The sequence below is a fragment of the uncultured Nostoc sp. genome (assembly GCF_964245445.1).
Lineage (GTDB): Bacteria > Cyanobacteriota > Cyanobacteriia > Cyanobacteriales > Nostocaceae > Nostoc.
The window spans coordinates 1-53,313 of record NZ_CAXTNE010000018.1 but is presented as its reverse complement, the minus strand read 5'-3'; the positions used below and the strand labels follow the sequence as shown (position 1 = coordinate 53,313).

54 protein-coding genes and 1 pseudogene are annotated in these 53,313 nt (G+C 41.4%); 41 read left to right on the top strand and 14 right to left on the bottom strand.

Annotation, left to right across the window (positions count from 1 at the left end; genetic code table 11):
• The first annotated feature begins 75 nt into the window (after window positions 1–75).
• From ACFE90_RS05345 to ACFE90_RS05310, 8 genes are all read left to right on the top strand, one after another.
• On the top strand, window positions 76–1,236 hold the full coding sequence (locus ACFE90_RS05345) for an aminotransferase class V-fold PLP-dependent enzyme (RefSeq protein WP_375498425.1): 1,161 nt from the start codon (window positions 76–78) through the stop codon (window positions 1,234–1,236).
• Window positions 1,237–1,607: 371 nt separating this feature from the next.
• A complete protein-coding gene (locus ACFE90_RS05340) occupies window positions 1,608–2,120 on the top strand; it encodes an AAA family ATPase (protein WP_375498423.1) in 513 nt (170 codons plus the stop codon).
• Window positions 2,121–2,141: 21 nt separating this feature from the next.
• On the top strand, window positions 2,142–3,224 hold the full coding sequence (locus ACFE90_RS05335) for a glycosyl transferase (RefSeq protein WP_375498421.1): 1,083 nt from the start codon (window positions 2,142–2,144) through the stop codon (window positions 3,222–3,224).
• Window positions 3,225–3,364: 140 nt separating this feature from the next.
• Entirely contained in the window at window positions 3,365–3,778 is a 414-nt protein-coding gene (locus ACFE90_RS05330; RefSeq protein WP_375498419.1) for a secondary thiamine-phosphate synthase enzyme YjbQ, read from the top strand.
• A gap of 277 nt (window positions 3,779–4,055) precedes the next feature.
• Window positions 4,056–4,805: a hypothetical protein gene (locus tag ACFE90_RS05325; RefSeq protein WP_375498417.1), complete on the top strand. Its 750-nt coding sequence runs from the start codon at window positions 4,056–4,058 to the stop codon at window positions 4,803–4,805.
• A 39-nt stretch (window positions 4,806–4,844) separates the two neighbouring features.
• Window positions 4,845–5,633 carry a Nif3-like dinuclear metal center hexameric protein gene (locus tag ACFE90_RS05320; RefSeq protein WP_375498415.1) on the top strand — a complete coding sequence of 263 codons (789 nt, stop codon included), beginning with the start codon at window positions 4,845–4,847 and terminating at the stop codon, window positions 5,631–5,633.
• A gap of 269 nt (window positions 5,634–5,902) precedes the next feature.
• Window positions 5,903–6,121, top strand: a complete 219-nt coding sequence (locus tag ACFE90_RS05315; RefSeq protein ID WP_375498413.1) for a hypothetical protein — start codon at window positions 5,903–5,905, stop codon at window positions 6,119–6,121.
• A gap of 614 nt (window positions 6,122–6,735) precedes the next feature.
• On the top strand, window positions 6,736–7,047 hold the full coding sequence (locus tag ACFE90_RS05310) for a DUF6679 family protein (protein ID WP_012408115.1): 312 nt from the start codon (window positions 6,736–6,738) through the stop codon (window positions 7,045–7,047).
• A gap of 84 nt (window positions 7,048–7,131) precedes the next feature.
• Here ACFE90_RS05310 and ACFE90_RS05305 read toward each other — a convergent pair whose 3' ends face one another.
• Window positions 7,132–8,799 (bottom strand): MBL fold metallo-hydrolase, encoded by a 1,668-nt coding sequence (locus ACFE90_RS05305; protein ID WP_375498411.1) that lies wholly within the window; start codon window positions 8,797–8,799, stop codon window positions 7,132–7,134.
• An 844-nt stretch (window positions 8,800–9,643) separates the two neighbouring features.
• On the opposite strand from ACFE90_RS05305, the gene ACFE90_RS05300 reads away from it, so the two are divergent.
• The 5 genes from ACFE90_RS05300 (at window position 9,644) to ACFE90_RS05280 (ending at window position 13,134) form a co-directional block, all read left to right on the top strand.
• Window positions 9,644–10,201 carry an RDD family protein gene (locus tag ACFE90_RS05300; protein ID WP_375498409.1) on the top strand — a complete coding sequence of 186 codons (558 nt, stop codon included), beginning with the start codon at window positions 9,644–9,646 and terminating at the stop codon, window positions 10,199–10,201.
• A 43-nt stretch (window positions 10,202–10,244) separates the two neighbouring features.
• Window positions 10,245–10,439, top strand: coding sequence for a 50S ribosomal protein L33 (rpmG, locus tag ACFE90_RS05295; protein WP_094333178.1), 195 nt, complete (start codon window positions 10,245–10,247; stop codon window positions 10,437–10,439).
• A gap of 2 nt (window positions 10,440–10,441) precedes the next feature.
• Window positions 10,442–10,657 (top strand): 30S ribosomal protein S18, encoded by a 216-nt coding sequence (gene rpsR / locus ACFE90_RS05290; protein WP_012411240.1) that lies wholly within the window; start codon window positions 10,442–10,444, stop codon window positions 10,655–10,657.
• Between the two features lie 148 nt (window positions 10,658–10,805).
• On the top strand, window positions 10,806–12,866 hold the full coding sequence (locus ACFE90_RS05285; RefSeq protein WP_375498407.1) for a ribonuclease catalytic domain-containing protein: 2,061 nt from the start codon (window positions 10,806–10,808) through the stop codon (window positions 12,864–12,866).
• Between the two features lie 130 nt (window positions 12,867–12,996).
• Window positions 12,997–13,134: a type II toxin-antitoxin system ParD family antitoxin gene (locus ACFE90_RS05280; protein ID WP_375498405.1), complete on the top strand. Its 138-nt coding sequence runs from the start codon at window positions 12,997–12,999 to the stop codon at window positions 13,132–13,134.
• A gap of 1 nt (window position 13,135) precedes the next feature.
• On the opposite strand, the gene ACFE90_RS05275 is transcribed toward ACFE90_RS05280, so the two are convergent.
• Window positions 13,136–13,669 (bottom strand): GrpB family protein, encoded by a 534-nt coding sequence (locus ACFE90_RS05275; protein WP_375498403.1) that lies wholly within the window; start codon window positions 13,667–13,669, stop codon window positions 13,136–13,138.
• Between the two features lie 113 nt (window positions 13,670–13,782).
• On the opposite strand from ACFE90_RS05275, the gene rpmI reads away from it, so the two are divergent.
• From rpmI to ACFE90_RS05255, 4 genes are all read left to right on the top strand, one after another.
• On the top strand, window positions 13,783–13,980 hold the full coding sequence (gene rpmI / locus ACFE90_RS05270) for a 50S ribosomal protein L35 (RefSeq protein WP_109007939.1): 198 nt from the start codon (window positions 13,783–13,785) through the stop codon (window positions 13,978–13,980).
• Between the two features lie 19 nt (window positions 13,981–13,999).
• Window positions 14,000–14,356 carry a 50S ribosomal protein L20 gene (gene rplT / locus ACFE90_RS05265; RefSeq protein ID WP_069069781.1) on the top strand — a complete coding sequence of 119 codons (357 nt, stop codon included), beginning with the start codon at window positions 14,000–14,002 and terminating at the stop codon, window positions 14,354–14,356.
• A gap of 12 nt (window positions 14,357–14,368) precedes the next feature.
• On the top strand, window positions 14,369–15,181 hold the full coding sequence (locus ACFE90_RS05260) for a transporter substrate-binding domain-containing protein (RefSeq protein WP_375498401.1): 813 nt from the start codon (window positions 14,369–14,371) through the stop codon (window positions 15,179–15,181).
• Window positions 15,182–15,303: 122 nt separating this feature from the next.
• A complete protein-coding gene (locus tag ACFE90_RS05255; RefSeq protein ID WP_375498399.1) occupies window positions 15,304–15,828 on the top strand; it encodes a tetratricopeptide repeat protein in 525 nt (174 codons plus the stop codon).
• Window positions 15,829–15,972: 144 nt separating this feature from the next.
• Here the strand turns inward: ACFE90_RS05255 and ACFE90_RS05250 are convergent, their stop codons facing one another.
• Complete coding sequence (locus ACFE90_RS05250; RefSeq protein WP_375498397.1) at window positions 15,973–16,476, bottom strand: NINE protein; 504 nt, start codon at window positions 16,474–16,476, stop codon at window positions 15,973–15,975.
• A 330-nt stretch (window positions 16,477–16,806) separates the two neighbouring features.
• On the opposite strand from ACFE90_RS05250, the gene ACFE90_RS05245 reads away from it, so the two are divergent.
• The 3 genes from ACFE90_RS05245 to bchB all read left to right on the top strand — a co-directional run bounded on the left by ACFE90_RS05245 (window position 16,807) and on the right by bchB (window position 21,743).
• Window positions 16,807–18,810 carry a primary-amine oxidase gene (locus ACFE90_RS05245; protein WP_375498395.1) on the top strand — a complete coding sequence of 668 codons (2,004 nt, stop codon included), beginning with the start codon at window positions 16,807–16,809 and terminating at the stop codon, window positions 18,808–18,810.
• A gap of 120 nt (window positions 18,811–18,930) precedes the next feature.
• Window positions 18,931–19,500 carry a peptidylprolyl isomerase gene (locus ACFE90_RS05240; protein ID WP_229496810.1) on the top strand — a complete coding sequence of 190 codons (570 nt, stop codon included), beginning with the start codon at window positions 18,931–18,933 and terminating at the stop codon, window positions 19,498–19,500.
• 716 nt (window positions 19,501–20,216) lie between these two features.
• The gene (bchB, locus tag ACFE90_RS05235) at window positions 20,217–21,743 is read left to right on the top strand and encodes a ferredoxin:protochlorophyllide reductase (ATP-dependent) subunit B (protein ID WP_375498393.1); all 1,527 of its coding nucleotides are present in this window, start codon (window positions 20,217–20,219) and stop codon (window positions 21,741–21,743) included.
• A 687-nt stretch (window positions 21,744–22,430) separates the two neighbouring features.
• On the opposite strand, the gene ACFE90_RS05230 is transcribed toward bchB, so the two are convergent.
• Complete coding sequence (locus tag ACFE90_RS05230) at window positions 22,431–23,351, bottom strand: tetratricopeptide repeat protein (protein ID WP_375498391.1); 921 nt, start codon at window positions 23,349–23,351, stop codon at window positions 22,431–22,433.
• A gap of 225 nt (window positions 23,352–23,576) precedes the next feature.
• Window positions 23,577–23,858 (bottom strand): DUF2281 domain-containing protein, encoded by a 282-nt coding sequence (locus tag ACFE90_RS05225; protein WP_375498389.1) that lies wholly within the window; start codon window positions 23,856–23,858, stop codon window positions 23,577–23,579.
• A 415-nt stretch (window positions 23,859–24,273) separates the two neighbouring features.
• Here ACFE90_RS05225 and ACFE90_RS05220 point away from each other — a divergent pair, with 415 nt between their 5' ends.
• Window positions 24,274–27,420, top strand: a complete 3,147-nt coding sequence (locus tag ACFE90_RS05220; protein ID WP_375498387.1) for a plasmid replication protein, CyRepA1 family — start codon at window positions 24,274–24,276, stop codon at window positions 27,418–27,420.
• A gap of 48 nt (window positions 27,421–27,468) precedes the next feature.
• Here ACFE90_RS05220 and ACFE90_RS05215 read toward each other — a convergent pair whose 3' ends face one another.
• A complete protein-coding gene (locus ACFE90_RS05215; RefSeq protein ID WP_375498385.1) occupies window positions 27,469–27,753 on the bottom strand; it encodes a DUF2470 domain-containing protein in 285 nt (94 codons plus the stop codon).
• 239 nt (window positions 27,754–27,992) lie between these two features.
• Between ACFE90_RS05215 and ACFE90_RS05210 the strand changes: the two genes are divergently transcribed.
• On the top strand, window positions 27,993–28,748 hold the full coding sequence (locus ACFE90_RS05210) for a metallophosphoesterase family protein (RefSeq protein WP_375498383.1): 756 nt from the start codon (window positions 27,993–27,995) through the stop codon (window positions 28,746–28,748).
• A 66-nt stretch (window positions 28,749–28,814) separates the two neighbouring features.
• Here the strand turns inward: ACFE90_RS05210 and ACFE90_RS05205 are convergent, their stop codons facing one another.
• Window positions 28,815–29,675 carry a M48 family metallopeptidase gene (locus ACFE90_RS05205; RefSeq protein ID WP_375498381.1) on the bottom strand — a complete coding sequence of 287 codons (861 nt, stop codon included), beginning with the start codon at window positions 29,673–29,675 and terminating at the stop codon, window positions 28,815–28,817.
• Between the two features lie 390 nt (window positions 29,676–30,065).
• On the opposite strand from ACFE90_RS05205, the gene ACFE90_RS05200 reads away from it, so the two are divergent.
• Window positions 30,066–30,599 (top strand): DUF4330 domain-containing protein, encoded by a 534-nt coding sequence (locus ACFE90_RS05200; RefSeq protein WP_375498379.1) that lies wholly within the window; start codon window positions 30,066–30,068, stop codon window positions 30,597–30,599.
• A gap of 149 nt (window positions 30,600–30,748) precedes the next feature.
• Here ACFE90_RS05200 and ACFE90_RS05195 read toward each other — a convergent pair whose 3' ends face one another.
• Entirely contained in the window at window positions 30,749–31,741 is a 993-nt protein-coding gene (locus tag ACFE90_RS05195; protein WP_375498377.1) for a metal ABC transporter solute-binding protein, Zn/Mn family, read from the bottom strand.
• A 919-nt stretch (window positions 31,742–32,660) separates the two neighbouring features.
• Between ACFE90_RS05195 and ACFE90_RS05190 the strand changes: the two genes are divergently transcribed.
• The 3 genes from ACFE90_RS05190 to ACFE90_RS05180 all read left to right on the top strand — a co-directional run bounded on the left by ACFE90_RS05190 (window position 32,661) and on the right by ACFE90_RS05180 (window position 34,136).
• Window positions 32,661–32,996: a hypothetical protein gene (locus ACFE90_RS05190; RefSeq protein WP_375498375.1), complete on the top strand. Its 336-nt coding sequence runs from the start codon at window positions 32,661–32,663 to the stop codon at window positions 32,994–32,996.
• A 238-nt stretch (window positions 32,997–33,234) separates the two neighbouring features.
• The gene (locus ACFE90_RS05185) at window positions 33,235–33,585 is read left to right on the top strand and encodes a YtxH domain-containing protein (protein WP_375498373.1); all 351 of its coding nucleotides are present in this window, start codon (window positions 33,235–33,237) and stop codon (window positions 33,583–33,585) included.
• Between the two features lie 11 nt (window positions 33,586–33,596).
• Complete coding sequence (locus ACFE90_RS05180; RefSeq protein WP_375498371.1) at window positions 33,597–34,136, top strand: DUF948 domain-containing protein; 540 nt, start codon at window positions 33,597–33,599, stop codon at window positions 34,134–34,136.
• A 254-nt stretch (window positions 34,137–34,390) separates the two neighbouring features.
• Here the strand turns inward: ACFE90_RS05180 and ACFE90_RS05175 are convergent, their stop codons facing one another.
• Window positions 34,391–34,630, bottom strand: coding sequence for a type II toxin-antitoxin system VapC family toxin (locus ACFE90_RS05175; protein WP_375498369.1), 240 nt, complete (start codon window positions 34,628–34,630; stop codon window positions 34,391–34,393).
• Window positions 34,630–34,956, bottom strand: coding sequence for a DUF2281 domain-containing protein (locus ACFE90_RS05170; protein ID WP_375498367.1), 327 nt, complete (start codon window positions 34,954–34,956; stop codon window positions 34,630–34,632). The genes ACFE90_RS05175 and ACFE90_RS05170 overlap by 1 nt, the downstream gene beginning before the upstream one ends.
• Before the next feature lie 365 nt (window positions 34,957–35,321).
• On the opposite strand from ACFE90_RS05170, the gene ACFE90_RS05165 reads away from it, so the two are divergent.
• Complete coding sequence (locus tag ACFE90_RS05165; RefSeq protein ID WP_375498365.1) at window positions 35,322–36,131, top strand: TPM domain-containing protein; 810 nt, start codon at window positions 35,322–35,324, stop codon at window positions 36,129–36,131.
• 97 nt (window positions 36,132–36,228) lie between these two features.
• Complete coding sequence (locus ACFE90_RS05160) at window positions 36,229–36,858, top strand: precorrin-8X methylmutase (RefSeq protein WP_375498363.1); 630 nt, start codon at window positions 36,229–36,231, stop codon at window positions 36,856–36,858.
• Window positions 36,859–36,991: 133 nt separating this feature from the next.
• Here the strand turns inward: ACFE90_RS05160 and ACFE90_RS05155 are convergent, their stop codons facing one another.
• Both ACFE90_RS05155 and dapB read right to left on the bottom strand, forming a co-directional pair.
• Window positions 36,992–37,675 carry a phosphate ABC transporter permease gene (locus ACFE90_RS05155; protein WP_375498361.1) on the bottom strand — a complete coding sequence of 228 codons (684 nt, stop codon included), beginning with the start codon at window positions 37,673–37,675 and terminating at the stop codon, window positions 36,992–36,994.
• Between the two features lie 32 nt (window positions 37,676–37,707).
• Complete coding sequence (gene dapB / locus ACFE90_RS05150; protein WP_190943690.1) at window positions 37,708–38,544, bottom strand: 4-hydroxy-tetrahydrodipicolinate reductase; 837 nt, start codon at window positions 38,542–38,544, stop codon at window positions 37,708–37,710.
• Between the two features lie 644 nt (window positions 38,545–39,188).
• Between dapB and psbP the strand changes: the two genes are divergently transcribed.
• From psbP to ACFE90_RS05110, 8 genes are all read left to right on the top strand, one after another.
• Window positions 39,189–39,734, top strand: coding sequence for a photosystem II reaction center PsbP (gene psbP, locus ACFE90_RS05145; RefSeq protein WP_375498359.1), 546 nt, complete (start codon window positions 39,189–39,191; stop codon window positions 39,732–39,734).
• 154 nt (window positions 39,735–39,888) lie between these two features.
• Window positions 39,889–40,482 (top strand): Maf family protein, encoded by a 594-nt coding sequence (locus tag ACFE90_RS05140; RefSeq protein ID WP_375498357.1) that lies wholly within the window; start codon window positions 39,889–39,891, stop codon window positions 40,480–40,482.
• A gap of 614 nt (window positions 40,483–41,096) precedes the next feature.
• Entirely contained in the window at window positions 41,097–41,294 is a 198-nt protein-coding gene (locus ACFE90_RS05135; protein ID WP_375498355.1) for a hypothetical protein, read from the top strand.
• 20 nt (window positions 41,295–41,314) lie between these two features.
• Entirely contained in the window at window positions 41,315–42,973 is a 1,659-nt protein-coding gene (locus ACFE90_RS05130; RefSeq protein WP_375498353.1) for a PRC-barrel domain-containing protein, read from the top strand.
• 180 nt (window positions 42,974–43,153) lie between these two features.
• Window positions 43,154–43,891, top strand: coding sequence for a phycocyanobilin:ferredoxin oxidoreductase (locus tag ACFE90_RS05125; RefSeq protein ID WP_375498351.1), 738 nt, complete (start codon window positions 43,154–43,156; stop codon window positions 43,889–43,891).
• An 853-nt stretch (window positions 43,892–44,744) separates the two neighbouring features.
• Window positions 44,745–46,169, top strand: coding sequence for an HlyD family efflux transporter periplasmic adaptor subunit (locus tag ACFE90_RS05120; protein WP_375498349.1), 1,425 nt, complete (start codon window positions 44,745–44,747; stop codon window positions 46,167–46,169).
• A 171-nt stretch (window positions 46,170–46,340) separates the two neighbouring features.
• The gene (gene devC, locus ACFE90_RS05115; RefSeq protein ID WP_375498347.1) at window positions 46,341–47,495 is read left to right on the top strand and encodes an ABC transporter permease DevC; all 1,155 of its coding nucleotides are present in this window, start codon (window positions 46,341–46,343) and stop codon (window positions 47,493–47,495) included.
• A 126-nt stretch (window positions 47,496–47,621) separates the two neighbouring features.
• Window positions 47,622–48,332 (top strand): DevA family ABC transporter ATP-binding protein, encoded by a 711-nt coding sequence (locus tag ACFE90_RS05110; RefSeq protein WP_375498345.1) that lies wholly within the window; start codon window positions 47,622–47,624, stop codon window positions 48,330–48,332.
• A 79-nt stretch (window positions 48,333–48,411) separates the two neighbouring features.
• Here ACFE90_RS05110 and ACFE90_RS05105 read toward each other — a convergent pair whose 3' ends face one another.
• Entirely contained in the window at window positions 48,412–49,233 is an 822-nt protein-coding gene (locus ACFE90_RS05105; RefSeq protein ID WP_375498431.1) for a hypothetical protein, read from the bottom strand.
• A 104-nt stretch (window positions 49,234–49,337) separates the two neighbouring features.
• Here ACFE90_RS05105 and ACFE90_RS05100 point away from each other — a divergent pair, with 104 nt between their 5' ends.
• Window positions 49,338–50,135, top strand: a complete 798-nt coding sequence (locus ACFE90_RS05100; protein ID WP_375498343.1) for an HAD family hydrolase — start codon at window positions 49,338–49,340, stop codon at window positions 50,133–50,135.
• An 81-nt stretch (window positions 50,136–50,216) separates the two neighbouring features.
• Here the strand turns inward: ACFE90_RS05100 and ACFE90_RS05095 are convergent, their stop codons facing one another.
• Entirely contained in the window at window positions 50,217–50,345 is a 129-nt protein-coding gene (locus ACFE90_RS05095; protein WP_375498341.1) for a hypothetical protein, read from the bottom strand.
• Between the two features lie 86 nt (window positions 50,346–50,431).
• On the opposite strand from ACFE90_RS05095, the gene ACFE90_RS05090 reads away from it, so the two are divergent.
• The 4 genes and pseudogenes from ACFE90_RS05090 to ACFE90_RS05075 all read left to right on the top strand — a co-directional run.
• Complete coding sequence (locus ACFE90_RS05090; protein ID WP_375498429.1) at window positions 50,432–50,635, top strand: helix-turn-helix domain-containing protein; 204 nt, start codon at window positions 50,432–50,434, stop codon at window positions 50,633–50,635.
• Between the two features lie 191 nt (window positions 50,636–50,826).
• Window positions 50,827–51,621 (top strand): 30S ribosomal protein S2, encoded by a 795-nt coding sequence (gene rpsB / locus ACFE90_RS05085; protein ID WP_375498427.1) that lies wholly within the window; start codon window positions 50,827–50,829, stop codon window positions 51,619–51,621.
• A gap of 217 nt (window positions 51,622–51,838) precedes the next feature.
• On the top strand, window positions 51,839–52,783 hold the full coding sequence (gene tsf / locus ACFE90_RS05080) for a translation elongation factor Ts (protein WP_375498339.1): 945 nt from the start codon (window positions 51,839–51,841) through the stop codon (window positions 52,781–52,783).
• Between the two features lie 226 nt (window positions 52,784–53,009).
• Window positions 53,010–53,313: pseudogene (locus tag ACFE90_RS05075) on the top strand (hypothetical protein); the annotation flags it as partial.

The window sequence follows — 53,313 nt, the reverse complement described above, 5'->3', positions numbered from 1 at the left end:
ACTTTTGACTAATCCAAAATCTACAAACTAAAATCAAAAAAAGGTAACACCAGTACTTCTGCCACACAAACCAGGTTGCATAGCCATCGAGAGCAATTTCCAGCTTTGGGGAATAAGACTTATTTCAATTATGGGGGACAAGGGCCGATGCCCCAAAGGGCAATGGATGCGATCGCTCAAACTCAAGCTTATGTTCAGCAAATAGGCCCCTTTGGTAATGAGGCGTATCGCTGGATAGCCCCCCAGACTCAAGCTGCTAGAGTTGCGATCGCTTCAGAGTTACATGCACCAAGCGAAACAATTACTCTTACGCAGAATGTCACTGTTGGCTGTAATATCGCCATGTGGGGTATTGAGTGGCGTGCTGGCGACCATATACTGCTCTCAGACTGCGAACACCCAGGCGTGATTGCCACAACCCAGGAAATCGCGCGGAGATTCGCGGTGGAAGTTACCACCTGTCCCCTAAAGGCAACTTTAAATGAGGGCGACCCTGTAAAAGTTATTGCCCAGCACTTACGCTCCAATACCCGTCTTGTAATATTAAGCCATGTTTTCTGGAATACTGGTCAAGTTTTACCTCTTGATAAAATTGCCGAAGTATGCAGAAACAATCATTCTTTTTTACTGATAGATGCTGCCCAATCTGCTGGTTTGTTGCCTTTAAACTTAACTGAATTGGGAGTAGATTTTTATGCTTTCACTGGTCACAAATGGTTATGTGGCCCTGCGGGTGCTGGTGGCTTGTATGTCCGACCAGAAGCACGAGAAAGCCTGAAACCTACGTTTATTGGTTTGAATGGCATTGTTGTGGATAGTCAATCTCAGCCTGTGGATTGGCTTCCAGATGGGCGACGATATGAAGTGTCTACATTAGCTTATCCGTTGTATGTTGGGTTACGGGAGGCGATCGCAATCCATCAGCAATGGGGAACCTCACAGGAACGTTACGAGCAAATTTGCCAAAACAGTGACTACCTTTGGCGACAATTGACGGCGTTACCCGATATTAAATGTTTGCGAACTTCCCCACCCGAAAGCGGTATCGTCTCGTTCCAACTCATAAATAATCAGCCCCAAGCTAATCTCAAATTAGTGCAATTTTTAGATTCACAAAAGATATTAACTCGGACAATTGCCGATCCTAGCTGTATACGTGTTACCGTCCATTACTTTACTTTAGAATCGGAAATCGACCAATTGCTTGAGGCGATTCAAAGTTTTTGCAAAATGTAGGCTAAGTACAGCTTTGCGTGAAATCATAGCGTTTTTAATGCAAAGGGACGCATTGGCATTGTCAATCGATGCATTGGCATTGCCAGTCGATGTGTTGGCATTGTCAGCCGATGCATTGGCATTGCCAAATTTAATTCGTTACGAATTAATGAAATGCTGTACTAAGTAGGCTGTGCTGTAACGCACTTTTACTAGTGCGTTATGCTAGGGACTTCCAAGAAATAAATTATCCAATTTCACTGAGTCAAAATGATTTTCTCTCCCCCTGCTTCCTGCTCACTGGCCCCCTGCCCTCAAAGCGATGGGATATTTTTTTATCTGGAAGTCCCCTATCTCAAGCTAAAAGGCTGTGCTTAACTCTGCTGAACTAAATGAAAACCCTTTATTTACTTTGTGGCTTGGCGTTTTCCGGTAAAAGTACCTTGGCTAAAGCAATAGTCAATTACCTAAACTGTGCATCTGTAAGTCTGGATGATATCAATAAAGAGCGAGGACTTGGTTTTGGTGGAGATGGTATTTCCGTTGAAAAGTGGGAAAATACTCACCAGATCGCAATTGGTATTTTGGATAATTTAATGCAGCTAGAAGAAGACATCGTTCTTGATGATACAAACTGTTTTCGTTGGTTGCGTGACAGATTTAGAGAGGTCGCCAAACGACATAATTATGAAACCAAAGTAATTTACCTCGATGTTCCGCTAGAGGAAATTTACATAAGAATGCAAATGAATGAACAGACTAAAAAACGTCAAGGAATCAAAAAGGAAATTTTCGCCGAACTAATGCAAAATTTTCAGCCTCCTGAAGTAGATGAAAATATTTTGCTATTCCAGAATGAATGCACTATCAAAGATTGGCTAGAACTCAATTGTATGATCCAATAATTCATAATTTTTAACATTAAAATGGAACGCCCAATTTTATACTTAGCCATAACTAACCACGGTTTTGGTCATGCTACCCGCATTGCTTCTGTAGCTGCGACAATTCAAAAATTATGTCCAGAAGTTCTGCTAATTCTGGTAACTACTGCCCCACGCTGGTTGCTAGAGTGTTACATAGAAGGCGATTTTATCTATCGTCCCCGTGCATTTGATTTGGGTGTGGTGCAAACCGATAGTTTGACAATGGATAAAGTAGCGACTTTAGAAAAGTTGCTCGACATTAAAAAACATCAAAATTCGCTGATTGCCTCAGAAGTGAATTTTATCCGCCAAAATCGCGTTAATCTCATCTTGGCAGACATTCCCTTCCTGGCTCCTGGGTTTGCTAAAGGTGCAAATATTCCCTGCTGGATGATGAGTAACTTTGGCTGGGACTTTATCTACCGAGATTGGGGAGGCGAATTTACCGCAGTTGCAGATTGGATTAGTGATTGGTACTCAAAGTGCGATCGCCTGTTTCGTCTCCCCTTCCATGAATCGATGCAGGCTTTTAACAATATCACAGATGTCGGCTTAACAGGCGGTTCCCCCCGTCACTCTGCTGATGATTTACGTTCTCTTTGGAGAATAACTACACCAATCGAAAAAACTATTTTGTTAACCTTTGGCGGCTTGGGTTTACAACAAATTCCCTACGATAACCTGCGGCGATTCCCAGATTGGCAATTTATCGTCTTTGATCAATCTGCTCCTGATTTACCTAATTTAGTGAAAATTGATGACCGCAAATACCGCCCTGTAGATTTTATGACTATTTGTGGACGAGTGGTTTCTAAGCCTGGTTACAGCACTTTTGCTGAAGCCACATTACTAGGAGTACCTATCGTTACCATCCCGCGTGAGGACTTTGCCGAAGCAACTTTTATAGTAGAAGGCATAAGTAATTATAACCAGCATCAAATCATCACCCCACCTGATTTTTTTCAAGGAACTTGGGATTTTCTAGATGAGTTACCTCAACCACCAAAACAATCTCAAGCAATTGCTAAAGATGGTAATGAAGCGATCGCTAAAGCTATTATCAATTATTTTCGCAGTAATTAAACTTTACTCAATTTACAACGTTGAATAAGCTGCTAGCTTTCCTATGGGAAGGTTATAGCCGTTTTCAATTACGTAAAATATAGTAGGGGCACACATTTGTGCTACCAAAGGTTATTAGTCAATAATTAATCAAATTACAGATGACTCACTACCAAAAGCTACTAAAAATTTCCACCACTGGTAAATCTTTTTACAATATCACTGCAAAAATTGAAGCCATAGTTGCAGAATCGGGAGTTGAAACTGGTCTTTGTACTTTATTTTTACGCCACACTTCAGCCAGTTTAGTTATCCAAGAAAATGCCGATCCCGATGTCCTTATGGATTTAGCTAACTTTATGGCAAAACTCGTCCCAGAATCGGGAAGATATATTCACGATGCAGAAGGCCCCGATGATATGCCGGCACACATTCGTACCGCACTCACCCACACTTCTGAACATATCCCCATTAATCATGGTCATTTAGTACTGGGAACTTGGCAAGGAATTTATATTTGGGAACATCGCCAACGCAGTCATTTAAGAGAATTGGTTATCCATATTTCTGGATAGCCGATTCTCAAGTTTTATTTAAAATGGAGTTCTGTAGAGTTTAAATACTCTGGTTATCCCGCTTACCCTTTGGCTATAATCTCATAAACTCGCGGTGATATACATGAAATAAATTTCGCCGCGATCGTTTTGTTATGAAAATTAATCAGATACACGCCAAATAATTCGTGTCAATTTGTAAATTAAAAAGTAAAGTTTATTTGTGTTTATTTAGATACCTACTTATTTCGATATAAACTAATATTTATTGCAAGCTGTCTGGGCTATTTCAATTACTATGAAGCAAGAACTGACACCAACTCATACTTTCCAATTTATTGATGAAATCCTTGCCCAACAGTCTATTAACCTCTTATCACTTAATCCTAAAAAAACATTAATTACCAGTTTCGCAGAATTGGAAAATTTAATTACTGAACAAAAAACTGATATTGAACTCCTTATAACCCTTCAAGAAACTCTCGAAAGCATAGTCTGTACTCAGTTGCAAAACTTTCCAGAAAACATATTCTGGGATTTTGATTTTCTGGTAAGCAGTATGCTAAGGCAGGCTTTAGTAGCAGATGAAGGTGCTATAGCTTTTTTAAAATATTTTGGTGAAAAGATGGTTTCTCTTACAGAAATGTTCGGAAATAAAACGGAAATGCGCTTTCGTTACGTTCACGATTTTATGTATGGGTTTGAGTGGGCAAGATGGGTACAAAAAGAGCCACAAAAACGCGCACACATAGAGCCTTTTAGTCCGGTTTTTTTTGATTATTTGCTCGTCAAAGGAAATGAACTTTTACAACGGATTAATCACGGACAAATCACATCTTATAAACTATGTGACACAGGCTACCGTAATCCCTTCACTTTTTCTCGTGAACCAGAAGATGAATATTGTCTGTTAACTTGTCTTGCCCAAGAAGAACTTATCCCAGTAGCAATGTGGAACTGGAATGCTAGCCCTGTCTGGAACAAACCTTTTCAAGAAATGCGCCAGCAATTAGCATTAAAATTAAATATTCAACCACAGAAACACTGATTAGCAATTAAAATTAAAAATTGCTGAAGAAATATAGTTATGAAAATTGCTGACTTAATTACTTGGTTTGAAGCATGGGCAAATCCCGCTTGGTGTGAAAGCTGGGATAATTGCGGCTGGCAGATTGAACCAGGAGTGTTGCAGGAAAAAGCACGGGTTTTGGTATGTTTGACACCGACTTTGGTAGTAATGCAGGAAGCGATCGCTCTGAATGCTAATCTGATATTTGCTCATCATCCCTTGATTTTTACTCCTCCCAAATCTTTACGCACTGGTGAAGCGATCGCAGAAATGGTACGGTTATCTTTTACCAACAATATTGGTATTTACACTGCCCATACCAATTTCGACCAAGTGCAGGATGGTACTGCTGACGTTTTAGCTCAAATTTTAGAACTAAAAGAAGTTATTCCTATACAACCTACACAAGCAGGGTTAGGATATGGTCGTATTGGTTTGCTAGAGCCATTTCTAACATTACAGGAATTACTCGCAGCCATTCAAGAGCGACTTGCTCCCCCTAATTTGATTTTTTCTCCAAGTGCTGATTTACAGCAAACAATTTCACGAGTTGCTGTTTTGGGTGGTTCGGGGGCTAGTTACATTTCATCTGTTGCCAAAAGTGGTGCTCAAGCTTATTTGACTTCTGACTGTAAGTTTCATCAGTTTCAAGAAAGCCGCGATCGCAATCTCATTCTAATCGATGCCGGACATTACGCTACCGAACGTCCGGCTTGCGATCGCTTAGTGCAAAAATTCCAGTCCTTAAATTTAGACTGGGTGCAATTAAGCCAAAAGGATGAAGATTTCCGCCAGTTTTTTGCTTGATTGCTTATATTTCACTAAAATTTCCCTATCTTTTCATATTGTCAAATTATACGCCATTCCAGTACTGATACTAAAGTTTTTTGTAACCATTATCTGCGTATATAAATAGATAAATGCACCCAAATTTCATATTGTAACCCATTAATGTGATCTAAATCACTAACTAGGTGTAATGATAATCACATGATATTCATGTTCCATATCAATTAAGATCAGAGCTAAATGTTCCACACTTGAGGTAACAATTTGTTTACTCTGTCCTAACCAAGATGATTCGCACACTCATTGAATCTGCTTTCCAAACTGGATATCTTAGTGTTGAATCTGAGGGATTACTCCATCAAGTGCTTGTCACTAAATGCTGGAAGGAAGAGGATTTGTCAGCCCTCGCAGCCCTATACGATGCAGTTCGGGCAGGTAAAATTAAACGAGAAGCCTCCTCATCGAACGTGCTGATAGAATTTCCGCTACCATATAAATCTTGCTGATACTCCAAAATAAGCGGAGGGTAATTTTCCCATGTTTCCCCTTATCCCCCTATTTCCTTTGCCTCTGAAGCTTCTCACCTCTACTCCGTTGCTTTTTAATTAGCTATCATCAGTCAAAAACCTTCAAAAATCAAAACTATTTAGGTGTTATTGTTGAAAACCATCAAGGTCAGCAAGAGAATGAGTTAAGATCATATACACATGGGTAAAAGTAAAACCAAGTCCCCGGACTTCCCAGCAATGCCAATGATTATAAGTAGGCAAGTTAAACAACCGCAATCAACGATTGGTTTTGAGTATTCTTTATTACATAATAGTAACAAGGACTCACCAGCAAATATGAGCCTGGTTAAGACAGGTTCCGAATTGTTTGACTTCGATGAAGCAGACATTGACTAAAATGAGCCGGAGGGAGATTGAGTTCATTGCTGCAAGCATTGATTTCTGACCCAAAATTTCCCAATATTTGACAACTACATGCAAGTTTTGGGATTAGGTGATGAAGCGTACTTGTTCTGAACGGTGAAATTAACCTCTTAAAGGTGTAATGTAATTGGGTAGAACCCAGATTTTGACAGGTTTAACTACGTTGTTTAAAAAGGCAGAAACAGTACATGCTACACCGCAAGATTTATCAACTCTGTTGCGATGGGCGCGAGGTATGTGTTTTCTTGCGGGACCAGCAACGCTGGATTGAACGCGCCCGCATCATCGACATAGAGGGAGATTTAGTGACTCTACGCTATGAAACAGAAGAAGAGGACGAAGTTTGTTCTTGGGAAGAAATGGTTCGCCTCGAGAGCATTGGTGCTGTAACGCAAAAGCTGGCTTCAGTACCACGCGGTAATGTGGAACCTTTGATGACTGAAGATTGTCCCGAAGCCGAGCGCATCCACAACCGTTACACTGACTCGAATCCAGAATAATTAGTCATTAGTTAATAGTCAGTAGTCATTAGTCATTTGTCATTTGTCATTAATTAAAAATGACCAAGGGCACCGGATTGATGACTATTGGCTCTCATTCAAACCTTCAAAAGCAGGACAGTAACCTTCTAGAGTTACTTTAAAGTTATACAATGGGGAAGCTGGATTCCAACATCGCTGCCCCCTTTGATGTCGGCAAGTACCGCAACAGTCTACATCTGTCCATGTATAGCGATCGCTATTTTGATTGAGCAGTTCTCGTTGAGACAATCCTCTCAATACTAGTTCTTCTCCTTGCCAACGAGCTTCGATTAAACCAGTATCGGCAAATTGCCGCCAACGAGGATCAGTCGTAATCACATCGGCTAGAGTGATTGTGATTACTGTTCCCAACTCTGTCAGTTCGCCTTCGTAATTAGTTTCTGGTGCTGCCGGTTGTAAAAATGTATCGCCGATAGGCAATTCTACTAAAATGTCAGCCGCCGGAGAATGGATATGGTAGCGGTTTTGCAACTCCTCTAAGCTAGTCAAGTCTGCCAAGTAGGCAGGAGAACCGTGAATAAAAATGACGTGCTGGGGTCGCAAATTATGAATTAGCTGCGTAGTACCAGACCCATCACTATGTTGAGCCAAGAGATAAGTTTCAACAGTCGTAGGTGCTAAATATTCTTTATTAACTTTTATATCAATTTTTTCTGGTAGCAGGATCAGCCAAGGGCCAGTGTCTAGTTGGCAGTACTTACCCAAATCATCTGTAGAGTCGGTAAGGACAATACAAGGTGATTTACCCACAGTGGGACGATGTTCTGCTTGTAAACGACGCACGCGGGGACGCACTCGTTCATCCCAAAACAAAGGTTGATGGCGGGCGAAGTTCTGTACAGATGGGGGAAGGTGGGGAAGCAGTTCTAAGTAGGCATCACACCCAGTAGCGACAGCACCATCTACCCAGATATCTAAATCTCGTCCGGTAAAGTGGTGATGAGAGCGTAAGAGCATTAATAATTCTTGACCCAATCCTAAAGCAGGAGTGGGAAGGATCACAGAACAATGGTCAGTGATCGCGCGATTAATTCGTTCTGCTAGTTGATTTTCTTGGTTGCGGCGGTGAGGATGACGGGATGTGCCATAACTGCCTTCAATAATTAGCACATCCAAATCTAATCCTCGCAGTTCCTCTAAACGCAAACCTTCTACCAACCGGGAGTTTGACAGGAAAAAATCTCCTGTATACAGTAGCTTATAAGTACGCTGCTTAGTGGTGTAGGTAAGGAGAATTGCCACTGCCCCTGGTAGATGCCCTGCGGGAAATAATTCTGCTACCAAACCATCTTGGAATTCCACAGGCGATCGCAACGGCAAGGCATGACAAAATTCGGAAATCTTCTCAGGATCTTGGTCTAGCCAATTCAACGGCAGTAACTTGCTGGTTACTTCGCTACCATAAATAGGTAATTTTGGAAAAGTTTTATGAAGTGCCAGTAAGCCTCTGGCGTGGTCTGGGTGGGCGTGACTAATCAAAACGAAATCTGCTGGTGAGGGCGAAACAACTCCCCGTACCGATTTAGTAAGCCCCTTCGCCAATGATGAAATATCCTCCAAACCACAATCCAATAGGATGCGGTGTGGACCCATTTTCACTAATAAACACACGCCCTCATCGTAATGCTGGACACTATAGGGGAAACATTCTAATTCAGTACCCCCTTCCGCAGCATCTACGCGAGAGGATGCCGACAGATTATCTCTCATGCTCTCCTCCCCTCAAACCTCATCATCATGGACATATCCCAAAAGCCAAAAATTACACAAATTTTGGTTTTGTGACTTAGGGGTAAGTTTTATCGTGCGCCCCTACACCCTGAGAATACAGATTTTTGATTGGGGAGGACGCCTCCACTGAACCCGCACTGGTTCAGAAAGGTGGATTAACGAGAAGCCAAGCCATCAAATTACTAGCTCAAGGATGCCTCTTGTTTATTTTCCCTTTGCAAGTTCTGAATGCTCTTAACCAACTCACCCTACGGTAAGTCGCCCAAGCATTTACAGATTTATCTCAATGTGCAGAGCCATTGCCGTGATAGTTATCTGAATCATAGAATCCATTTTTCGTGCCAAAAAATAAGCACGAAAGCGTAAAGATAACTGTCAATCCAGCTAGAATCAGCTTTACATCCATTTTTTTGCTGCCCCTTACTTAAAGACTTTCCTATATTAATTTAGTGCTTCCGCAATCAAACGTAATCACTAGAAAATCTTTACTATGCTTATGTGGATTGGGCAATAGGTAAATTTACCGCAATCAGTCAGATTGTAGAACCTTTCGGTTCACCTGTCTATTGATCTAGATGTAAACCAATATGACACCAGGAGCAATCCTCTACACCCTCCAAAAATACCCAGTAGTTAGGATTGACCCACTGTTCAAAGAAGCTTTTGAGGCTCTTTAGATACAAACGTTTAATAATTTACTAAACTTTACTAAAAACGCTCTCTTCACCCAAAACTAGTCTAAACACGAAACCCAAGTCATCACCTTAATATTAAAAACAGAAGCAATTATTTCCCAACCCCTAAATAAAAATACCTGTGTTGTATGACTATCGAACGACTTCCCCAAAAACACTATCCGAAGGCTGAAATTGGGCGGCGAGGTATGGCATTGGGGCTTGATTTCCTTGGTGTCTGGTTAGTCAGTTCCCTACTGGGAGGGGGCGATATCGGGATTCAATTTGTGCAAATCCTAGTTTTTGTGATACTTTGGCTAATTTTGCGGGTGCTGGTGGTATACAACAATCAAGGGCAAAGTTTAGGGCGTTGGGCGTTCGATTTAAAGGTGTTGGAAGTTGAAGATGGGGAAGTAGTGGGCAGAATTCCAGATTTGCTTTCACTGGTGAAACGAGAGGCGATCGTCGGCTTAGGTGCCCTTTTAGTATCAATTGCCCTGAGCAATATTAGAGCCAATCCCACTGCTATACTGCTAGTACTTCCCCTAGCAATTGATTGTGGGACTGCCTTATCTGATGCCCAGATGCGGCAGGCTTTACACGATCGCTATTGCGGAACTTTCATAGTTTCGTCGCGTCGTGGCTACTCGCTCGATATAAAAGTTAAAAGATTAGTTGAAAATATGCGGCGGAATGTGAGAAGATAGTCATTTGTGTTAATTCTCTTCAGGCTTCACTGTTTGTAAGATTATGGCTAAGAGTAAAGGTGCCCGCATTATTGTGACACTAGAGTGTACCGAGTGTCGGACAAATTCAGACAAGCGTTCTGCTGGTGTTTCACGTTATACCAGCACCAAGAATCGCCGCAACACCACTAATCGGCTAGAACTGAAAAAGTTCTGCACCCACTGCAACAAACATACCGTTCATAAGGAAATTAAGTAGAGATGAGTTATTTCCGTCGTCGCCTTTCTCCGATCAAGCCAGGAGAACCAATCGATTATAAAGATGTTGATTTACTGCGTAAGTTTGTCACCGAGCGGGGTAAAATATTGCCACGTCGGATTACTGGGCTTACATCTCAGCAACAACGAGAGTTGACATTAGCAATTAAACGTTCGCGGATTGTGGCTTTGTTGCCATTTATCAATGCAGAAGGCTAAAAAGAGGAGAGACGCGATTAATCGCGTCTGTACTAAAGGAGAGACGTGATTAATCGCGTCTGTGCAGGAGTTAAGAATCAAAACTCCTAACTCCTAACTCCTAACTTAAAACTATTTAAACTGTTCACCAAATTAAAGTGCGAGAGTTGTGGAGAAGGGGACGCTAGTTGAATTTAGGGTTCAAGGCGATCGCCGTCTGGGCATCGTAGAACGCCCAGACGGTAAAACCCGCTGGTTTGTGGTAGACGAACGTGGTCAATCCCACAGCCTCGCGCCTAGACAAATAACTTATACAGTTACCGGGCAGACGTACAAGCCTTCAGAGATTACCAGCTTTTTGGAGCAGATCAAGCCTTATTTAGATCCATCTAGCTTAGAAGTAGCTTGGGAATTACTGGTTGAAGATGGGGAAATAGTCACCCCAGACCAAATGGCGAATCTGCTATTTTCAGAATCAGACGCGCCTCCTTGTTATGCCGCCCATTGCTTGTTATCAGACGACAAACTTTATTTCAAGCAAAAAGGAGAAGCTTACGAGCCGCGAACTGCTGCTCAGGTGGCAGAACGCAAGCACCAGATGGAAGTAGAGGCGCTAAAAGCCAAGGGACAGCAGGAATTTTTAACTCGTGTAGAGCAGGCGCTCAAAGGTGAAGCAGTAGAGTGGCAGCGCCACGATCGCCAGCGCTTAGAAGGACTCGAAAAATACGCCGCGTTGCTTGCTGACACCGTGCGGACAGGGGTTAATTATGACTCCTTGGCTCGCGCTTATCCGCCAAGCGCTCCAGTATTAGAAACTATGACCATGCTGGGACGGCCCACAACACCTCAAGGAGCCTTTCAACTGTTGGTGGATTTGGGTTGCTGGAGTCCTTATGAAAACTTGTTCCTGCGTCGTTCTTCAATTCCGATCCAATTTCCTAATAAGGTATTAGAAGTGGCGCAACAGCGTTTGGATTTCCCGCCGATTGACTCAGATACAAACCGCCTTGATCTGACTCACTTGAAGGTCTACACCATTGATGATGAAACTACCACAGAGATCGATGATGGTCTGAGTTGGGAAGTACTCCCTGATGGACGGGAACGCCTGTGGGTGCATATCGCCGATCCGACTCGATGGTTGGTACCTGAAGATGAATTAGATTTGGAAGCCAGAAAGCGGGGTAGCACAGTCTATTTACCTACGGGGATGATTCCCATGTTTCCAGAGGTATTAGCGACTGGGCCGATGAGTCTGATCCAGGGACGGGTTTGTTGCGCCCTCAGTTTCGGAATTATTTTAGGTGCAAGTGGGGGAGTAGAAGATTACAGCATTCATACCAGCTTGATTAAGCCGACTTATCGCCTCACCTACGAAGATGTAGATGAAATGCTGCAATTACGGGTACAGGCAGAACCGGAAATTGCAGCGATCGCTACTTGGGCGCAGAAGCGCAAAGCTTGGCGTTACGCCCAAGGGGCAATTAGCATCACTATGCCCGAAGCGATGATCAAAGTCAAAGATGATGAGATCAATATTGACATTTTGGACGATTCCCCGTCGCGGCAAGTAGTAGCAGAAATGATGATTGTTGCCGGTGAAGTGGCGGCTCGTTATGGTAAAGCTCATAACATACCTTTGCCTTTTCGCGGTCAGCCCCAACCGGAATTACCCTCAGAAGAAGAATTGCTGCTACTTCCCGCCGGATTCGTTCGCGCTTGCGCTATGCGTCGTTGTATGCCCAAGAGCGAAATGAGCATTACGCCTCTGCGCCATGCTGGTTTGGGTTTGGATACCTACACCCAAGCAACCTCTCCCATCCGTCGTTACAGTGATTTACTTACCCACTTCCAATTGAAAGCCCATTTGCGGGGTGAAGTTTTACCATTTACCGCAGATCAACTTAAAGAAGTGATGATGACTGTCACCAGCATCACCCAAGAGGTGACGATGGTAGAACGGCAAACTAATAGATATTATGCTCTAGAGTATTTACGCCGTCATCCAGAGGAAACTTGGGAGGTAACAGTGTTGATGTGGCTGCGGGAAGACAGCAACTTAGCCCTAATTTTGTTAGAAGATTTGGGCTTGCAGTTACCAATGGTTTTCAAACGTTCTGTGAAGTTGGGCGAACAGATATTGGTGAAAGTCAGCCACGCCGATCCGCAAAAAGATATGATCCAGTTTCAAGAAATAGTTTATCAAGAAGCCCAAACAGCTGCGAATTAACTAATTTGTCATTTGTGATTTGTAATTTGTAATACTCGCTAGAGGCTAGTATTATCCATTACGAATTATTTTAATCTTGCTCTAACCCCTGTCGGTTAGGATACAGGGTAAATGGAATGAGGTAATAGTTGTGAATATATCTTTGACCCCACAACTGGAGCAGTTGGTTAAAGATAAGGTTAGTAGTGGGAAATATCACTCAGTTAGTGAGGTGATAGGTGAAGCATTGAGATTGCTAGAAGAACGCGATCGCATTCGATGCATTTGATCTAAGGGATTTTCCCCATCTTTTGACACCGTACTTTTGACATCACAGCCAGGATATAATTATTTTTACCATTGGTATAAGCCTCGCGATCGCTTTGAAAAGTTGCTGCCAAATCGCGTTTTAAAGTTTCATATCGTTTCGCCTCTTCAGGATGCCTTCTCAGATAGTCGCAAAATAGCCTGCGTTCCCAAAATTCGCTGTTAACCTCGACTATATGAACATGGTGAGTACGTTGCTTTCCGTATGGTGGCATTCCTTTCACAAAAAACATCCGTCCAGGATCTGGGTTTTCACGCCAATAAACGTATCCCAACGATTCTAATGCCGGAATAGTAGATTTCGCATTTACTAAAGAACGGACTCCTACCATGATGTCAACAACTGGTTTAGCTGCCATTCCTGGTACTGCCGTACTCCCAATATGTTCAATTTCCACAACTAAGTTATTGCCTAGTGCCTGCCAAATATATGCTGCTTCTTCTGCAAACAAAATCTGCCAACGTGGATCATATTCGACTATATTTACTTCATCCATAGGTGAAATTAATTTTGTCTACAGCAGTCGTGGCTGGTTAAATCCTTTATTTAATTACCATTCAAGTAATTTTATTAGTATAATAATGGATCGTGTCGAATCAAAGCTAGACCATGCCTAAACTAAAGACTCGTAAAGCCGCAGCGAAGCGATTCCGTGCCACCGGCACCGGCAAAATCGTCCGTCGAAAAGCTTTCAAAAGCCACCTTTTAGAGCACAAAAGTTCTGACAAAAAACGTAGTATGCGTCAGAGCGCACTTGTACATGAACGCGATGAACTTAACGTGCGCTTGATGCTCCCATATTTGTAAGTATTTAAGGAAATAAGTTATGACTCGGGTAAAACGCGGTAATGTAGCTCGGAAGCGCCGCAATAAAATTCTCAAACTAGCTAAAGGTTTTCGCGGTTCTCACTCAACTCTGTTTAGAACTGCCAACCAACAAGTGATGAAGGCACTACGCAGTGCCTACCGCGATCGCAAAAAGAAAAAGCGCGATTTTCGTCGCCTCTGGATCACCCGGATCAACGCTGCTTCAAGGCAACACGGCTTGAGTTACAGCCAGTTGATCGGTAACTTGAAAAAAGCTGATATCCAACTAAATCGCAAGATGTTGGCACAATTAGCAGTCCTCGATCCAGCTAGCTTCGGCAAAGTTGCTGAACTCGCAAATCAAGCGAAAGGATAAAGGTGGCAACGGATGTATAACGGATGTAACAAATGGCAAGTAATTACTCGGTTACATCTGGTATTATCCGCCACTATTTTTTGGATATCTTGCTTTTCCATAGTGGGGACAGGATTAAGTGCATCTGCTGCCGAAATGCCAGAAATTCAGCAGCGAGGCTATCTAACTGTTGCCGTTAAAGATAACTTGCGTCCGTTGGGATTTAGAGATGCTAACGGCAATTTGCAAGGCTTAGAAATTGACTTGGCACAGCGATTGGCACTTGACTTGGTTGGTACCGAGGCTGTCAAATTGAAACCCGTAGCGAATCGCGATCGCTTGTCTGTAGTCTTAGACAAGAAAGTTGATTTTGCGATCGCTAGGGTAACAGCAACTGAATCTCGCAGCCGCATAGTTAGTTTCAGTGTTCCCTACTATTTGGATAGCACTGTATTAGTTACAAAAGATGCCTCTGTGCAGAAATTGAGTGATTTTGCAAAACAAAAAATTGCTGTACTCAATAACTCCAGCACCATTGCTCAGGTGCGGTACTATGTGCCAAACGCCGAGTTGGTAGGAGTGAATTCTTATGACGAAGCGCGAGATAAAATAGAAACTAATGCAGCCTTTGCCTTTGCCGCAGATGCTAGCGTTCTGAGCGGTTGGGTGCAACAATATCCCCAATATCGGCTACTGCCAATTAAGCTATCAACTGAACCCTTATCTGTAGTCATGCCCAAGGGATTGCAGTACGATGATTTAAGACGAAATGTGAATCAAGCGATCGCTCGTTATTTAGCAGAAGGTTGGCTCCAGCAACGTGTTCAATATTGGGGTTTACCGTAAGTTAGTCATTAGTCATTAGTCATTAACGAATAACAATTGGACTTTGGACAAAGGACAAATGACAAATGACAATAAGCTGATAATAGATACAGAAACAACTTTTAATATTTGTATTTGCAGCAATGGATAACAGTCTAGCCGTTGTTTATCTCTCCGTTTTGGTAGTTATACTCACAATTGCAGCCGTGAGTGTTTTTCGCCAGATTTTCAAAACTCGCAAGATTGAAGGCTCTTTTGGAAGATTGCGGAAGAAGTTAGAGAAAGAAAAGGGTACGACTCAAGAATATTATGAGTTAGGCAGTATTTATTCAGACAAAAAAATGTATTCCCAAGCGATACTGCTGTTTCAAAAAGCTATCAAAGCTGCCCAAGAAGAGGGAGAAGAAAATATTGCCCCTATTTACAACGGGCTGGGTTATATTTATTTTATCCAAGAGCAATATGACCTAGCAATTCGTCAGTATAAAGAAGCCCTAAAAGTTAAACCAGACTACGTAACAGGGTTGAATAATCTCGGTCACGCTTACGAGAAAAAAAAGTTAACTACTCAGGCGTTACAAGCTTACGAAGAAGCACTAAAATTGGCTCCAAATAATCCTATTGCTAAACGTCGTGCTGAATCTTTACGTCGTTTGGTTTCTGCGTAATTGCTAATGGTTCATAATTGATCAATTATGAACAGAGGATTATAGCCTTAATTTCCCGTAGGGGCAATTCATGAATTGCCCTTGGATTTCGTACTTGATGCGTAAGTCCTAAATATGAAAATATATAAATATTTCTTTTAAGTCTTACACATCAAAGTGATAACGGATAGCTCCAGTATTTGGATCATTGTTGACCTCAGCGTATCCTATCTTTGTTGCTTCAAGAAGCAACTCTTTCAGATGCTCTGATTCTAGTTCAGTATACATAGCTGCTTGAGCGATGGAAAGTTGCCCATTATGTTCTTTTGCAGCTTTGAGCAGCTTCTGCATTGGACTACCTGTAGATATTGGTGGCTGTATCGTTTGTAACTGTTGAAGTTGGGGAATGTCACCAATGTTTAACGTAATTGATTGATTAACACTAGGGGTTCCATTACCATATAACCCACGCAAATAAATATTTCGCTTGTCAACCATACCAGGGATGAGAGCCAAATCAATTAATTGACCAATCCCAAAAAAACCAATTGTGAAGAAATAGATCAAACCAGTACCAATCTGTCCGGTGTAGAATCTTTGCCCACCACAGATACCAAAGAAGCACAAACACCAAAGAATGTATGCGACACCTGAATTTGCTTGCTGCATGACAGTGTACTCCAATTTTCTATGAATACTTATATACAGTGTTCCCAGGTTTGAATGTAAAGCTAACAATTGATTAGGCTGATGGGTTTTATATAGGACTAATATTGGATTTCTGAAAAAGCTCGGTACATCTCGAAAAGCCTAATTCCTTATTCCCTACTCCCTACTCCCCACTCTCCGCCCACGTAGATAATTTCAAAAATCAAATACGATTCTTATAATTAGGGATACTGTTAGCAAATTAATTTGGCGTTAGTTTATTAATCTATCGGTTTCTGAGCTATTGCTTAGAAATAAATAACTATACGTTTGTTGAAAGAATGTAAAGGGATGATTAAGCGGCTACGTTTTTTTTGGATAGCTATTACTATCACTGTCGTCATTTCTATCTCATTGGGACTCATGGGAAGATTGACGGCTCAACAGCCTTTGATTTCCCATCCTCTCACTTCGCTTACAGAGGCAGAAATTAGTACAGCCGTTTCGGTCATCAAAAGAGAAAAAACTTTGAGCGAAATGGCAGCTTTTCCACTGATCGCTTTACAAGAACCAGATAAAAAAGAAGTTCTGAATTTTACACCTGGTAAAGCTTTTGGGCGAAAAGCTTTTTTGGTAATCTATGAGCGATGCCTGCGGCAAGGACTCTGTCCTACGCAAAACAAAACTTATGAGGGAATTGTTGATCTAACAAGCAAAACCTTAAGTTCTTGGAAAGAAATACCCTCTGTTCAACCTGCGATCGTCAATCCAGAATATGAACTCGCTACTCAGGTAGTTAAAGCCGATCCCCGATGGCAAAAAGCGATGCAAAGCCGAGGAATTAGCGATTTTGCTCAAGTCAAAATTAGTTGTTGGGCACCAGGCATTCTGAGTAAACAGGAAGAAGCAACAGGTAATCGTCTGTGTCGGGCCTTATCTTACTATGAGGGCAAAGGCTGGAACTATTACGGTAGCCCCATTGAAGGAGTCTTAGCAACGGTAAATTTAAACACGGGTAAAATAGCTAGTTTTGTTGATAGAGGAAACGTACCTTTCTCTCAAGAAAATTGGAACTACGATCTAAAGTCCTTGGGCAAATTACTTTCACCACTGAAAGCATTGAAGATTCTCCAACCAAATGGTGTAAGTTTCCAGATCAAAGACAATGAAATTAGCTGGCAAGGTTGGAAGTTTCGCTATTTGATGCATCCTCGTAATGGATTAGTGCTGTACCAAGTGACGCATAAGGACGGCGAAAATATTCGACCAGTTTTATACCGCGCTAGTCTATCAGAAATGGTAGTACCTTATGGCGATCCTGAGCCTACTTGGTCTTTTAGGAATGCATTTGATGTTGGAGAATATAACTTTGGTTTGCTAGCAAATACGATGGAGTTAGGTAAAGAAATTCCTGAAAACGGTCTTTTGCTAAATGCTGTATTTGCTAATGAGCAGGGAGAACCTTATAAGATACCAGGAGTTATCGGTATCTATGAACGCGATAACGGAATGCTGTGGAAACATTATGAGTATAATACTCAGCGTAATGATGTGCGTCGCAATCGAGAATTAGTGATGTCGATGACTGCGGCCGTTGACAACTATGATTACAGCATTAATTGGATTTTTCACCAGGATGGCACTTTGGAAGTCCAAAATGAATTAACAGGTATCGTACTGGCGCAGGGAACGGCTGCCCAAAAGCAATCTGAGGATGATTCCTATGGTCGGTTAATTGCTAAGAATATCTTCGGAGTAAATCACCAGCACTTTTTCAACTACCGCCTAGATTTCGATGTCGATGGACAAGCTAATGCTGTGATGGAAATGAATGTGAAAGCTTTGCCGATGGATGAGAAAAATCCTTTAGGAAATGCGATCGCAATTACAGAAACCCCACTCACAAATGAAACGGCTGCTGTCCGCGATTTGGATATGAAAAGCAGTCGGGAATGGATGATTGTTAGTGCAGATAAGAAAAATACGCTAGGGGCTGCACCTGGATATATGCTGATGCCTGGTGGAAACTCCATATTTTTCCCTGTGGAAGGCTCAAACATCCGTCAAAAGGCAGAATTTGCGACTCACCACATCTGGGTAACAAAATATAAACCTGCTGAACTTTATGCTGGCGGCGATTATCCAAACCAAACTCAACCAGGACAGGGTTTACCTAAATATATTGCAGACGATGAATCTTTGACGGGTGAAGATATCGTGCTGTGGTACACAATGGGCGTAACTCATATTCCGCGATCGGAAGATTGGCCTGTGATGCCTGTTCACCGAGTTGGCTTTAAGCTAATCCCTAGAGGATTTTTTAGCCGTAATCCAGCGATTAATTTACCAGAGTAAAATATTCGTTTTCTAAAGTTTCCTTAGTTCAGTTTTTTCGTTATCTGTAAACCTGTAACTTGAATGCTGATAAGCTTATCGTAGGTCAAATACTGGCAGTTTTCATTCATAGGATAGCTCATGAATTTTCCAGAAATTAATATTCCCGGTGAAGGCACACTGCACGCTCGTTTAATTACTTCCTTGGGTGAAATTATAGTTCTTTTGGAGGAAGACAAAACCCCCAACACCGTCAAAAATTTTGTAGGTTTAGCAACCGGGACAATCGACTGGAAAGACCCTAAGACAGGTCAATCTCAGAAAGGGACTCCTGCCTACGATGGAGTTCGCTTTCACCGAGTCATCCCTGATTTTATGATTCAGTGTGGCGATCCCCTGGCTCGTTATCCAGATATGGCCAACCGTTGGGGTACTGGTGGCCCGGGATATCAATTTGAAGATGAATTTCATCCTGAATTGAAACACTCTAGTGCCGGTATTCTCTCAATGGCAAATGCAGGACGCGGTACTAATGGTTCGCAATGGTTCATTACAGAAGGGCCAACGCCTCATCTTGACCGCAAACACAGTGTTTTTGGTAAAGTTGTCGAAGGTATGGATATAGTCAACCGCATTGCTAATGTGCCTACGACTAGAGATCGTCCAAATCAAGACGTAGTGTTAGAAAAAGTAGAAATTTTTCGGCAGTAATTAACACCTCTCTAGTACAGCAAGGCGGAAGTGAAAAGTCAAAAGTCAAAAGTCAAAAGAATTGTATTCCAAGCTTTTACGCCATTTGAAATGGTATGTTTATTTCCGCCGTGTTGTACTAGTGTTATTCCCCTCTTTTTTCCTTGTTTAAGCAAGGTTAGGGGGGATATTGATACTACAACCTGATTCTTTACAAACATCCTCTCAGAGGATATTTGTATTTTTTGAGAAGTTGTACATAAATTTTATAAATTTATTGGTGATAGTTAATACTATTTCTTTGTCACGCTGCGTAAAACCATTTTAACTTCTTTTTTTCTTTCTTTCTTTGTGTCCTTTGCGTCCTACCCTGCGGGAAGCCGCTTTGCGTCTATGCGGTTCGTTCTTCTTTCTTGTACTTAAATATGATTTAGCGCATGTTTATACAGAATTGGTATAACACATCCCCCTAAATTGAAAACAAATTTGCCGAAAAATTAAGATTTATTTTAAAAAAGTAACAATAATATTGTTAAATTCAGAAGCTAGATTCCAATCGGGAACAAGGTTTGAGCGATGCCTAAGCCTATACACCACAGGTCAAATCCTTACAAGTCTTCACTTCATCAGGGATACAACTTTTGAGACAATCAGAAACGATTTAATAATAATCAAGCACTTATAGTCCACTCTTATCGGACTCCGTGTTATTTCTATTGAAAAGGGAGAACACAAACATGAAATTGGCTTACTGGATGTATGCAGGCCCAGCCCACATCGGCACTCTGCGAATCGCTAGCTCTTTTAAAAATGTTCATGCGATCATGCACGCCCCCATTGGCGATGACTACTTTAACGTCATGCGCTCCATGCTATCGCGGGAGAGGGATTTCACTCCGGTAACAACCAGTGTCGTTGATCGCAACGTTTTGGCACGCGGCTCCCAAGAGAAGGTAGTAGATAACATCACCCGCAAGGATGCCGAGGAACACCCTGATCTGATTGTGTTAACTCCCACCTGCACCTCCAGCATTTTGCAAGAAGACCTGCACAACTTTGTCGAACGGGCACAGTTGGAAGCCAAAGGAGACGTAATGTTGGCGGATGTGAACCACTACCGCTACAACGAACTGCAAGCAGCCGATCGCACTTTGGATCAAATCGTCCAATACTACATTGAAAAAGCCCGGAGGCGGGGTGAATTGGCAGAGGGCAAAACTGCGAAACCCTCGGTTAACATTATCGGTACTACTACCCTCGGTTTCCACAACAATCACGACTGCACCGAACTGAAACGGCTGATGGCTGACTTGGGAATTGAAGTAAATACCTTAATTCCCGAAGGTGCTTCGGTGAACGACTTGAAGAAGATGCCCAAAGCCTGGTTTAACCTAGTGCCTTACCGTGAACTCGGTTTAACCACAGCTCGTTACCTGGAAGAACAATTTGGCACACCTTATATAGACATTACTCCAATGGGCGTAGTGGAAACTGCCCGTTGTATTCGCAAGATTCAGCAGGTAATTAACGCTCAAGGTGCAGAAGTTGACTACGAAGACTTCATCAATGAGCAAACCTTGCATGTATCTCAGGCTGCTTGGTTCTCCCGTTCAATTGACTGTCAAAACTTGACTGGCAAAAAAGCTGTGGTTTTTGGTGACAACACCCACGCTGCCGCCATCACCAAGATTCTGGCGCGAGAAATGGGGATTCATGTTGTTTGGGCTGGAACCTATTGCAAATATGATGCAGACTGGTTCCGCGAACAGGTTAGCGAGTATTGCGATGAAGTGCTAATTTCCGAAGATCATGGTGAAATTGGGGATGCGATCGCTCGTGTCGAACCCTCTGCTATTTTCGGCACCCAAATGGAACGCCACGTTGGTAAACGCTTGGATATTCCCTGCGGCGTAATTGCAGCACCAATCCACGTCCAAAACTTCCCCATTGGTTACAAACCATTTATGGGTTACGAAGGCACGAATCAAATTACAGATTTGATCTACAATTCCTTCACTTTGGGAATGGAAGATCACCTGTTAGAAATCTTTGGTGGTCACGATACTAAAGAAGTTATTACTAGAGGAATTTCTGCTGATTCTGATTTGAATTGGACAAAAGATGGTCAAGCAGAATTGAATAAGATTCCTGGATTTGTTCGCGGTAAAGTGAAGCGTAATACTGAGAAATTTGCCCGCGATCGCGGTTTCAAGGAAATCAACGCTGAGGTACTTTATGCCGCTAAGGAAGCAGTCGGGGCTTAATGATAATTTAGTTATCAGCTATAAAACTGATAGCTAGAATTCCATAGAAGAGTGTTTCTTTTAAATAACACTCTTCTGCTTATTATGAAAAAAAATTGACTGTTCAAACTAATTTAGTATAAATAATGTATTTATGAGCAGCAACCAATTACCTAGCAGTCCTAATGAAAATAGACTATACACCAGCTTAATTACGACTTTAGAAATAGTTCAGTTTATCGGTTATTTCATTGTAGTCGTTTTTTCTCTTGCTCTACTTTCAATCTTTAGTTCGACTTTAGTTTTTGTATATTTAATTTATGTGGTGATTACCTACATTATTATAAATAGATTTATAGCAGTATTGATAGCAATCATCGACCTTTTAAGCCGCATAGAACGGAATACAAGGTCTGAATAATAACTGCTATTTAGCAATGATTTCACGTAACAGAATATAAATCTAGTGCAGCAACAATAAATTTAATTGCGATCGCGGTTTCAAAAAAATCAACGCTTTTGATACAGAGGCGTTACTTAAAAATAACGTCCTCACTCTTATCAAAGATTAATAATTGTAAAGATAATCCTCTGGATTACTTAGGTCATCCAAATAACCATAATCCATAGATGTGTCATGTGCCTGTTCATAAAAATATTCTTGATTCCAAGAATGACTAAATTCTTCCGAATCCACATCTGCTTCCTTTACAGAATGTATATGATCTGGTTCATATTGTGATTTTGGAATCTTTTATGAGAAACAGGTTTTAATTTTTGTAACATATCTTCTGCTATCTTTCTATTATATACTTTGGGATCATTCTTAGCTATTTCTTCAATATTTGGAATTACATAACTAGGTAAGTTGATAACTGTAAGAGCCTTTAAAACATACTGTCTAACCTGTGGAGCAGGATGAGTTAAGTTATCTAATAAAAGATTAATAGCTAAATCAGGAACAGTTTTGAAGTTTATAGCAAGTTTGCGTATAGCTGATGCGGCTAATCTTTTGTCATCATAGGAACTTGTTCTTGATAAATATGTAATAAGATAGGAAATTGCTTCCTCTCTGTTAGACTCACCTAACTCAAATGGATTCCAAACAGCTAGTTTTTCTGATTGACCATTTTCACAAAATAATTTGGCAGCTATTTGAAAGTCTTTAGCAGCTTCATCATTTTTTTTCAATTTATGAAAGCTCTTTCCTCGATTGTAGTATGCTGGTGCAAAATCATGACTAATGTGTAATGATTGATTGAATTCTTTGATTGCTTCTTCATACTCTTGAAATTGTAATCTAAATATTCCACGTTGATAGCGTGTAAGATGGTCATTTGCTTGAGGTGTAAAGACATCTGGTGATAAATCTTGATATATTTTTTCTAATTTACGTTTAGCATTTAAATATTGGGGAGTGATACGGAGTGCCTGGTTCAAGTCTTCAACTGCACCGTTGTAATCTCCTATCTCAGCTTTGGTGACACCTCTATAATAGTAAGCATGGGAATTATTAGGATTCAGACTTAATGCTTCGTTCCAAGCCATAATTGCTCCTTGCTTATCTCCTTTCTGAAGAAGGTCTACTCCTAAGTTAAACACACGAGCAAAAGCTGAACTTTCTGACATGGCTACACCCTCTAAATACACATCTACATTTTCTGTTTTAGACTTATTGGGTAGCCTCGGAAATTATACGGGTTAAAATTTATTAATATATGATATATACATGGCAGTTTAAAGTGATTATACTAATAACATTTGCAGGTCTATAACCTTCTTGCTCACGACCTTGGGGGTTTTGTTGAGGAAAACGTGCTGTTACAACGTCCCCAAACTGTAAAGAACGAGTTGTCATTCTTCAACAATTACTACTCCCATCCCAGGAACATACTTAATAGGCAAACCCTTATCTAGTTCACCGGTTTGCCAATCATAAGGTTCATAGCTACCCAAATTTGATAAGTCAGTCTCTAGCCATGCTGCATCAGATTCTTCACTGACTACAGATAACTGAGATTCCTGACGATTTTCTTTTCGCCACTCTAGAAACTCAACAAAATCTAGAACTTCCTGCTGTGCATTTTCTGGAAGGCGTTCTAGTTTCTCCAAAATCTTTTCTTTGAGAGAATCCATACTTGCAGACACTATCTTTATTGAACAGTGTAAATCATAGTTTCTACTCAAATGATAAGCTTTTATCCCAAAAGTAATGTCTGACGACAACCTACTGTGCGTCTACAAATCCTGACAAAGCTTGTCTTGCAAAATGTCACCCCATAGCGATCGCTACTGCAACCCCTCAAGCGATCGCATTCCTTAACAAAAAAATTTACTGATAAATAAAAATTAATAGCGAACAAATATCACAATACAAAATTATTACTTCGTGGATCTAATAGGCAGAATAACCTACTAAAGTCCAAACCGATGTGTCTCCCATGACGAAGTAAAAAAAAAGATTATAAAAGCCTCGCAATCTCTCTTAGAGAAAAAAAGCAGATGCATGTTAATGTTTTAGTCTCATTGTCTTCCCTTCGTGCCTTTCCCTATGCATCTGCACTATTTACACCCCCAACACCTTGAAGAATTAGTCAAGAGTAGTGGTATAGACTTACACCTAGTGCAACTCAATTTTAGGTCACTCCAAGGCGTAACAGCTTTTGAGTACCTGTTGATTTCTGAGCTACTCCCTCGCACCAATACCGGAATGGTGAAAAGTGTATGGTTGCAGCATTATGCCCATATCACTGAAGGTGGTTGGTGGTGTTCCGGGCTAGACCCTTTGAATAATTGGCAAATGATGGAATGGGGATGCTTTAAGCCAAACCAACCCCGACAGAATCACAATGGTAAGTCCATCAAATACGAGCATCCCCCCAGCACACCAACGCGGGTGTTTTGTTTGCGGGTAACACTGCAAGTGTGGCAGCAAGTCGCTGGACGTTACAATCTGGTCATGCCTGACAATATCACCATTAGTGCTGATGGTGAAGCTGAAGGCTTCTGGCAATGGGTGATGCAACACAACATTCCCCTCATTCTTTGCGAGGGTGTGAAGAAAGCAGCCACACTGTTGACGCAAGGATATGTAGCTATTGCCATTCCCGGAATTACCAGTGGTTATCGGGTTGTTAAAGATGAATTTGGCAAAGTTACCCGTCGTCAGCTAATTCCTGATTTAGCAGCGTTTGCAATTACAAAGCGTAGCTTTTATATTTGCTTTGATTTTGAAACTCAACCTAAAACAATTGCTGCTGTAAATAATGCCATTTCTCAACTTGGTTGTTTATTCCAGCAAGAAAAATGCACTGTTAAAATTATCGAACTTCCAGGAATAGAAAAAGGAGTTGATGAGTTTATCGTTGCCAAAGGTGCAAGTAGTTTCGATAAAGTTTATCGTCAAAGTGTTGACTTAGAAATTTATCTTGCCCAAACAAAACCTCACACTGAGTTAACTATTCCTGCTGCACTCACCTTCAATCGCCCTTATATAAGTGAAATACCTTTCCCCACTTCTGGATTAGTAGGAGTCAAATCAGCAAAAGGAACAGGTAAAACTACAGCACTACAAACCGTTGTTCAGCAAGCAAAAATTGGAAATCAACCTGTTTTGTTAATTACTCACAGAATCCTATTAGGAAGATTTTTGTGTGAGAAAATTGGTATTCAATGGGGAACACATAAAGAAGATGCAAAGAAAAGGATTGATCAAACACTTACCCCCGCTCCTCCCATTCTCCGGTCACTCTCTCCTCAGCAATCTATTGGATTGTGCGTTGATTCTATTTGGAAACTTAACCCGGAAAATTGGCGAGGAGCAATAGTAATTCTGGATGAAGTAGAGCAGTCTTTGTGGCATCTATTAAACAGTAATACTTGTAAACACAAGCGTGTAAAAATATTAAAATTATTCCAGCAACTAATTTCCACAGTTTTAACAACTGGGGGGTTAGTAATTGCCCAAGATGCTGATTTATCAGATGTGTCACTTGAATATTTACAGGGATTAGCAGGAATTAAATTAACACCTTGGGTAGTTCTGAATCAGTGGAAACCTCAGCATGGTTGGGACGTAACTTTTTATGATTCGCCGAACCCAACACCGCTAATTCACCAACTGGAATTGGATTTACTTGCTGGACGTAAATGTTATGTTACTACCGATAGTCGCGCTGGGCGTTACAGTTGTGAAATAATTGAACGTTATCTGAAAGAGCGGTTACAAAAATTACGAAGGCAATTTCCTAAAACTTTGGTAGTTAGTAGCCACACTACAAACACACCTGGCCACGAAGCGGTTGATTTTATTGCAGCTATCAATCAAAAAATCTCTGAATATGACGGCGTTTTTGTTACCCCTAGCCTTGGTACAGGAATTAGTATTGATGTCCAACATTTCGACCGAGTTTATGGCATTTTTCAAGGCGTAATTCCTGACTCGGAAGCAAGACAAGCATTAGCAAGAGTGCGGGATGATGTGCCGCGTGTTGTCTGGTGCGCTAAACGAGGTATTGGCTTAATTGGTAGTGGTAGTACAAATTATCGCTTGCTATCTGATTGGTATCAAGAAAATCAAAAAGAAAACTTAGCTTTGCTTAGTCCACTGCATAAAATAGATGTGGATTTACCTTTAGTTCATGACCCGATTCATTTGCGAACTTGGGCCAAGTTATCTGCACGGGTAAATGCCTCTATCCGCCTCTACCGTCAATCGATGCAAGATGGTTTAATTGCTGATGGACATCAAATTCAGATGCGGAGTAATGCTGTTCACAATAATATTATTCGAGATTTACGCCTTGCGTTTTTGGCAACTGATGCTGAGGATTTAGCTACCCGCAAAAGATTAATTTTAGAAATTGTCAAAGTTCAAAAAGATTGGGTACAAAGCCGTCAAAAAACTAAAGAAATTAAACGCAAAATTAAAGATATTAAGCAGCAAAATCAACTATTTGTAGCAACATCTGTAGCTAATGCTAAAGATATCGATAATGTAGAATATGAGCAGCTATTAGTAAAGCATTCCCTGACTGATGGAGAACGCAACCAAATCAATAAATATATTCTTAGGCAAAGGTATGGTGTAGAAGTTACTCCTTGGCTGAAATTGCAGGATGACCAAGGATATTATCGTCAACTGTTAATTCATTATTATCTAACTCACGAAAGCGAGTATTTTCATGTCAGAGATCAGCAAGAATGGCATCAGCAATTGTCTTGGGGTGAAGGGAAAGTTTTTCTGCCAGATTTAAAAACTTACACGCTCAAAGTTGAGGTAATGAGAGCTTTGGGAATGCTTCAGTTTCTCGAATCAGAAAGAGAGTTTACTGAGAGTAATCCAGATTTGATATTACTGAAAAATATTGTTTTTCAGCACAGTAAGCATATTAAAAGAGCGCTTGGGATTAACTTAATAGGGGAAAAAGAGCAGATATCGGCAATAAAAATACTCAGCCGACTGTTAAATTTGTTAGGCTTGAAACTAAAGCGGGTAAATGAGGTTTATCAAATCGACCTAGAAACACTCTATGATGGCAGAGAGAAAATATTTGCAGTTTGGCATCAACGGGATGAGTTGATGTTGGCTCATGTTAAGAGTGTTGACTATGAGTTGCCTGATTATTCTTCAGACTGGAAGCTTGAAATTATCCAAGCAAAGGCTTATGCCGCAGCAGCTAATATCCTTGACAGCTAAGTGTGTCTAAAGACAGCCAAGCATTAGTCATATCAATTAGCCCAATTTCTAATTTGTCTTCACCCGCGCCTGCTTCACCATCGCAATTAGAGTTTGATGGGCATCTTCCGCATCTGCTAGAACATGATCAAACTGAATGCGAACTGACACAGCTTCTCCATTCACTTGCGCTGTTAAATCCATACTTTGTGCATCAATTGACAGCATTTGTGCTGCAATCGCATCTCTTATACCGCCAAAAGCCTTAGCATAAAGAACTATGGCATCAGCATGATCATCATTCATGTGCTTGCAGATGCGCGAACTAATATCAGCAGAAAAATCTTTAGACATTGTTGAGATAGAAGTAACAGCTTAAATTTTAAGCTAACAACGCGAATGAAATTTGCTGATTTTCTTTCTTAGCACTCAAGACGATGCATTTTATCCCATTGCATAATAAATTAATTTTATTTATGGGGGAATAATTAAATTAAAATAAAACTTATTCAGTATTTCTACCTTCTATTACGGAAACCAGACAGCTTAAACTGTAGCAGAAGTATTAGCCAAACTATTGAAGCTAAGAGAAAATGAGCGAAACTAGCCCCAGACGAATTGTAATTGGGGATGTACATGGCCACTATGAAGGTTTGATGACATTGTTGGAGGCGATCGCCCCCATGTCAGATGATCAAATCTATTTTCTGGGAGACCTAATTGATCGTGGTCCTCATAGTTCACAAGTAGTTAATTTTGTCAAGCGACATAACTACTCATGTTTGCTGGGAAATCATGAGCAGATGTTATTAAACATTCTGACCAATGACAGAACTTCCTCCCCGACGATGCAAGCATGGCTGTACAGTGGAGGGCAAGCTACCGTAGCCAGTTACCACGAGGCTTCAATTCCTGATGACCATCTGGATTGGTTTAAGAGTTTGCCTACATATCTCGACTTGGGAGATATTTGGTTAACTCATGCTGGTGTTGACCCTTCCAAGTCGGTAGCAGAACAAACTGCTGATGAACTGTGCTGGATACGAGAGGAATTTCACAGCATTGAAAAACCCTACTTCCCAGATAAGCAAATTATTATCGGTCACACCATTACTTTTACTTTGCCGGGTGTTTCTCCTGGTAAACTGGCACAAGGAGAGGGATGGCTAGACATAGATACTGGCGCTTATCATCCCCGGAGTGGCTGGTTGACTGGACTAGATGTCACAAATAACCTGGTTTATCAAGTTAATATTTTTAAAGATTATCTCCGTACCCTGCCCTTAGAAGATGTAGTGATCAGAGTTGATCCAGCTAAAATCAAAGTTGATCGCCGCAATAAGAATTGAGCAATATTCGAGATGAGGAGGATGAGGGAGACAAGGGGAATAACCAATGCCCAATGCTTAATACCCTCAAGACCTCAGTAATGGTCGAATATTAGCTTTATAACTAGCTTTTTCCAAGCCATAATTTTCCTTACTAGGTTGAGAGTTAATTGCACGTCTGAGGGCATCAATGCGATCGCTCGTTCCGGGGTGCGTACTTAAAAATGTCGGAGCAGAACCACCCTGTTTCAGCAGCTTTTGCATAAAGGAAACCATTGCAGACTGAGCGTAACCAGTCCGTGTCAAAGTTCGTAGTCCTCTTTGATCAGCCTCAAATTCATTGCTACGACTGCGTGGCAAGTCTCGCGCTAACTGTACACCAATTTGCACTGCCGTATTCCGATCTAAGCCAGCAGCTGTTAATAGACCACTTTCGAGCGCTTTTTGTTGCATCTGTTTAACTACGTGTTTGCCGCCAATGTGACCAATTTCATGGGCGAGTACACTTGCTAGTTCCGCTTCATTGTCTGCGGTTTTCAGCAAACCCGTATGGACATATACATAGCCGCCCAAGGTAGCAAAAGCATTAATACTGTCATCCTGAACTACCTGGAAAGTATAGGGTAGATCGGGGCGATCGCTATTAGCTGCTAAACGCCGACCAACTTGTTCCACATAGCGATTAACTTCTGGATTGCGGTAAAGCCGCACTTCACTGCCTACTAATTCTTTATTAATCTGCTTACCCAGATCAACTTCCTGGCGAGGGGATATATTAGAAAGCTGAAATGCCTGAACTCCTTGGAGTAGAAGAGGCAAGAAATCTAAAGTTCTTCCAGGTAGAGGTGTACTCAGGCACAGACTCAAGGCAACTATCACTGAAATTAAAGGATAAAACCAGCGACGCCGCCACACACGGTAATTTGCAACAAAATTCCAGTTGAACATAATACGCTCTGAAGATTATTTTGGGAGAACATAAAATGATGGGACAAATTAGAGACGGATTTAAAGTATTCTAAGTTGCATTCTTAAATCAAGATCAAAGGAGTTGTTATACAGCTAATGTTTAGGCAAATCTACTGAATTCCGGGGGTTAAAGACTCCCTCTAGAGATAGGCTTAAACACTAGATATTACTTTCTGGGTGTGTCAATCTTAACGGGCAAAAGTTTAGGGGTTAGCTGCCACCCTTGCGAACTTACGAACTCGTGATAAACTGTTGCGTAACCGCAACGCCCAGCCGCTTTGAGTTATTACCAAATAGGGAAAACTACTATTCCCATCGAAAACCTTCTTCTACAATCAATTACTTCGCTATTACCTCGGAAAAGTTTTTATGGCTATTTTAGATTCAAAAGGTCGCTTGTTCGGCAAAATCAACCTCTTAGATTTAGGTGCTGCGCTAGTAATTCTGCTAGTTATATTTGGCATCTTTATCTTTCCTGGCACTTCTGGTTCTGTTGCCCAAGTCGGTGCGAAAACAGTACCCATAGAAGTAGACTTAGTAGTTCGTGGTTTGAATGTCCGTGACCCTGAACAATTATTCAATAACGGATTAAAAAAAGGCGGGAAAACAAATGTGATTATCCGCAATCAACCTCACGGAGAGATTGAGATTAAATCCATTCAACAGCTACCTAGAACAATTAATATTCCCCAACCTGATGGCACTGTTAAAGAATTACCAGATCCAAAAACTAACAATTTTAGTACCGATTTGATTTTGACTTTAGATGGCAAAGCTCAACTGACTGATAATGGCCCCGTTCTCGGTAACAGTAAAGTTAAAATTGGAATGCCATTTGAGTTGGAAGGCTTTAACTACAACTTCAATGCAACTGTTATTGATGTCAGATTAAAAGACAAATAGTATTAGCATTTTAGTCTTCAAAAAATAGGCTGATAGACCGAATTTTCTGTTAACCCAAAAACTCGGTTTATCAGATTAATTAGAGCAAGATCCTCGTTTGCAGAGAGGGTTGGGGTTCTGTACCTACTCAGCTAAGAACCGCTATATAACTATTTAGCAGCTTTCATTTCAAACATTAAATACGTTCCTCCTAACCCTTCTACAATTGTGCGTGTATTGGCAATCATCATTTTTTGATAAGTGTCCGCCTCGCTTCCGGGTTCACCAAGTCCCTCGGCATACAACTTCCTGTCAGAAATTTTTACTGAGGCTTGTCTAGCTACAGATTGAAGCAAATTAGGGTTAGTCGCCGCCTCTGGAAAAATTGTTGATACTTTAGCCCGTTTAATATTTGTAACCAAATTTTTCACTCTTACATCTGTCAGATTCTCGTTAGAACTAATAGCTTGTAATCCTCCTGCTAATGGAATACCGTATGCTTTGGCGTAATAACTCAGTGCATTAGAGGTTGTAACTAACTTGCGTTCTTTGGCAGGAATACTAGAAATTCTTGACTTAATCCAGCTATCTAGTTGAGTGAGTTCATTTGTGATTCTTTTGGTATTGCTGGTATAAGCCTCTGCATCGTTAGATTCTAATTTTCTCAGATTACTATTAATTACCTCCACCATCCTGATAGTATTCTTGGTATTGTGCCAAAGATGAGGATTAGTTACATTGTTGTCGCCTTTCTGAAATTTTTGTGGTTTAGACACCGCAAGTTGACCAACAGCTATTTTCGGTGCAGTGTTTTTAGTCACTTTAATTAATTTGATCAGATTTGGTTCTAAATTATAGCCATTGTAAAGAATAAGATTAGCTTGCTCAATGGCTCTACGATCTTCCTGCTTTGGTTTATAAAATTGGGGGTTGGTACTAGCGTCAATTAAGCAGGTGAGGTTAACTGTATTTCCGGCAACTTGTCTGGTTAAGTCACATAATACACTTGTAGTTGCAACGACTCTGGGAAGATTCTCATTTACCTGAGTAGTAGTCTGAGTGAATGCAGTTCTTGCAGTTTGATTTCCACACCCAACAAATCCAATCGTCAAGGCAACAAGAATAGTTCGGAAGGAATTAGTTGATGGTAATTTTTTTGACATCCTAAACTCCTACTGGATGTATAGAAAAAATAATCATTATCAGTAACGGATTAGTTAAATACCAGGTGGAAGCCTTCAACAAAGAAGAGGTTAAAGGCAATACGCTTGAGTTAAGGCTTGATCCTTCTTAACACTTTTTAACAAGGAGGGAATTAGAGAAAGCCTTTTTAACGGAAGAGGAATTAATAGACTCTCTCCTTTCCCCATCGCACACCCAAGAATTTTTGCTTAGTGAACCTCAAGTGAGGTTTTTGCAGGCAAAATGTTAGTTAAGTTCAGGCGACAGATTGGAAAACCTCTCTCTAAATGTCTCTCCTTGTACGAGAGACTTTGAATTTTCCTCCTTCCCGACACGGGAAAGGGGCTAGGGGGTTAGGTTTTTCGTAGGCTTTTCCACATGATCTCAATTGTCAAACTGGAAAACTGGTAGAGGTAAAAGCACAATAATAAAGGTGATGCTGGGGAGCCTCCGGTAAAGAGTGTAGTGTAGTTCTCCTACCGTCTGTTGAAGGGGCTATACCATCGTGCTTACATTCCACAAAGGTCGCAAATGATCTAGGATTATCAGGTTAAGGAGTGGAACGTAGTAATGGTGGGGCTTATTGAGCATACGGGTTGATTTCGCAAACCGAGTCGTGAATCTAAGGCAATTGTAACTGTGGTTTTGCGAACTGTGGGCTTCTGGTGGTTACAAAATTGGCGAATTGGTAATTTTTTAGCCATCAGCCTTTGTTAGACAAAATTTCACCTAGAAAAGCCTTTCAATAACGCTCAGAGCATCATCTAACTGCTTTTTATTGCATAATACTGGCTGTACTTTATGGCATAATTTTTATTTTTTAGTTTCTTAGTCATTAAATAAGAAGCAAGTCAAGTATATAGAAAAATTCCTCAAAGCTGATATTGGTGAAGAAAAAGAATGGTAATTTTAGTTATTCTCATTAACACCCTCATTTCGCTGATACTACTATATGTGGCTTGGCGAGTGTGGCAACTCAAGCAGCAGTTAGCATACATAGCAGATAGGTTAACCGCCTATGAAAGTTGTACCCATGCAGCACTGAATAAAGCACCCGAAAATATTTATCTTAGCCAGGAGAGTATTTATAACTTACGTCAGAAAAATCAAGTACTACAAATACAAATTCAACAAGTGCGGCAAATTATCAGTCTACTTTTGCTAGGACAGCAAATCTGGCAGCGTTATTTTCGTAGGCTAGAGTTAACACCAGCGAAAAGAACTGTTGGAAAATGAGTTATGCCAAGTTCACATGAACATTTATAATTAGTGCTGACACAGGGACGCGGTGACACGATGAGACGGGGACGCCGTGAATTTTGAATTATAAGTAATTAATGATTTTGATCTTTAATGAATAAAAGCAACATTTTTGGCTGATATGTTGTCACGATAGATTAACTGAATAAAATCGGTCAAGTCTTACAAGGAGAGAAAACCCACCTAAAATGGGTGTAAGGAGAGAAACAACAAGATGTCTAATAACCGTTCTGGAGTATTTTTTGGCGGTTTGATGCTGGGAGCTACTATCGGTGCTTTGACCGGTTTGCTAGTGGCTCCGCGCACAGGGCGCGAAACGCGTAAAATTTTGAAAAAATCTGCCAATGCTATCCCAGACTTGGCAGAGGATTTATCAACGAGTGTGCAAATCCAGGCAGATCGTCTATCTGCTAGCGCACTACGAAACTGGGATGAAACTTTAGATAGATTACGGGAAGCGATCGCAGCAGGTGTAGATGCCAGTCAACGAGAAAGCCAAGTCTTGAAGCGGCAAACATCTGTTGAAGACTCAGATTCTCTTCCCCAGCAATTAGAACGCTCATAAATGACATAACCGTGATTGACCCCCTGTTTTGGTTGGGACTTTCTTTACTCTTAGTCGCCACAAGTTTGACTGCGGTTTTAGTGGCGGCAATACCGACTTTGCAGGAGTTAGCACGCGCTGCTCGTAGTGCAGAGAAGCTATTTGATACACTCTCGCGCGAGTTACCACCCACTCTAGAAGCTATCCGTGTGACTGGTTTGGAAATCACTGATTTAACTGATGATGTCAGTGAAGGTGTAAAAAGTGCTAATCAAGTCGTGAAACAAGTCGATCAAAGCCTTGATAGTGCAAGAAAACAGGCTCAAAATCTGCAAGTAGGTACACGCAGCATCTTTGTTGGCGCGAAAGCTGCTTGGAGAAACTTCACGCGCCAAAAACCCACAAGGCGAACAAGCGATCGCTTGCCAAGCAATGAAAAATCACCACTAACGTTGCGAGAACGAGAAGTACTCAAGCACGAAAATCGCCGGATCAAAGCAGAAGTGTACCGCGCTAATGACAGTTACAGCGACGCCGCTAGCTGGGAAACCAATTTTGATGATGAAGATTGATTAAAAAAAGGGCATTAGTTAATTATGCAGCTATAGCTCTACGCTGCAAATCAAACCCAAGATTCCAGCGAAAAGGTTCTTACCTGTTGAATTCGCAAAAAGTCACTATCACTGGAAACGATAGTTAAATTATTTTGCAGTGCAATAGCAGCTATCCAAATGTCATTTTCATCAAAACCCAAATCAACAATTTTAGTTTTTCGCCACTTGTTTTTATCTTTGGGTGCAAATTGATTGAATAAGGCTGCCTTGATTTAACCGTAAATTATTGCTGTTTCTTCTGTTATATGGTAAACCCGAATATCTTCTAAAAATTCTGTCAAGCGAACCAGATTATTTTCCTTGCGTTGGGATTTTTCCATGATGAATGTCAGTTCACCCTGGACAATTACGCAAGTGGCAATGTTATTTTCTCCAACTTCATTCACGCGACGGATAACATTTGGCTCACCTAAAATGATGGTACTACAATGATTTGTATCAATTAAATACATTATTCAAATAGGTTTTCGTCATCAAATTTAGCTTTACCACGGGTACCATATACTGCTTGAAGGCATTCTTCAAAGTCATTACCTTCCCAAGTGCCAGCGTGTCGAAGGATGGAGCGTCCCGAAGCAGGACGGTATGTAAGTTGCTCTTTATCTTTATCACTAGAAGTTTCTCTATAATCGCTTAAAGAGATGGTTTCAAGTTTACCTGGTTCCAACTCCTTTTTTGTATAGTTAACCTTAATAGAACGTATCAAATCGAGTACTTCTGTTAGCAACTCCGGCGGTAAATTTTCTATTTCTTGGATTAATAATTCTTTGCTAGTCATGTTTCACCTCTAATCATTCCCCTTTTATTGTATGGAGAACTCTGTTATGGCTTAGTCAATTTTGAGTTATTCAAAATTTTGGCGATAATGATAATTAAAAACTGGGGTAGGAGGTATGCAACAATTGCCTGCTACACCTCTACCCATCCCCGATTATCATTTTCATTAAAATATTTTGAGTATTTAAACTGATTGACATCTTAAGTTATCACAAACGTTACTCTCAATCCCCACTCCCCAAAAACGCTTTGCTTTGATCCCTTAGATTAGAGTAAAGTAAACAAGTGTAAAGAAGTATCACTTTTCCACTACTCTTTTAAAACAACTTGTTCGCTTTTACCGTTGATATTTGTATAAAAACGTCCATGCAATCTTGTTTTTGGCGACGAATTCTGGTATTCATTGCAGTATTTTTCCTGGCTGGGTCAATTTGGGTCATGCATTCTCCCCCAGCACTGGCTTATGACAATCCTGACTTACTTCCTAGCACCTTTACCCCAGTTGTAGACTTAGCAAAATCTCTTCCTGTGCAGCAAGAAGAAAAGCTTGTCAAAGATTTAGAGCAGTTTGAAGCCGATACGGGCTGGAAACTGCGAGTATTGACCCAGTATGACCGCACCCCAGGTCGCGCAGTCATAAAATATTGGGGTTTGGATGACAAAAGCATTCTACTAGTTGCCGATTCTCGTGGCGGTAACATCCTCAGTTTTAGCGTTGGCGATGCTGTTTATAAACTTTTACCCCGGACTTTTTGGATAGAACTGCAAACCCGCTTCGGTAATTTGTACTTTGTCCGCGAACAAGGCGAAGACCAAGCCATTCTGCAAGCTTTAGAATCAGTTAAAGGCTGTTTACTCAAGGGTGGTTGCAATGTTGTCCCCGGACTGCCACGAGAGCAGTGGATTCTCACCTTGATTACCTCAATTATTGGTGGGGTGATTTGTGGATTTGCGGCTCAACCCCGCGAGAAAGGACAAGTTTTCGCTTGGCAATGGGCTTTAATTTTCTCACCTTTGTGGGGAATCTTGTTTCTTGCTTTTGGCATTGGCCCAGTGGTGACACGCACAAGCGATTGGTTACCTCTAGTTCGCAATATCTCTGGGTTTCTTATTGGCGTCTTGGTTGCCTACCTATCTCCTGTTTTCAGTCGGTCTTCTTCCAGTAATGAGTTATGAGTGAGTAGTTAGGAGTTTTTAATTAACTTATAACTCCTAACTACTCACTCTCTGAAGCTGATAAGCTGAAAGCTAATATTTGAGAAGCTCAACAAAAATGGAATGGCACGTAACTGATGCTCAAAGTTTAGCAATCATTGACAGTGAAATTGAAAATCATGTTTTTTCACCCGCAGAGTATGAGATTGTACGTCGGGTAATATACTCTACAGCTGACTTTGAGTATAAGTCTTTGATTCGTTTCTCTGAGCGTGCCTTGCAAGCAGGAGCAGCAGCACTAGCCGCGCGTACTACAATTGTGGTAGATGTCCCAATGGTGCAAGTAGGTATTGCCTACGAGATTCAAAACACCTTTGCTAATCCTCTATATTGCAGCATGGAAGCTCTGACACGTCCTCAAAAAGAAAAAACTCGGGCAGCATGGGGAATAGAAACCTTAGCAAGGCGTTATCCAGAGGGCATTTTTGTGGTGGGACAAGCGCAAACAGCACTAACAGCACTGGTTGATTTAATTGAAGCTGAGGAAATTAGACCTGCTTTGATAATTGCAACTCCAGTGGGATTTGTAGATTTTGATGAAGCGAAGGGGCGTTTACGAGACTCCCTAGTGCCTCACATTACAATTGATAGCCGCAAAGGTAATGCAGTTGTAGCAGCAGCGATCATTGATGGATTGGTAGACTTGGCTTGGCAAGCCTATGGACAAGATGGAAATCGCGGGAGTTAGGAACGTCGGCTCTATCGGACTCTCTATGGCAAATACTATTTTAAAATATTGAAGATCCAGATATTTTTGTTAATTAGTGCCGAGCAAGGAACCTGGATTCTCCAGTTCGCAAATCTTTTGATTGCTGACTAGTTTACTCTTCTGTGCTACGACGCCGACGTGGCTTTTGTTGTTGGTCTTCACGCAGGCGGCGACCAACTTCGTTAAAGAAATCTCGCCGTAAATAAGGATAATCGTTAACCCACAGGTCACGGCTAGGAAAGTATATATCGCTGAATTCTTCAATAATGCTCAAATCTGGGCGATTTGACATTACTACCATTTCTGCAATTTGACCGCGAGTTATAACTTTGTGGGCAGGACGTAATGGTGCTACAAACTCAATGCTAAATCCTGTTTCATCACCCACCTCTAGGTTAATCTGTTTTTCTCGATTTTCTATAATTACCAATTCGCCTTTGCTGTTGACTGTTTCGGTTTTACCCATCAATTGGTCTGTAATCCACCAATCTAGCACTCGACCACGAAAAAAGCCGCCATACTTGTAACGGCGGCATTGCAAATTCCGCATACTTGCTTGAAACACTGGATACCACAGCCAAAAAAAAGCGCTAATTACTCCCAGCACAAATACTATTGAAGCAAACTCAAGCTTAAAAATGACTGTTACAAGCAATATAACAACTACGGCAACTACAGAAATTAACAGCCGTTGCAAAAAATTTGAGAACTTCCCCCAGTAGTACTTGTACTGCAAACCAGTTGCAATTAGGGGGACAACTTGTTCAAATTTCTGGCGAGTCAGTGGTACTAACATGAGTGCTGAGTAATGAATGAGCAATAGTGTGTTTAAAGTATCTTTTCTAATCCATATACTAACGACTTTAGCGCTAAGATTTTGCGAATCGCTAGTAGCACTCCTGGCATATAACAAGCGCGATCGCTCGTATCATGTCGTAAAGTATAAATCTGTCCTGCTGCGCCAAAAATAACTTCTTGATGAGCAATCAATCCTGGCAAGCGGACGCTATGAATTCTAATCCCTTCATCTGCTATACTACCTCTGGCTCCTGGTAATTTCTCCGTTTCTTCTACAAGAGCAGGGTTAAAAGTTTTACCCAATTCTCCTAATAACTGCGCCGTTTGAATGGCAGTACCACTAGGAGCATCAGCTTTTTGGTTGTGATGTAGTTCGATAATTTCCACATGGTCAAAATATTTAGAAGCTGCGATCGCGGCTTGTTGCAATAGCACCATGCCAATGGAAAAATTAGGAATAATTAGACAACCAGTGCTAGCTTTGTCAGCAAAGTCTGCCAAGTCTTGAATTTGTTCTGGACTTAACCCAGTGGTGCCAACTACAGGACGAATACCGTAGGCGATCGCACTACGAATATTGTCATAAACTGAATCGGGATGGGTAAAGTCTACAATCACTCCTGGAGGAGACTGTCTGTCGCCAGCCACATACCCCAACATCGGTTCTAATTGATTGGTAATTGGTACTTCCAGGGGTTCGCTTAAACCCGCCAACTCTCCAGCGTCTTTATCTTGATGTTCTAAACTGTGGTCAATTGCACCCACTAGGTTTAAGTCTGGCGCTTGCGCCACTGCCTTAATCACCTCACGGCCCATTTTACCAGCAGCACCGTTGACAATAACCGGGATAGGAGCTTGATTCGTCATAGATCGAGAAATATTTTTTGAGGTAACAAAGGAATTGTAAAGACTTTAGTGATCTAGTAGCTAGCTTCTCAAATCTCTGGCTTAATTCCAACTACCCTGATTTATCCAGTTAATCGCTCAGTTTTTCTACTCTCTATAGTAGATGGGTTCTCATTTTCATCTCACTATCTTAGCCAGTAACTATTGTATTTTCGCTACTTCATCTACCACATCTTCAAAAAGAATCCCATACCGTCTCTGATAAGTAATTCTTATAAAATGTATCAGTCTTTTTTTTGTCAAGTCTAGTTGACTATTTGTAACATTATTGTTAAATTTATTTACATAACTTAGCAAAAACCAAACTTAACTATCTAACTGGTGTTAGCTAAGGAAAAAACATTTCGGCATCGGTATATCCCATCGACATTTGGAATTCTCCCATCTACCTCGGCTATCAAGTCGGGGTTTTTTGTGTTTTCAATTAGCCTTTATTACAAGAGTTCAGTAACTCCAAATCATCCTTTCTTCAAATAAAAGCATGATTTGCTTGCCTCCTGCCTCCCCATATAATGCGTCATCCGAAGCGTGTCGGTTGGTGCGAGAATAATAACGAGAAATGAGACAAGCCTGGTGTTGTCTCCAGCCCAAAGGAATCTGTAAAAATGTGGAAACGAATTATATTAATTTTGCTATTGGTGTTGAGCTTCAGCTTGAGTAATTCTGATGTAGCGGCTGCGGCTGGACTCAAAAGCTTTGTAGACACTAATGATGGCTATCAGTTTTTATATCCTAACGGCTGGCTGCAAGTTAAAGTTGCCAACGGCCCAGATGTAGTTTTCCACGATTTGATTGAGGTGTCTGAAAATGTTTCTGTTGTGATTAGCCCAGTTCCAGAAGGCAAAACTTTGTCAGAATTGGGAACCCCAACAGAAGTAGGATATAAGTTGGGAAAAGCAGCTCTTGCGCCTCCTGACTCTGGTCGTTCAGCTGAATTAGTCAATGCTGCACAGCGAGAAGTAGACGGGAAAATATACTACCTTTTAGAGTATGAGGTTAAACTCTCCAATCAACAGCAACGACACAACATCGCCAGCGTCGCTGTTAGCCGTGGTAAAGTTTTTACCCTCAACGCCTCAATTCCGGAAAAACGCTGGCCGAGAGTTAAACGAATGATTGATGAGGTTGTCAATTCTTTTACTGTTTATTAATTGGGGAATGGGGAACAAAGAAGAAGCAGGGGAGGAGGGAGCAGGGAGCAAGGGAGAAGAATTTTCTTGCCTCCTGCTCCCCGCCCCTGGAGCCTCTTTTTAATGCCCAGTGCCTTATGCCCTATTCCTAATTACGAAGTTTGTTAGAAATATCATGAAAATTCCACCTTTTGTACTTGCCTCAGCTTCCCCAGCCCGACGCCGCTTGCTGCAAACTGTTGGTATTGAACCGATAGTTCGAGCAAGTGATTTTGATGAGTCGCAAATTGAATTAAGTGAACCAGCAGAATTGGTCAAAACTCTTGCCCAATACAAGGCGGAAACTGTAGCCCCACAGTTTGAATCAACTTTGATTATGGGTTGTGATTCAGTTTTGTCCATCAATGGTGAAATTTACGGCAAACCAGCAGACTTTTCTGAAGCGATCGCTCGTTGGCAGATAATGCAAGGTAACTTTGGTGACCTGTACACAGGTCACGCCTTAATTGACTTATTTCAAAACCGTACTATAGTCAAGTCTCAAGTGACAAGAGTTTACTTTGCTCAAATGAGCGAGAAGGCAATTAAAGCTTATGTTGCCACAGGTGAACCCCTCAAGTGTGCTGGTGCCTTTGCCATTGAAGGTTTTGGAAGTTTCTTCGTCGAAAAAATTGAAGGCTGTCACACCAATGTAATTGGACTCAGTTTACCCCTGCTGCGGCACATGCTAGAGGAATTGGAATACGATGTCACTGATTACTGGCAATAGTCCTTTGTCTTTTGTCCAAAGTTAATAACTAATAACTAATAACTATAACGGTTCTCGACCCGGTGAGGTACAACTTTGACCTTACTTCCATTCCTCTCTCCTTGTAGGAGAAAGGCTTTGAATTTTCCCCCTTCTCGCTTCGGAAAGGGGGTTACGTCTGTTTGCATACCTGTACCTTACCGGATTGAAAATGGCTATAACCTAAGTGTTGCGTAATTTACTAACAAAAATTAGTTTGACAGTCTACTGTTTTAAATCATGTTTCAGCAAACGTTTGAGTAGCGTATAAGTTGTATCTTTTGGGCGAAAAAATTTAATTGTTAACGATAGCTTAGAAAACATTAATTAAAATTATCTTGGAAGTACTACAATAATATTAAAGCTAAAACTAAAAATATTTATTCTTCAAAATAAAAAAACTGGATAAATAATAGTAGAATGCATCGACTTTGAGAAATATATTATTTTAATTTATTTCTTTTTGAAGGGCAAAGTGAACGATGGGATATGTCGGGAGATAGATATGTAAGTCAAATTAATCATAATGCAAACAAACTTGTCTGATTTTTACAGCAAGCTTGGCGATAAAAAACAACAATAAATAAGAGAAAAAAATGCCTAGACTTGTAGGACAGCGCTCTAATACTGGAGCAAACATCACCGTTCTAATCATCCTTATCGCCATCTTTGGGGTACTCCTTGAATACTTTGGTGTTATTGACATCGTTCCCGGTTTTGGCAGAGAAGGACGATATTTTCAGCTAAAAATTCAGCCAACCAACGAACAAGTCACTGGACAACCCAATCAATAATAACTGTGAGGAATAAAGAAATGCGTAAAGGTAGTGATGTGATCGATAAAGTAGTCGTCACCTCTGACAAGGGTAAGAAAATTCAGCGAATTATAGATTTAATTTTTGATCATAAACGTAATCAGCTTTTAGGTTTCCTGGTTGAAGAGAAGGGACTGTTTCGGGATGCAAAAGTCATTCCCCTACAAGAGGTGCAAGCGATCGGGTCAGATGCGATCATAGTTAAATCGAAAGAATCTATTGTTAAGGTACATCGTGTGCCTGCAATTAAAGAGATTCTGCACGAGAATATCGTACTAAAAGGAACAAGAATTCTGACCACTGAGGGACTTTACCTTGGTGGACTGGTGGATTTGTTCTTCGATGAGCATAGTGGACTGGTGGAAGGATACGAAGTTTCTGGCGGTGTATTTGCCGATGCTTACTCCGGGCGATCGTTCGTTCCCGCTCCCGAAACGCTGACAATTGGTTATGATGTTGCCTTTGTGCCTCCAGAAACTGCTCAGATGATGGAAGAACAGGTCGGTGGTATCCGGGGAGCCGTCCAAGCAACTGAAGACAGGTTCCAAGAATCGGCTCAAACGGCTAACCGCAGGCTACAGTCAGCCAGCCAAGCGGCAGGTGAGCAACTGCAAAGCTCAGTAGAGAACGTGAACCGCAGGCTACAGTCAGCAAGCCAGAATGCAGGTGAGCAACTACAAGCCGCAACTGATACTACTAGCAGCAAACTGCAAGACCTCAATCGAAATGCAGCTGCCTCCCTAACAAACAATTTGGTTGACCCTGCCAAGCAAAAAGTACACGTGATTGGCAAGCATGTCGAGCGGGATGTGCTAACTCCAGACGGTAGTGTACTGCTACTACAGGGGCAGTCAGTCACGCTAGTCGATGCAGAAGCGGCCGAGCGCATAGGTATCCTCGATGAACTCTATCGAGCCACGGGTGGCAGTCTGACTGCAAACATCAGCCGCAATTTGAAAGCAGCAACAGAATCTACTAGTAATCAAATTCAGAGCGCAACAATGAGCAGTGCTGCTAACCTACGTCACTCGGTTGATGGGCTGGCAACACAAGTACGTGTGGCGATCGAGCAGGCAAGAGGGCGCAGAGTCTTGCAAACAGTACGTGCTGACGATGGCTTAATTATTGCGGCATCTGGGCAGATTGTAACTGAATCCGTCCTTGCTCGTGCCCAGACTTACGGCAAACAAGCAGAATTACTGAACGCTGCTGGTCTGGTGGCAACCGCAGTTCGTTCTACCACAAGTGACACATGGTTAGAAACCAAAGTTCAAGTGCGCCAGGGGGCAAGCGTCGCCCAAGAGAACCTCAACACTTTCTGGCAAGCCTTGAAACAGAAGGCAGAAATGCTACAAAGACGCAGCACACGGGCGATGAGGAAGCAACGAATTGAAGTTGCACTGGGTCGTCCAGTTACCCGCGTCATTCTTGATCCAGAAGACAACGTGATTTTAAATGTGGGTGAATTAATTACGCATCGTGCTGTCCGTCAGGCTGAAGAAAGTGGAGTTTTGAATATCTTAGTGAGTTCGGTCTATATTAAGGAGCCAGAAATATCCGATCAAGAACTGCGTGCCCAAGAACATGGAATGGCAGCCCTAGCGCATCACGGTAATGGGCGATCGCAACTTGAAGCCAAATCAATCTCAGTAATTTAATACTCGACTTTAATATCTTTTGTCTTATAACTTTACCTTACTCAGTGTTAAGTGCCGAGTGCTTTTAACTCAGCACTCTTCATGTTGCCTGGGTGCAAGTATTTGCTTGTATTGCAGACCACAACAGCTATGGCACAACAGGTTGTAGACTGGCCACTAGATCGCATTCCCAACTAGAATATGTCATTTACTTCTATACCCTCGCTGCGTGAGCAACAACATCCCCTAATTCGTCAGCTAGCTGATTGTATTGAGGCAGCTTGGCATCAGCACCTGGATTTATCGCCCTACCATTTGCCTGATGAGTTGGGGTATGTGGAAGGTAGACTAGAAGGGGAAAAACTGACAATTGAAAACCGTTGCTATCAAACGCCACAGTTCCGAAAAATGCATTTGGAACTGGCAAAAATCGGAAATATGCTGGATATTTTGCACTGCGTGATGTTTCCCCGTCTAGAATACAACCTACCGATGTTTGGTTGCGATTTAGTTGGGGGTAGAGGGCAAATTAGTGCAGCGATCGCAGACCTTTCTCCTATCCAATTAGGGCGCACCTTACCAGAATCTTATACTTCTGCGCTGACACAGCTAACAGTGCTTAACTTTTCCCAACCCCGTGAATTACCTGAATGGGGAGATATTTTTTCAGATTTTTGCATTTTTGTGCGCCCCAGTTCCCCAGAAGAAGAAACAATATTTCTCTCGAGGGTGCGAGAATTTTTAGGCATTCACTGCACCCAAGCGATCGCCTCACATCCTGTTTCATCTGAACAAGTTACACAAAATCTCGCCGGACAACACAACTACTGCACCAAACAACAGCAAAACGATAAAACCCGCCGTGTACTAGAAAAAGCCTTTGGCCCAGCTTGGGCAGAAAATTACATGACCACAGTTCTATTCGATCTCCCTACTTAATCATCTCCCTCATCCCCCTCATCTGTAGGCTCTGTTACGTTTTCGCGTAACGGATAAATGTAGAATTCATTCAACGAGAGTTTAATGAGTCCCAAAACAGCAACAGGGAGAATAGTAAGGTCTTTGAAGCGAATATCACAAAATGGTTTGTTGTCTTGGTAGGTAGTGCAAGCAACTAGAGACAGCTAAGTCATTGACCAGAAAGTTAAGGAAACTCTAATGTTAGAAATGCTCAAGTTGACAGATATTTTTTAGTTAATTAGTCCTTGATTCACTTAAGGAAAACTAACTTTTGTACCAAGATTGTATCAAGCATTGGCAACAGTCTATTTTTGACGTTTCTTTTCAATTTTGTAACTAACTATATCCGTAGTGAATGTAGCAGTAAAGTACTGCATCATACCAATTTTGGATTTTGTGTATAGACACAATACATCGCGTCTATACATCTAGATTCATACTGCTTGTGAATTTTGCTAACGTCCATTGCACTCATGTCTCAATAATACTCAGAGTTATTAAATAGCCAGCTACTATAGCGTTTCTCAGTATCAACACAGACCTAACAAGAACAGCCTCTCTTAAGAGCTAGCGTTGGGGAGTAAGCCTCAAAGCCTCCCTCCTTTTAGGAGAGAGGAATGGAAGTGAGGTCAAAATGTATTGCATACAAACAAGAAGCACTATAGAAAACACCATTTTGTAAAGCCATAGTGTTAAGCGTTCATCACGCGATGGATTTTAAGCCATACCCAGCTTTAAACCACTGTTGTTTGTCCTAAGCGGCTGGCTGTTGATTAAAAACCTTTTTATTTTTACTTCCATCAGCACAATTCAGGTAAATGGGCAACATACTATGTCAAGGGTGACTGAAAAGCCAAAGCCAAGTGAGCAGGCATTTAATCAAGAACAACCTAAGATTTGGTGGGGCATCGCTGTAGCCGTGCCAATAGTAATCGCTGCTGGGATACTAGGTACAGCTAAAATCGAGCAGTTAAGAAAATTAACTACATCTGTCCCCGTAATGCCATCTAGCAATGGCATTAGTGCTGTAGGGCGTTTGGAACCGCGAGGCGAAGTTGTTAAATTGTCCGCCCCATCATCAGGATTAGCACCATCGTCACGAATTCAGCAACTTCTGGTGAGAGAGGGTGAACAGGTAAAGCAAGGCCAAATTATCGCAATTTTGGATAACCGCGATACCCAAATAGCCGGACTACAAGAGGCAAAAGCCAAAGTACAAGAAGCCCGTGCCAATTTAGCGCAAGTCAAAGCCGGATCTCCAAGAGATATTCAAGCCCAAAGAGCAGTTATTGCTCGCCTACAAGCGCAGTTAATTGGGGAAAGGAATGCAGGGCAAGCAACAATCGCGCGGATTGCAGCTCAGTTAAGTGGTGATAAACTTGTCCAACAAGCAACCGTGAATCGCTTAGAAGCTGAACTCAGTGGGCAAAGAGATGCTCTTAGAGCAACGCTTACACGTATTCAAGCCGAACAGCGCAATGCTCAAGTCGATGCCGGACGCTATGATTATTTATACAAAGAAGGTGCTATTTCTCAGCAAGAGCGGGATAGAAGACGCTTGAGTGCAGTAACTTCTAATCAACAGGTGGCCGAAAGCCAAGCTACTCTGAAACAGACATTGGCAACTCTACGACAGCAACTTGCCGAAGCCAGAGCTACCCAAATACAAAATTTAGCAACTTTACAACAGCAGCTAATCGAAGCCAAAGTTAATCGTGATAAAGCCGTAGCAACTTTGCAAAGACAAATCGATGAAGAAAAGGCCAAACTGAGCAGAATTTTAGACGTTAGTCCTACCGATGTGCAAGTAGCGCAAGCCCAAGTTAGTAATGCGATCGCAAATATCAGAAAAGCCGAAGCAGAATTAAAGTTAAGCTACGTTCAAGCACCAATCGCTGGAGAGATTTTAAAAGTTTACACCAAATCAGGCGAAGCGATCGGTGCAAATGGCATTGCTGAAATTGGACAAACCAGCCAAATGTTTGTGATTGCTGAAGTCGCCGAAGACAGTATTGGTAAAGTGCGTATTGGTCAAAACGCCACTATCAGCAGCGATAATGGAGCATTTAGCGGCGAATTAAAGGGAACTGTCACTGAAATTGGCAGAAAAATTGGTAAAAAAGATGTGCTGAATACAGATCCAGCAGCAGATGTGGATGCCAGAGTCGTAGAAGTGAAAATTGCTCTGTCTCCAGAAGATAGCCAGAAAGTTTCTGGTTTAACTTACGCCAAAGTTGTTGTCGATATTAATAACTAATCAAGTTCTTGGCGAGCAGTAATACCAATTTATGATTTGATATTTTGGATTACAAATGTTCTGAATCAAGCTGCCTAATTAATTCTAAGCATTCTATAAATTCGATCCGAGTCATCCGAATAAATTCAATGAAAAATCTAAAATTGCTAGCTGTGCTTGGATGCCTATAAAATGAGTCAAAAAATACCTCTGTCGTGGCTACAACTGACAAGAGAAAAAACTCGCCTAGCTGTGGCTTTAGCAGGAATTTCCTTTGCTGATATTTTGATGTTTATGCAACTCGGTTTCCGAGATGCCTTATATTATAGTAACGTTAGATTTCATAACAGCTTACAGGGCGATATTGTTTTAATCAATAGCCAATCCAGTGCTGTTCTGGCTATGAGGAGTTTTTCTCAAAGACGGTTATATAAAGCTTTAGAGTTACCCGCAGTAGAATCGGTACATCCGATATATTTGGACTTTACAATCTGGAAAAATCCTGTAACAGGCCGCCCTCGTAGTATCCTGATATTTGGAATGAACCCAGAAACTAATATAGTTAACTTACCTGGAGTTCAGGAAAATTTAGATAAACTTAAACTGCCTGATGTAGTTCTATTTGATCGTTCTTCTAGAGTGGAATATGGGCCAATTGCTGCTAATTATGACCAAGGAAAGACTGTAACAGCAGAAGTGCGAAGGCGGCGGATTAAAGTCGAAGGACTATTTACATTAGGTGCATCATTTGGCGCAGATGGTAATTTGATTACAAGTGATATTAACTTTCTGCGAATATTCAGCAATCGTCAAAGAGGATTAATTGATATTGGGCTGATCAGATTAAAGCCGGGAGCCAATGCTAACGTTGTTGCCCAAGAATTACGAAAATATTTACCTAATGAAGTAAATGTTTTAACTAAGCAAGAATTTATTGATTTTGAGCGTAATTATTGGGCAAATAGTACAGCTATCGGGTTTATTTTCACATTAGGGACTGTCATGGGTTTCATTGTGGGGACTGTGATTGTTTATCAAATCCTTTATACAGAAGTTGCAGATCACTTAGCTGAGTACGCTACTCTTAAAGCAATAGGTTATACACAGAATTATTTATTAACTGTCATTCTTCAAGAGGCTTTACTATTAGCAATCTTAGGATATTTACCTGGAATAGTTTTTGCTTTTCTTATGTATAATAGCGCCAGAAATGCAACACTTCTACCAGTTTTTATGAGTTTTGATCGGGCAGTAATGGTGTTGATTTTGACTATGCTAATGTGCATTATTTCTGGTGCGATCGCAATCCGAAAGTTACGTTCTGCCGATCCAGCAGATATATTTTAATTAAGTCAATATTAATTAAAATAAATTATTGATAACTAGAGTTTATAATCAATAATTAAGAAAGCTTGATTTTTGGCAGGTACTACAGTTAAATTTCAAAAATGTTAATTTGTAACTAATAAAAATATGATCGAAAAAGAACCTGTAATTGCCATTAAAAATCTCAACCATTATTATGGCAAAGGGGCACTGAGAAAACAAATATTATTTGACATCAACCTAGAAATTTATCCAGGTGAAATTGTAATTATGACCGGGCCATCAGGTTCAGGGAAAACCACATTACTGAGCTTAATTGGTGGTTTGCGATCTGTACAAGAAGGAAGTTTAAAATTTTTAGGTGAAGAACTCGTTGGCGTCAGTCAAAACAAACTGGTGCAGATGCGACGCAACATTGGTTATATTTTCCAAGCTCACAATTTGCTAGGGTTCTTAACAGCAAAGCAAAATGTGCAAATGGCGGTAGAATTGAATGATAATATTTCTCAAACAGAAGCAGTAGCTAAATCAAAAGCTATGCTGGGGTCTGTTGGTCTAGAAGAACGAGTTGATTACTACCCAGACAATCTTTCTGGTGGACAGAAACAAAGAATTGCGATCGCTCGCGCCTTAGTAAATCGTCCCCCACTGGTGCTAGCAGACGAACCGACAGCAGCATTAGACAAACAATCAGGACGCGATGTCGTAGAAATAATGCAGAGTTTAGCCAAAAATCAGGGAACTACTATCTTATTAGTGACACACGACAACCGCATTTTAGATATAGCCGATCGCATCGTAGAAATGGAAGATGGTCTTTTAACCCGTAATTCCCCCAATGCAGTTATTCAGCCATGATTTTAATCATTAGTCATTTGTCCTTTGTGAATGACCAATGGCTAATAACTAATGACTAATGACCAATGACAGCCATAATTTATTGTCTAGCCGAGCCTGATTTTTTCATTCCAGGTTGGTTTGGCGGAGTTGGAGCATTTGGTTGGCGACTAGTACGAAAAGTCACATTCACGCCTTCATTTGATTGCTCTAGCACCAGTAGAGGTGTCGGTTTAGCCTTTTGATCCCAATGCATAGTAGCAATCCGACCTTGAATTGTTGGTTGCCAACTATCTTCATTTTCTATGGGGCTTAGGTAAGTTTCTATACAGTCAATAATTTGACTAATAGTTGCAGAAGTCGCCTGCGTTGGTAACTTCATTAACCGGATTTGAATCCGAAATAGTACTTTTTTAGCACTGTTCCCTGGACTACCAGTTTCATACTCGACATCAAAAATTTCATCTACTTGTCGTCCAGTGCTATTAGCAATTCCGACTGATCCAACTTGTGCTTGATTTGGACGCAGGGCTTGAGTAACTTTTTCTTTGATCTGAATCTTCACTTGATTAAGGATTGCAAAATGAAACACCTCTTCTGCCATCCGCATTCGCAGATAGTCCAGGTTAAAGTCTCGTGAGTTGACCAAATCAGGATTAGTTTCCATTTTGCGAATCGTTTCCAGCGCCAGCTTAAATTTTTTCTCTAATTCTCGCGCGCGGAATTGTTCAAACTTAAGTTTTTTCTCCAGCTTATCCTTCTGGAGCATACTATATACAATCAAAGCAATCACCGCTAAAGCCAGCCCTCCTGAAGTTACCAACAATAATGGTGGTATTTGAGGATTACTTGCTGGCACTTCCTGGGATGCCTTTTTAGTCTTTGTCCCGGAGGTTTGGGCAAGAAATATCGAAGTGGACATGGTTGGAAACTGAAAAACTTGACTCCTGATGTTTAGGATGCCCAAATCTTCAATGCCATCTTGCTGTATCATTAATATTTTTTACAGCCTTTTACAAACCACCTATGTCTACACATCAGAGCATCCTTGCCCTGTCTGAGTTTTCGTCTACAAGCTTTAGCAATATTCGTCTGATAGCCACAGATATGGATGGCACTCTGACTAAACGAGGAAAATTTACTCCTGCACTGCTGCAAGCTTTAGAGGATTTAGCGGCAGCTGATATTAAGGTGCTGATTGTCACAGGACGTTCTGCTGGGTGGGTGAGTGGATTGAGTGCGATTATGCCAGTGGCAGGTGCTATGGCAGAAAATGGTGGTTTGTACTTTCCGCCTGGAAACCAGGAACCAGTAGTCTTAACACCCATTCCCGATTTAGTTAAACATCGCCAGCACTTGGCTACAACTTTTGAGAATTTACAAACTAAATTTCCCCAAATCCAAGAATCTGTTGATAATCGCTTTCGCATCACTGATTGGACTTTTGATGTAGCTGGTTTGCATCAAGAGGAACTACAAACCCTAGAGAATCTTTGTCAGCAAATGGGTTGGGGATTTACCTATAGCAACGTGCAGTGTCATATTAAACCCCAAGGCCAAGATAAAGCTGTGGGATTGTTGCAGGTATTGCGTGAATATTTGCCCCAGTATTCACAAGAACAAATTGTCACTGTGGGCGATAGTCCTAATGATGAAAGTTTATTTGATCGACGTTATTTTCCTGTTTCTGTAGGCGTAGCAAACGTACTGGAATACGTAAATCAGTTGAAACATCAGCCTGTTTATATTACTAACGCTGCCGAAGGCGAAGGATTTTGTGAGTTATCTAGTTATATTTTGAAAAGCTTGCACATCTCAAGTTAGGGAGAAGTAGAGTTGTTCTACAATAATCTCGTAGCATTGATTTTATAACCATGACGGCTACTGTATTTATTAGAAGTATCGCTACAAGGGCATTTCTAAAAACCACTCATAACCTGCTTTAAACTGAGATTTACCATCTTGTTCGATTATGCTGCCATGCGCCATGATTACTCGTTCAAAATCCCAGTAAGAAGCTGTTGAATTGGCCATTTGACTTTGACCTTATCCTGAGTTGCAAATTTCTCTAATAACGATGTCCCTACCATTTTGCACGAGCATTTAAAGTCACAACTGGACTGTCGCCTTATCAATATGTCCTCCGGTGTCGGCTGGAACTTGCCCAACAACTGTTACAAAACCAAAGGCGATCGCTGGCACAGGTAGCCGCAGAAGCCGGATTTGGCAACCAGAGTCACATGACATCTGTGTTTCAACGAATGCTACACACAACTCCCAAGCGTTATCAGCAAGAAACGAGTAGTATTTTAGACCATACATGAAAACGTTATGGCCTGCCCAATTGTTGAGTGGGCAGCGCTATTTTCTCGCCCTCATGTCAACCAACTAGAACTCTTCAGAATATGCTAACCTAGTATGGTTAACTAATCTCGCACATCTGAGAATTCGGGTGTTTCCCAGTTGGGAAATGCACTTGGATGGAGGTTTAACCCGAATCGGAGTTAAAAAATATATGCCAGTAGTTTCATTGGCTCAAATGATGGAGTCAGGGGTTCACTTTGGGCATCAGACCCGGCGTTGGAACCCAAAAATGTCTCCTTACATTTATACTTCCCGCAATGGTGTGCATATTATCGACTTGGTGCAAACTGCCCAATTGATGGATAATGCTTACAACTACATGCGATCGCACGCAGAACAAGGGAAGAAATTTCTTTTTGTCGGCACCAAGCGTCAAGCCGCTGGAATTATTGCCCAAGAAGCTACCCGTTGTGGTTCCCACTATATTAACCAACGCTGGTTGGGCGGAATGTTGACCAACTGGACAACCATCAAAACACGGGTAGACCGTCTGAAAGATTTAGAACGCCGTGAGGAAACTGGCGCACTAGATTTATTACCGAAAAAAGAAGCATCAATGCTACGTCGGGAAATGACGAAGCTCCAAAAATACTTGGGCGGTATTAAAACAATGCGGAAAGTACCCGATATCGTGGTGATTGTAGACCAACGCCGGGAATATAACGCAGTTCAAGAATGTCAAAAGCTAAGTATTCCTATTGTGTCCATGCTGGATACAAACTGTGACCCAGATGTAGTAGATATCCCCATCCCGGCAAATGACGATGCTATCAGGTCAATTAAGCTGATAGTTGGAAAATTGGCAGATGCCATTTATGAAGGTCGTCACGGTCAGCTTGAGGCTGAAGATGATTACGAAGATTACGATGGTGGTGAGTATGACGATGACTACGAAGAAACCGAATATACTGACGCCGTAATTCCCGATGAGGAAACAGAGGAATAAGTAAAGCAGGGGTGCAGGAAATGTCCGAAGGAGGGCGGTGGCTGGCAGATTAGCAGCAAGCCGTCCTAGCCTGCGGCAAATGGTAGGCTAAGGTAGAGGCGAAAAAAGTCATACCTTATAACTTCATTATTTTTTCTACCCCAGCCCTGAGTAAGATAGAAATACTCAACACCCATGAGCGATTACAACTCGAGGTCAAGTTAGGAATTGAGGCAACATGGCGGAAATATCTGCAAAACTCGTCCAAGAGCTACGCCAAAAAACTGGTGCCGGCATGATGGACTGCAAAAAGGCGCTGATAGAGACTGATGGCAACATAGAAGAAGCCATAGACTGGCTACGGAAAAAGGGCATCTCTAAGGCGGGCGCAAAAAGTGATCGCGTTGCGGCAGAAGGTCTAGTAGACACTTACATTCAGCCCGGTGGTCGGGTGGGTGTACTCATAGAAATCAACTGCCAAACCGATTTTGTTGCTCGTAACGAGGCTTTTAAAGCTTTAGTTAAGAACCTAGCAAAGCAAGCTGCGACTGCTGATAGTGTTGAGTCTTTGTTGGCTCAACACTATATTGAACATGAAAGTGCAACTGTAGAAGAATTCATCAAGCAAACTATTGCTACGCTCGGTGAAAACATCCAAGTGCGCCGCTTTATCAATTTTGTACTAGCAGAAGGCACACAAGGTGTAGTAGACAGCTACATTCATACTGGCGGTCGAGTTGGTGTATTGGTAGAACTGGGTTCTCAAACTGAGTCAGTGGCTACCAATCAAGAGTTCCAAAGCTTGGCACGGAACACTGCAATGCAAGTTGCGGCTTGTCCAAATGTCGAGTATGTGAGCGTAGACCAAATCCCCGCCGAAGTTGCCCAAAAGGAAAAAGATATTGAAATGGGCAAGGATGATTTGGCGAACAAGCCAGATAACATCAAAGAAAAAATTGTTCAGGGACGAATTGAAAAACGTCTGAAAGAATTGACTTTGCTCGATCAACCTTACATTCGCGATCAAAGTATTTCCGTGGAAGACTTGGTGAAGCAAGCGAAGGCGCAATTAGGCGAAGAGATTCAAGTTACCCGCTTTGTCCGCTATATACTGGGCGAAGGCATTGAAAAGCAAGAAATTAGCTTTGCTGATGAAGTCGCTGCACAAATAGGCAGCAAGTAATACTTAGTCATTGGTCATTAGTCTTTAGCAAGGACAAAGGACAAACGACAAATGACTAATGACTCTTTATCCAACAGGTCAAGCAAATAGCCTGACCTGTATTTTATTAGTAGAGACGCGAAATATCGCATTTAATTTAAAATATAAAATCCTCTGGAAAGTTATCCTAAAATAAATTCGTACATTTGTACTATGTAATAGTTCACATGGGCAAGAACGAAAAGGTATGGCAAGAGCAATCGAGCGAATTGAACGGGATATTGCAGCAATAAAAGAAGCGATTCGAGCGATCGCAGTAGAATTACAAAACGCTTATGCTAGTTATCTAAACACCTTGGGGCTAGCTGTACGAAAACAGTTGATTCTGGCGAGTTACCACCTTTGTACTCAGGGGTATCCTGAAAATTTTCTGAATTTGTCATTGAATCAGCGCCAGCAATTGCAACAAGCCATCCGCAAGTTAGGGCAAGTGGCAGGGGAGAAATTGCTTGCTTGTATTCAAAGTGAGGAAGTTGGGGTAGATAAGGGGG

Coding starts and splice junctions, on each gene's coding strand:
- ACFE90_RS05340 (WP_375498423.1), top strand. CDS start 1,608: ATGAAAACCCTTTATTTACTTTGTGGCTTGGCGTTTTCCGGTAAAAGT.
- ACFE90_RS05335 (WP_375498421.1), top strand. CDS start 2,142: ATGGAACGCCCAATTTTATACTTAGCCATAACTAACCACGGTTTTGGT.
- ACFE90_RS05330 (WP_375498419.1), top strand. CDS start 3,365: ATGACTCACTACCAAAAGCTACTAAAAATTTCCACCACTGGTAAATCT.
- ACFE90_RS05325 (WP_375498417.1), top strand. CDS start 4,056: ATGAAGCAAGAACTGACACCAACTCATACTTTCCAATTTATTGATGAA.
- ACFE90_RS05320 (WP_375498415.1), top strand. CDS start 4,845: ATGAAAATTGCTGACTTAATTACTTGGTTTGAAGCATGGGCAAATCCC.
- ACFE90_RS05315 (WP_375498413.1), top strand. CDS start 5,903: ATGATTCGCACACTCATTGAATCTGCTTTCCAAACTGGATATCTTAGT.
- ACFE90_RS05310 (WP_012408115.1), top strand. CDS start 6,736: ATGCTACACCGCAAGATTTATCAACTCTGTTGCGATGGGCGCGAGGTA.
- ACFE90_RS05305 (WP_375498411.1), bottom strand. CDS start 8,799: ATGAGAGATAATCTGTCGGCATCCTCTCGCGTAGATGCTGCGGAAGGG.
- ACFE90_RS05300 (WP_375498409.1), top strand. CDS start 9,644: ATGACTATCGAACGACTTCCCCAAAAACACTATCCGAAGGCTGAAATT.
- rpmG (WP_094333178.1), top strand. CDS start 10,245: ATGGCTAAGAGTAAAGGTGCCCGCATTATTGTGACACTAGAGTGTACC.
- rpsR (WP_012411240.1), top strand. CDS start 10,442: ATGAGTTATTTCCGTCGTCGCCTTTCTCCGATCAAGCCAGGAGAACCA.
- ACFE90_RS05275 (WP_375498403.1), bottom strand. CDS start 13,669: ATGGATGAAGTAAATATAGTCGAATATGATCCACGTTGGCAGATTTTG.
- rpmI (WP_109007939.1), top strand. CDS start 13,783: ATGCCTAAACTAAAGACTCGTAAAGCCGCAGCGAAGCGATTCCGTGCC.
- rplT (WP_069069781.1), top strand. CDS start 14,000: ATGACTCGGGTAAAACGCGGTAATGTAGCTCGGAAGCGCCGCAATAAA.
- ACFE90_RS05260 (WP_375498401.1), top strand. CDS start 14,369: ATGTATAACGGATGTAACAAATGGCAAGTAATTACTCGGTTACATCTG.
- ACFE90_RS05255 (WP_375498399.1), top strand. CDS start 15,304: ATGGATAACAGTCTAGCCGTTGTTTATCTCTCCGTTTTGGTAGTTATA.
- ACFE90_RS05250 (WP_375498397.1), bottom strand. CDS start 16,476: ATGCAGCAAGCAAATTCAGGTGTCGCATACATTCTTTGGTGTTTGTGC.
- ACFE90_RS05245 (WP_375498395.1), top strand. CDS start 16,807: ATGATTAAGCGGCTACGTTTTTTTTGGATAGCTATTACTATCACTGTC.
- ACFE90_RS05240 (WP_229496810.1), top strand. CDS start 18,931: ATGAATTTTCCAGAAATTAATATTCCCGGTGAAGGCACACTGCACGCT.
- bchB (WP_375498393.1), top strand. CDS start 20,217: ATGAAATTGGCTTACTGGATGTATGCAGGCCCAGCCCACATCGGCACT.
- ACFE90_RS05230 (WP_375498391.1), bottom strand. CDS start 23,351: ATGTCAGAAAGTTCAGCTTTTGCTCGTGTGTTTAACTTAGGAGTAGAC.
- ACFE90_RS05225 (WP_375498389.1), bottom strand. CDS start 23,858: ATGGATTCTCTCAAAGAAAAGATTTTGGAGAAACTAGAACGCCTTCCA.
- ACFE90_RS05220 (WP_375498387.1), top strand. CDS start 24,274: ATGCATCTGCACTATTTACACCCCCAACACCTTGAAGAATTAGTCAAG.
- ACFE90_RS05215 (WP_375498385.1), bottom strand. CDS start 27,753: ATGTCTAAAGATTTTTCTGCTGATATTAGTTCGCGCATCTGCAAGCAC.
- ACFE90_RS05210 (WP_375498383.1), top strand. CDS start 27,993: ATGAGCGAAACTAGCCCCAGACGAATTGTAATTGGGGATGTACATGGC.
- ACFE90_RS05205 (WP_375498381.1), bottom strand. CDS start 29,675: ATGTTCAACTGGAATTTTGTTGCAAATTACCGTGTGTGGCGGCGTCGC.
- ACFE90_RS05200 (WP_375498379.1), top strand. CDS start 30,066: ATGGCTATTTTAGATTCAAAAGGTCGCTTGTTCGGCAAAATCAACCTC.
- ACFE90_RS05195 (WP_375498377.1), bottom strand. CDS start 31,741: ATGTCAAAAAAATTACCATCAACTAATTCCTTCCGAACTATTCTTGTT.
- ACFE90_RS05190 (WP_375498375.1), top strand. CDS start 32,661: ATGGTAATTTTAGTTATTCTCATTAACACCCTCATTTCGCTGATACTA.
- ACFE90_RS05185 (WP_375498373.1), top strand. CDS start 33,235: ATGTCTAATAACCGTTCTGGAGTATTTTTTGGCGGTTTGATGCTGGGA.
- ACFE90_RS05175 (WP_375498369.1), bottom strand. CDS start 34,630: ATGTATTTAATTGATACAAATCATTGTAGTACCATCATTTTAGGTGAG.
- ACFE90_RS05170 (WP_375498367.1), bottom strand. CDS start 34,956: ATGACTAGCAAAGAATTATTAATCCAAGAAATAGAAAATTTACCGCCG.
- ACFE90_RS05165 (WP_375498365.1), top strand. CDS start 35,322: ATGCAATCTTGTTTTTGGCGACGAATTCTGGTATTCATTGCAGTATTT.
- ACFE90_RS05160 (WP_375498363.1), top strand. CDS start 36,229: ATGGAATGGCACGTAACTGATGCTCAAAGTTTAGCAATCATTGACAGT.
- ACFE90_RS05155 (WP_375498361.1), bottom strand. CDS start 37,675: ATGTTAGTACCACTGACTCGCCAGAAATTTGAACAAGTTGTCCCCCTA.
- dapB (WP_190943690.1), bottom strand. CDS start 38,544: ATGACGAATCAAGCTCCTATCCCGGTTATTGTCAACGGTGCTGCTGGT.
- psbP (WP_375498359.1), top strand. CDS start 39,189: ATGTGGAAACGAATTATATTAATTTTGCTATTGGTGTTGAGCTTCAGC.
- ACFE90_RS05140 (WP_375498357.1), top strand. CDS start 39,889: ATGAAAATTCCACCTTTTGTACTTGCCTCAGCTTCCCCAGCCCGACGC.
- ACFE90_RS05135 (WP_375498355.1), top strand. CDS start 41,097: ATGCCTAGACTTGTAGGACAGCGCTCTAATACTGGAGCAAACATCACC.
- ACFE90_RS05130 (WP_375498353.1), top strand. CDS start 41,315: ATGCGTAAAGGTAGTGATGTGATCGATAAAGTAGTCGTCACCTCTGAC.
- ACFE90_RS05125 (WP_375498351.1), top strand. CDS start 43,154: ATGTCATTTACTTCTATACCCTCGCTGCGTGAGCAACAACATCCCCTA.
- ACFE90_RS05120 (WP_375498349.1), top strand. CDS start 44,745: ATGTCAAGGGTGACTGAAAAGCCAAAGCCAAGTGAGCAGGCATTTAAT.
- devC (WP_375498347.1), top strand. CDS start 46,341: ATGAGTCAAAAAATACCTCTGTCGTGGCTACAACTGACAAGAGAAAAA.
- ACFE90_RS05110 (WP_375498345.1), top strand. CDS start 47,622: ATGATCGAAAAAGAACCTGTAATTGCCATTAAAAATCTCAACCATTAT.
- ACFE90_RS05105 (WP_375498431.1), bottom strand. CDS start 49,233: ATGTCCACTTCGATATTTCTTGCCCAAACCTCCGGGACAAAGACTAAA.
- ACFE90_RS05100 (WP_375498343.1), top strand. CDS start 49,338: ATGTCTACACATCAGAGCATCCTTGCCCTGTCTGAGTTTTCGTCTACA.
- ACFE90_RS05095 (WP_375498341.1), bottom strand. CDS start 50,345: ATGGCCAATTCAACAGCTTCTTACTGGGATTTTGAACGAGTAATCATG.
- rpsB (WP_375498427.1), top strand. CDS start 50,827: ATGCCAGTAGTTTCATTGGCTCAAATGATGGAGTCAGGGGTTCACTTT.
- tsf (WP_375498339.1), top strand. CDS start 51,839: ATGGCGGAAATATCTGCAAAACTCGTCCAAGAGCTACGCCAAAAAACT.